Raw genomic sequence first — 55,085 nt, 5'->3', positions numbered from 1 at the left:
GGACTACTGGATGCTCCAGCGGTGGAGGTGGTCGGGATCGGTGGGGCAGGCGAAGACGTTGAGCTCGCCGTGGCGGCCCACGGTGACCTCGGTGGGTGTTGCGTGCTGACGGGCGGGAAGGTCGCGGTCCTCCTGCGGCTTCCAGCTGCCGCTGCCGCCGTCCCATTCCGAGCTGTCGATGGTCAGCAGCAGGTGCATCGGTGTCCTGCAGGTGTGGCAGTCCATGGGGTACGGATCGGTGGTGTGCCACGAGGCGAAGCCTCCGACGCGCCAGCCGGGCGGGATGGACAGGTCGTACTGGTAACCGGCCGGCTCGGGCGTGTTCTCGTCCGCCGGCTGCTCGGCCTCCTCCTCCAGGGCTTCCTCCCAGGTATCGATCCGGGCGCAGAGATCCTCGGGCAGGAGGCCGGCGAACGGGTATGTGGTCACCTGCTCCGGGTGCAGCACGCAGGGCTCGGGCACGAACCCGTCGTACCCGACGGCCAGTGGCTGCGGGGGCGCTGCCAACACCTCGCCGACCTCCCAGGACCGTCGCCAGCGCAAGTGCAGCTCCAGGTCGTAACGGCCCGGGCCGTGTGCGTCGAAGGGGCACCAGAACACCTGGAGCAGGTCGCAGTTGTCCGGCCCCGGCGGCAGGTCCGGGACGTCGCGCCGATACAGCTGCGCGAGGCCGATCATCGGCAGCGGGTCCGTCCCCGAAACCTCGGGAAACCGGTGTTCCAGGCGCAGTTCGCCGAGCAGCGTGCGTTCCTCCTCCGTGGGGCCCGGGTTCTCTTCCCGGGCCCATGCGGCCGACAAGACCTGCCGGTAGCGGTGAATGTCGGCCGGGCGGCGCCCCCGCCCGCGGCCGTGGGCCTCACCGCACACCGGCCACTGCTCGTCCGCCGGCCACAGCATCGGACCGCCCACCGAGCTGTCCGAAGCCTTCGGGCTGCCCGGACGCGGGTGCAGGCGCGTCGTCGTACTGCGGTAGGCGGCCAGTTCCGGGAAGAGCGCCTCGACATCGAGCGGGCGCGGGGGCGTGGTCCTCGTCATGGAACGCGACCCTAGACACCCGACGGCCTCGGCCGACGAGTACCCCCGGGCAGCGGACTCTCCGGGTCGGTGCTGCTGTCGAAACCCGTGGACATTTCGAACTCCCCGCGAGCGTCAGCCGCCTCCCGAACCGGTGTACATCTGCGGCCGGTTTCGCGGACAGAGCCAGGTTCGGGGGATCGAAGAACCTGCACGGTGTCGTCCGGTCCGAACCCGAGAGCGCGGGAGACGGTTGTACCTTCTTGTCGCTGGCGAAGGCGAGCAGGATCTTGCGGCTGGCGGGGTCGGCCATGGCCCAGCGGGCAGCTTCGATGGTGTGGGTAACGCAGCCGGTGGTGCCGTGTCCGACGGTGTCCCGGCGCGTCTTGTCGTCCCAGACATTGAGCACGTACCGCTCCCCCGGACGACCTTAGATTCAACCGGTCAGAGCAACAGCACTGGTTGAGGACGGTATACGTGGCGAAACTGGGTCGGCCGGGGAATGTCGGACGAGATGAAGGCCGACTTGTGGCGGCGGTGGAGGGCAGGGGAGTCGATCAGCGCCTTCTCAAGGCAGATCGGCAAACTGCCCGGCTCGGTGTTCACTGTCCTCAAGCACCACGGAGGGATCGCTCCCGGATCCCGCAAGGCGCGCGCTGGAAGCTTGAGCATGAGGGAGCGGGAGGAGATCTCGCGCGGGCTTTGTGCCGGCGAGTCCTACCGAACCATCGCTGGCTTCCTGGGGCGTGCGGTGTCGACGATCAGCCGTGAAGTCAACAAGAACGGTGGACGTGACGTCTACCGGGCGATTGCCGCGCAGGAACGGGCGCTTGATTGCGCCCGGCGCCCGAAGCAGTGCCTGCTCGCCCGCAAACCCGCGTTGAGGCAGACGGTGCTGACCCTGCTGAAGGAGGAGTGGTCGCCCGAACAGATCGTCGGACACCTGCGTCTGCATCATGGGGACGACCCGCAGATGCGGATTACCACGAGACGATCTACCGGTCGATCTACACCACCCGCTGGAAGGTGATCCCCCGCGAGCTGTGCAAGCGCCTGCGAACTGGCCGCCCGATCCGGAAGAACAAGCGTCACACGGTGAAAGGTCAGTGGCGTTCACAGATCACCGATGCCCGACCGATCGAGGAGCGGCCCCAGGCGGCGGAGGACCGCAGAGAATCCGGGCACCTGGAAGGCGATCTGGTGATCGGCTCGAACAACAGCCAGGTCGCCACATTGGTCGACCGGAAGTCGCGCTTCCTCACGGTCGTGAAACTCGCCAGCCGTCACACCACCGTGGTCGTTCCCGCTCTCGCCGAGGCCTACGCGCGCATGGACTCCCGACTACGCGGCACGCTGACCTGGGATCGCGGCATGGAACTGGCAGCCCCCAAGCGTCTCAGCGCTGACACCGGTGTCGACGTGTTCTTCGCAGCACCGCGTAGCCCCTGGCAACGTGGCACCAACGAGAACACCAACAAGTTGCTCCGGCAGTACCTGCCCAAAGGTACAAACCTGTCGACCTTCAGCCAGGACGACCTTGACGCCATCGCGACGAAGCTCAACAACCGTCCGCACAAGTGCCTGGGATTCCGAACACCAGCCGAGAGTGTTGCCTTGACCGGTTGAATCTAAGGGTGGCGACCGACTTGATCGTCGCTCCCGGACGCGACCGGTACAGCGCGACCGCGTCCGCCTTGAACTCGGCGGGGTAGTGCTTCATCCCCACGGGGACTCCGTTCTCCTGGACCATCAGGATCCAAGTCTCTCCGGTGTCCAAGATCCGGGGTCAGGGCCCCCGCAGCATGAGCCCCTGTGTTTACACTCCGGGGGAAACCTCAGTCCTCGTCTGGAACCGGCCGCGAGCTCAACGTGATCCTGACAGATTGCGGCTCCACAGGTCACGCACAGTGCGACGGCGGTGTTGACCGTTCCCTGCATGCGGCAGTCGAGACAGTGCATCGGTACTCCTCAGGCAAGAGCTCTTCTCACTTGCCTGCCCTTCTTGTGCTGCGAGGAACGGGGGGCGAGCTGTGCGGGTATGGCGTAGTCGCCGTTGTGGCGTAGCAGTGCCGGGGTGTCCGCCCGTACTCCGCCGGCGTCGACCTCGCCGATGACCAGGGTGTGATCACCAGCGGGATACCGGGCCACAACTCGGGCGGTGAGCCAGGCCGGTACCGAGGTGAGAACCGGGAGCCCGTCATGCTCGTGCAGAGGGGTCATGCCGACGAACCGGTCCACGCCGCTGCGCGCAAACCGCTCGGCCAGCTCGGCGTCGTCAGCGCCCAGCAGATGGACGGCGAAGCGGTCGGCCCGGCACACAGCCGCCGCGACCGAGGCACCCTCGGCCACGCAGAAGGAGATCAAGGCGGGATCCAGCGAAACGGAACTGAAGGAGGTGGCAGTGAAACCTGCAGGTCCGGGCACGGTGATGACCGTGACACCCGCCGCGTGACGCCGCAGAGTCCTGCGCAGCAGCGCCGACTTGGCAGCATGCGGAGCTTCGTACCGATGACGCGTCACAGCGGCGTTAGGCATGGCCTTCCTTCACTCTGCGAGCGGGGCCGGTGGGTGGGCCCCGCATGGGGAAGTGCTGTCCGTTCCCCGTACGGCGTATCTGTCCGTGAAGCAGTGGCGCCGGGCCTGAGCCGGTCGCTCCGTCGGCGGAGCGACCGGCTCAGGATCTCAAGCGGCCGGACCTGTGGGGTTGCCCACCAGGGGGTGGGAGGCCAACCGGTTGAGGATTTCGTTGAGTTGTCTCGTCTCCTGGTCGGGCATGGGCAGCAGAGGCGCCCGCGGCAGACCGACACCGCGCTGTTGCAGTTCGAGGCCAGCCTTGATGGCGCGTGGCAGGCCGTAGCCGACGATGAACTGGAGGAAGGGCAGGAGCTCGGCCAGGATGGCCTCGGCCCGCTCGTCCTCGCCGCCGGTCGCCGCGGCGTGGAGTGCCAGGGCCCACTGCGGGACCAGGCAGGGCGATGCGGTGCACCAGCCGACGGCACCGGAGCGGAAGGCTTCGAGCGCGACCGGGTTGTTGCCGTTGTAGACCGACAGCGCCCCGTCGGACAGGTCCTGGATGGACCGGAACCGGGCGACGATGCCGGAGCTCTCCTTGACCATGGTCAGGTTGGGGATCTTGCGGGCGAGCGCGACCACCGTCTCCGGCTGCAGGTCCACACCGCTGGTGCCTGGGTTGTTGTAGAGCATCATGGGCAGGTCGGTCGCCGCAGCCACCGTGCTGAAGTGCCGCACGAGTTCGGACTCGGTCAGCTTCCAGTACACCTGCGGCAGCACCATGATCGCGGTAGCCCCGTTGCGGGCGGCCATACGGGCCCGGCGTACCGCGCCCTCCGTGCTCCAGTGCGAGACACCGACCAGGGTGGGGACCCGGCCCGCGACCGTCTGCAGTGTGGTCTCGCAGACGGCGTCCCACTCGCTCTCGCGCAAGTAGGCGCTTTCCCCCGTGCTGCCCAGCGGCGCGATGCCGTGGCTTCCCGCCTCCACCAGGTCGTTGGTGAGCCGGCGCAGCGCGACGAGGTCGAGGTCGCCGGTAGCGGAATCGAAGGGGGTGACGGGGTAGGAGATGATGCCCCTCAGCGGCGGGTTCGCCATCAGAGTTCCACCTGCCCCGAGACGCAGTCGGGGTGGTTGCGCAGCGCCCGGCGGGCGTAGTAGGCGAAGTTGGCCTTGCTGCGGCGGTCTGTGCCGGTCCAGTCGTGGGCCTCGCGGGCCAGAACCGGGTCGAGGGTCTGGATGGTCCCCGCGGCCATGGCGAGCAGTTGGAGGCGGGCGGCGCGCTCGATGAGCATCGCCAGGTTGCAGGCCTCCTCGACGGTGGCTCCGGTGACCAGCTGACCGTGGTGGGCCAGGAGGATGGCGCGCTTGTCGCCGAGGGCCGCGGAGATGATCTCACCCTCCTCGTTGCCCACAGGGACGCCTGGCCACTCCTTGAGGAAGGCGCAGTCGTCGTACAGGGGCGTGGTGTCCATCTGGGAGATCACGAGGGGGACTTCCAGCATGGCCAGCGCCGCGGTGTGCAGGGAGTGCGTGTGGACGATGCAGTTCACGTCCTTGCGGCTGCGGTAGATCCAGGAGTGGAACCGGTTGGCGGGGTTGGGCATGCCGTCCCCCTCCAGGACCTGCAGGTCCTCGTCGACCAGCAGCAGGTTGTCCTCGGTGATCTCGTCGAAACCGAGCCCCAGGCGCTGGGTGTAGTAGGTGCCGGCCTTCTGCCCACGGGCACTGATCTGGCCCGCGAGCCCGGAGTCGTGTCCGCCGTCGAAGGCGATGCGGCACGTCAGGGCCAGCTTCTGCCGTGTTGTCAGCTTCGAGTCACCGAAGTGGTCGTTCATCTGCCGCTGAGCGCGGTCGACGAGCACGTCCTTCGAGTCTCGCAGGGTCTTTGCCATCTTTCTGCTCCAGTCCCGGGGCCGTCTGCCGACGAGCCCGCGTCCGAATCGTGCCGCTCGGGAGCAACACCGGAGTAAACATTGTTCACCATAGGACACCTTGTGTCATGCCGCAAGGAGTGCACTCAGTTGCGTATTGCGCGCAAATGCTTCTTGAATCGCACATATACGAAAAGAAGCGCAGCTATGCGCGCGAGGGCTGAGGCACTGCCATGAGTGCGCCGCTTCATGTCACCCACACGCCACTCCCCAGGACCGGCGGGGCCCTGCGCCTCCCGCCGACGGAACATGTCGCCCGTGTCGCACGCGCTCACGTCGCGGAACGGCTCAACGCGTGGCATGTCCCACAACTCATCAGTGAGGCCGCCCTCGTGACGAGCGAGCCGGTCACGAACGGAGTCCGGCACGGGCATGCCCCCGTATCCCTGGGCGTTCGCCTCCTGCGTGGCAGGCGGGGCCGGCCCGCCCGGGGCCTGACCGAGGCGTGGGACACGGGTCGCGCTTTCGAGGTCGGGGGCGTCCGCGACTGCCGGGACCGGTTCGACGACTTCTCCGGCGAGGACGGGCGAGAGCAGCGCCTGACGGACAGCCTCTCCGAGAGCCGGGGCACCTACGTGACCGGTGGACGGCACGTCGTGTGGGCATTTCTCCGTGGCCGGTGACGCGCTCGCGCCAGCCCGTACCGGCTCTCACCGCTGCAGGCGGACATGCTCACGCTGTTCGTCGGCGCCTCCGCCCTCGGCGGCTGAACGGCCTGACGCGCGCCGGCCTCTTCACCGCCGACGATCAGCGACGCGGTCAGGACCTTGACGACCGAGCGCCTGGTTGAGCGGCGGCGCGACCCGTCCGACGCCCGGGCGGTGTCCCTGACGCTGCCCGAGGACGGGAGGCGGAGGCACTGTCGACCCTCGCGCCCGAAGACCTCGCTGTCATGCTGCGGGGCACGAGCGGCATGATCAGTCATGGCAGGAGCGCAGGGCCATCCCGGTCTCAAGGATGTGCCTGACCTGTACGCACTTCCGTCCGACCGCCCATCCCGGCACGGGCAGACCCCCACTGCGTGTTCGTCGGCAGCCCTTTCTACGACGCCGAGCTGCGCCTGGACCGCCCCGACCGTCTGGAGGCGTGAGCTCGTGCCCCGGCCGGCGTCAGGGGAGCCGGAGACGCGGTGCGTTCGCGGCGTCCGCGTGTGCGTGGCCCTCGGAGACGAGGAGGAGAACGGCGGCGCGTTCTGGGCCGAGGGAGCGGACCTTGTGCGGCTGAGTGGCCTTGAAGTAGGCGCAGTCGCCCGGGTCGAGGGTGATGGTGCGGGACGGGAGGATGAGTTCGGCCCGCCCGTGGTGGACGAAAATGAACTCCTCACCGGGGTGGTCGCGGAAGGGTACGGGCCCGGCGTCGTGCGGGGGGTAGAGCATGAAGGGGGTCATGCTCTTGGTGCTGGCCTCGAGGGCTATGCCCTCGTAACGGGTCCCGGCCTCGTCGTCAGCGGTGAGCGACTGGCGTTCGCCGGCTCGGGTGACCGTGACGTCAGTGAGTTCCCCCGCGTCGGCGAAGAGGTTGTCGAGAGGTACGTGGAGAGCTTTGGCGAGTGAGGCGCTGATGGCGATCGACGGGACGCTCTGGCCGCGCTCGACCTTGGACAGATAGCTCTTGGTGACACCGGCGCGTTCGGCCAGCGTCTCCAGGGTCATGAGGCGCTCCTTGCGCAACTGTCGCACCCTGTTGATCACTGCCGTTTCCCCTTCGCCTGTCCCACGCCGCACGATGGCAGGGCAAGACCCCAGTATGGCGCCCCGGAGCATGGTCACCGACAACGCCCACCGTGTGTGCGACACGTGCGGTCACTCTCGAAGGATGACATCCCGGGCACATCCCGATCCGCCGGGGTCGCGCCGTCATCTCCGTGGTCGTCCGCCGGGCGTCGGACGGGATGCGGTGCCGGGAGCCGTGCGCGATGAGCCCGGCACCGCCGCGAACCACCAGGAGGTCCGCGCGGTCTCTCACGAGGCGCTGCTACCGTCCGCGACGACGCCCGGCCAGAAATAACTGTCGGGCAGGGGCCGGGCGCCGAACGCTGCCTGACCGACGCGGACCACGGTGGCACCCTCCTCGACGGCGGTCTCGTAGTCACCGGACATCCCCATGGACAATCCGCCCGGTCCGACGAGGTCGAGATCACGGGCCCGGTCGCGCAGACCGCGCAGGAGGCGGAAGCAGGAACGGACCCGTTCGGTATCCGGGCTGAAGACGGCCAGGGTCATCAGACCCTGGACCCGCAGCGCCGTGAAGTCCGGCAGTTTCCTCAGAAAGCCGGTCAGCTCCTCGGGCGGGAGGCCGTACTTGGAGTCCTCCGCCGAGGTGTTCACCTGGACATAGACGTCCAGCCCCCTGCCCGCGCCGAGGAACTGCGCTCGGTCCTGGCCGGACACCGGCACGTTCTGATCGTGGAGGACGACCATTTCTCCCTGCTCCCCCGCTCGCCGTACCGAAGCATCATCCCGCCGGACCACGCCCGGTGGGCGCTGGTGCGGTCCCTATCGAGGTGCGGCCCAGTGACGGACTCAACCTCTGGGTGCCGGTGGACACGGACGCCCAAGCCGTGTCCGAACGGCTGCTGCGGCGGGGTGGCTCGCCCGCGTCGGCGACAGTTTCTCCCTCCTCCGGTCCGCGCCGTCCAGGCATCTGCGGCTGACGGCACACCAGCTCAGTGGTGATCAGTCGGTGCTGCTCGCCGACGACCTGGCCGAGGCCGCCGAAGAGGTCGTCTCGTGCCTCGGCCGGAATCCGGTGAGAACGACGTTCACCTGATGAGGCCTCACGACTGCGGTCCCGGCCTGAGGATCCTGATGCCGATCTCCTCGAAGGGCCGGGTCAGTTCGCCGGGAACGCCCTCTTCGACGGAGAGGTGCGTCAGCGCGCTCGCGGGCGCGACGGTGAACGGCCCACCGGTGCCGAGCTTGTCCGCCACGGCGAGGCCGACGACTTTGTTGGCCGCACCCACCATGGCGCTGCGCACCTGCGCTTCGTCGTAGTACGGCGATGTGACGCCCTGGCTGATGTTGAGTCCCCAGATGCCGAGGAAGCAGATGTCGGCGGAGATCTTGGCGTAGGCCTCGACGGGGAGGGCGCCGACGGCAACGCGTGAGTGCGGGTCGAGCCGGCCGCCGATGAGGATCGTCTCCTGGACGGAGCGGCGCAGGAGCTCATTGGCGATCGCGGGGCTGTGGGTGATGAAGGTGGCCGGGTACCCGGTGGGCAACGCCTGCACCAGGGCGGCCGTGGTGCTTCCGCCGTCGATGATGACGACGTCGTCCTCGGCGATGAGAGCCAGCGCGGCACGTGCGCTCTGCGTCTTCTCCCCGATCCCACTGCCCTTGCGTTCCTCGTAGCTCTTCGGGACGTGCGAGGCGAGCACGGCTCCGCCGTGCACACGTTGCAGCGCCCCGGCATCGGCCAACTCGTCGAGGTCGCGCCGGATGGTGTAGGCGGAGACCTTGAACAGCTCGCCCAAGGCGCCCGCGTGCACCTGCCCAGACCTTTTGAGCATGGCAAGGATGCGTTCGTGCCGCTGGGACTTCAGAAGGGTCTCGTCGGTTGCGTTTCCCTGCGTTGTCATGCAGTCACTGTTCCCTTTCACGCGAGTTCAGGCAAATCCTTGCACCCTCAGTGTTGTCAATATGCCCGTATGGCTCTACGGTGAACACAATCCGCAACCTTGCGAACAGAAACGCAACATGCATACAGTGGAGGCAGGCATGGACGCACCAACACTGTTGACGGCGTTCGCCAGCGGCGCGTTCGGAGCGGCCATCGGTGCACTGGCATCTTTCATCTTCTGCGGGATGGCCCTGATCGCCGGGATCTCGATCGTCCTCGCGGGCGGTAGTCCCACGTTCCTGGACGTGGTGGCCAACGGCCCCCTGTTCGGCCCCCACGTCGCGTTCGCCGGCGGGGCCGCCGCGGCCGCCTATGCCATGCGACGCAAGCACATCACCGACGGAAAGGACATCGCCTTCTCCCTGGCCGAACTCGGCAAAGCCGGCCCACTCCTGATCGGAGGCGTGTTCGGCCTCGCCGGGCAAACGATCATGGGACTGTGGGGCAGCACCCTGAACCAGTACACCAACGCGACCGCCCTCATCGTCGTCGTCCTGGGCGTGACAGCCCGCCTGCTCTTCGGCCACCACGGCCTGTTCGGCCACCTGCCGCACGGCACCGCCCCGCGCCGACGCTTCAGACCCACCGCCGACGAGGCATGGGTCCCGCACCAGTCCCGCATGTCGCAGGCGGCGCTCCTCGGAGTGGTCGCGGGCCTGCCCGCCTCCTACGCCACCCTCGCACTGGCCGAGGCCAAGCCCGAACTGGGCTCGGCCACCGTCGGACTCGGATTCGCCGTGTCCGCCGTCTCCCTCGGCTTCGCCGCCGTGGGAAAGGGAGTACCGGTCACCCACCACATGACGCTCACGGCCGCGACCGCGGCACACCTGAGCGGCTCCGTCCTCGTGGGGGCCGCGGTCGGGGGCGCGGCCGGGCTGCTCGGCGAATTCTGGGCCCGGGCGATCCAGAACCACGGGGACACCCACATCGACCCTCCGGCCGGTGCGATCTGGACCCTGACCAGCATCGTCCTCGCCGCCCACACGCTGGTCTGACCCCAGTTCCCGCAACAGTCCGACACCTGTCACCGCAACGAAAAGAGAAAGCTCACAATGATCACCCAGTTCATGCTCACCAAGCACGACGTCACCATTCCGGACGCGCACGAGGTCTACGCCGCCGTCGCCGCTTCGCTCACCGCCGAGGAACTGCCCTACGTCGGGTTCAAGAACGTCGGCCACTCCCTCACCGACCTGGCGCGCCTGGGCGAACGCATCGTCGCGGACGGACGCAGGCTGGTGATCGAGGTCGTCGGCGCCAACCCCGAGACGGAACGTGAGGCCGCCCGACTGGCCCTGCAGGTCGGGGCGGACATCCTCATTGGGGGCACCCACACCGACGCCGTACTCGAAGTCATCGAGGGTGCGCCGATCGGCTACTACCCCACCGTCGGAGACGTCAACAGCGAGCCCGGCCGCCTGCGCGGCACCATTGACGAGATCGTCTCCGGCTGCGAGAAGCTCGTCGCCACCGAAGGCGTCACCGGAACCATGCTGCTGGGCTACCGCTACACCGGTGACGTGGACCTCCTGCTCCACGCGGTCGCCTCGGTGCCGGGTCTCCAGGTGGTCAACGCGGGCTCCGTCGACAGCCGGGAGCGCATCCGGCGCCTTGCCGACCTGGACTTCTGGGCCTTCACCATCGGCAGCGCCGTCCTCGACTCCGCACTGCCCGCCGCCCCCTCGCTCGCTGCCCAGCTGCGGTGGGCCGTTGATACCGCGAGCTGACCCACGAACCATGTCAAGGAGGACATGATGGCCGGCTACATTATCGGACTCGATAACGGAACCACCAGTGCCCGGGCCAAGATGTACGACACGACCGGGGTCGTCGTCGCGGCGGCCACGAGCGAGTACGGCTGCGAGTACCCGCATCCCGGGTGGGTCGACCAGGACATCCACCTTCTGGACGACGCCAACTTCGAGGTCATCCGCCGCGTCGTGGAGACCTCCGGCGTCGATCCGCAGGAGATCCGTTCCCTGGGCCTGTCCACCCAGCGCGGCCTGCACCTGTACATAGATGCCGACGGCCACGTACTGCGTGACGGACGGGGGCTGTCCTGGCAGGACGCACGGCACACCACGCAGTTGGACCACATGCGCGAGCAAGTCGGCGACGAACGCTTCTACGCCATCACCGGCCTGCCGATCAGCGCCTTCTGGCCCATCGGGAAGATCCTCTGGGTCGCGCAGAACGAACCGGAGGTGCTGCGGCAGACCAGCAGAATCCTCAGCACCCAGGAGTACTTCCTGCGCCAGCTCAGCGACGTGCCGGATTATGTCATCGACCACTCCAACGCGTCGCTGTTCGGTCTGATGGACGTCGACCGCTTCACCTGGAGCCAGGAACTGCTGGACTTCGTCGGCATCTCGGCCGACCTGCTCCCGTCGATCGTCCCCTCCGGACACCAGGTCGGAAGAGTCACGCCCTCCGTGGCCCGGCGCACCGGGCTGCCGGCCGGCCTGCCCGTCTCCACGGGCGGCGGTGACCAGCAATGTGCGGGCATCGGGGCCGGCGCCATCCGGCCGGGCCTGTGCGAGCTGACCTTCGGTACTGCGGGCAACTCCGTAGCCTTCCTCGCCAAGCCGGTGAACGACCCCAACCGGGTCATCACCAGGTCGGTGCACGCCACCCCGTACCGGGCATGGGAGGCGGAGGGGATCCAGGCCGCCGCGGGCGCCGCGTACCGGTGGTTCCGCGACAACATCGGCTACATGGCCCGCTACATCGAGCCCTTCACCAAGACCGACCCCTACATCGTGATCAACGATCTCGCCGCGGACTCGCCGGCCGGCGCCAACGGGCTGGTCTTCCACCCGTATCTGGCCGGGTCGATGACTCCGCACTACGACGAACACGCCCGGGCGGGCTTCCTGGGCCTGACCCTGAAGCACACCCTCGGCGACATGGCCCGTGCCGTCCTGGAAGGCGTGGCCTACGAGGCCCGGGAAGTCCTCGACGGCTACGACGCGATGGGCCTGGAACTCGACGAGATCCGTCTCGCCGGAGGCGCCACCAAGTCCGAACTCTGGTGCCAGATCCAGGCCGACGTCTACGGCAAACAGACCGCCATACTGCGCGAGGGCGAGTGCGCCGTGCTCGGGGCGGCGATCCTGGGCGCCGTGGGGGCCGGAGTGTTCGACGACGTCGAGGAGGGCGTGACCGCCACCGTCCACGTCGACCGCACCTTTCAGCCGGACCCCGACCGCCACAAGCGGTACACCGAGCTGTGGGACATCTACCGGCAGGCCTACAAGGCCCTGTCCGAAAGCGGCGTGTACCGCGCCCTCTCCGCGGCGCAGACCCGCTGACGCCGCACCGCCCGGTCCGCACGGGGGCCGGCGCTCTCTCCTCACGGCGGCTGTCCCCGACCCGTCCGCCGCTGTGAGGGCGGCAGGCCTCCACGCGTCACCCGGCGTGCGCCCGGCGCGTGGAGGTCCTCGCCGTATTCAGGTGATCGGTGTGCTCACCGTGCCGATGCCGTCGACGCTCACGTCCGCCCTGTCCCCCGCCGGAAGCAACTCTCCAGCCAACGGTTCAACCCCCGCTCGGTGCAACCCTCTCCGGGGCGAGCGCGGCCTCCAAGCGGTCCAGCCGTTCGTAGAGGGCGCGGACGAGGCGGGCGCGGTTCTGGACGCAGTGCACGGTGCCTTCGATCGCCGCGGACAGTTGGCCTTCTGCCTCGCGCAGGACGACGTCGGCGAGCGCCCGGGGCCCGCTGCTCTTCGGCAGTTGGCCGGCGCGGCGCCGTATGTCGGAGGTGACCGCGCGGGCGTGGCCGGTCAGCTGGAGGCCGATCTGCTCGTAGTCGCGTACGGCGAGCGTGTCCTGGCCGGTCCATGCGAGGACGGCCTTGACGAGGCACCCGTACGGTTCGCGGTCGAGCGGGAGCTCCGCCTCGATCAGGCCGTCGGGGTCGTACAGGACCGTGTGGGTGCTGGTGTGCAGGCGGGCCTCGCTGCCGACAGCATCGTGTGCGGGTGGCCGGCGGTCACCGCTGGGGGTCCTCGCCGCCGGCTCCGTCGTCCTGGCCCTCGTCGTGCTGACTGAGGAACCGGGCGAAGCCTCGGTCCGCGCGGGCCAGCAGGGCCGGTGAGGGGACGCCGTAGGCGGGCGACTGGAGGCCGCGGCCCTCCCGTGCCGGGGCGGTGGAGTCGGTGTGTGCGCGCAAGGGGGCCCCGCCTCTCCGGCTGGTGGTCCGTCGGTGCCGTCGACGCTACGCACCTGTGGTCCGCGCGCTCAACGAAGTTGCGGAGAATTGCAGAGGTTCACTCCAGGGCGTCGATCGCGGCCCGGATGAGGGCGCGGGCGGCGTCTCCGTAAACGGCCATCTCCGCGAGGCCGGCGAACACCTTCACGTAGTCGGCGACCTCGCGCGGCTGCGTCACCTTGATCTCCACCGTCAGCGTCTCCACCACGGCCACGGTGTCGTCGTGGACGTAGAACGCCTCCAGCGGCCACACGGTGCGCTGCGCGGTGAACGGGATGATCCCGAGCGAGAGGGAGGCGAGCGGCATGACGGCCAGGAGGTGGCGCAGCTGCCCGCGCATCGCCTCGGGGTCGGCGGTGCGGAAGCGCAGGACGGACTCCTCCATGAGGACGACGTAGCGGTGATCGCCCTCATAGAGGAAGCGGGAGCGGGCGATGCGGGCGGCGACCGCTTCGGTGACGTCGTTGGGGGTGCCCTGGAAGCGGGTGATCTGCTCCATGAGGGCGGTGGCGAAGCCGGGGGTCTGGAAGAAGCCGGGCGGGACGTTGGAAACGTAGACCCGGCAGACGCGGGTCCGTTCGTGCAGAGTGTTCCAGTCCTGCTGGACCTTGCGCATGCCGTTGCGGTGCAGGCGGCGCCACTCCAGGTACATCGAGTCGACGGCACGGGCGGTGGCGATGAGGCCGTCCGCCTGGTCGTCGGCGCCGCATGCCGAACACCAGGTGCGGATGTCGGTGTCCGAGGGCGGGGCGTCGCCCTTCTGGATCCTGCTCGTCTTCGCCGGATGCCAGCCGCACCGGGCGGAGAGTTCGCGCCCGGTGAGGCCGGCGTCCTTGCGCAGGTGCGTGAGCCGCACGGCCAGTGCTTCACGGGCGGCCTGCGCGCTGGAAGAGGGAGAGACGGTCACGGGCTGCTCAGGGGGCCTAGACGCAATACCGGTGACTTGGTAGTGCTGGCTCGTTGAGTTGGTGTGCCAAGGCCTGGACAGGTGAAGGCAGTTGAGGGTGATCGGTTTTCGGATCGCATCGCCCTTGGAGTGCTCACGCGTGCGTTTCCGCCGGAGCTGGTGGATGAGGTGGTGGCGGAGTGCGGGCGCACCGAGGAACGTCAGCGTCTGCTTCCCGCTCGGGTGGTGATGTATTTCGTGCTGGCGATGTGCCTGTTCTCGGGGCAGGGGTATGAGGAGGTCGGACGGCTCCTCACTCAAGGCCTGGAACGGGAACGCCGCTGGTCGAAGACGTGGCGGGTGCCCACCAGCGGGGCGATCGGACGGGCCCGGTTGCGGCTGGGGGCGGAACCGATGAAGGCGTTGTTCGCCAGGGTCTGCCGGCCCGCGGCGCTCCCGGCGACGACGGGAGCGTGGTTTCGGGGTCTGCGGTTGGTGTCGGTGGACGGGACGACCTTCGACCTTCCCGACACACAGGCCAACGCCGCCTTCTTCGGACGGCCGGGAACGGGGCGTGGCCAGGGCAGGAGCGCGTATCCGCAGGCCAGGGCCGTGGCCCTGGTCGAGTGCGGCACCCACGCCGTGTTCGCCGCCGACGTCGCGCCACTGGCGGTGCATGAGACGGCCCTGGCCCGCCGCCTGTTCCCCTCGCTGACCAGAGGAATGCTGCTCCTGGCGGATCGGGGCTTCCTCGGCTTCGATCTGTGGCGGGCCGCCGCGTCGACCGGCGCGGACCTGTTGTGGCGGGTCCGGAGCAACGCGGTCCTGCCCGTGGTGGCCGCGCTGCCCGATGGCTCGTATCTGTCGGAGATCGTTGCCGCCCGGGACAAGAACCGGCGGGCCGACCCGGCACGGGTTCGCGTCATCGAATACGCCTTGGACCCAGGTGGGGAGGGCACCGTTTACCGGCTGGTCACCACACTCGTGGACCCGGCCACCGCACCAGCCGTGGAACTCGCTGCGCTCTACGCCGAGCGCTGGGAGATCGAGACGACCTTCGACGAGATCAAGATCCACCTGGGCGGACCCGGATTCGTCCTGCGCTCCCAGTATCCGGTCGGGGCCGAGCAGGAGATCTTCGGGTTCCTCCTGGTGCACCACGCCCTGCGCGATCTCATGCACCAGGCCGCCCGGCAGGAGAGGGAGGATCCGGACCGGATGCCCTTCACCCGCACCTTGCGCGTCGTCCGCCGGCAGACCACCAGCCAGGCGGGATTTTCCCCCCTCCCGGCTCACCCGGGCACTGAAGCAGACCCTGCGTGAAATCACCGAACGCCTCCTGGGACCACGACGGTTACGGTCCAACCCGCGAGTGATCAAACGCAAAATGTCCAACTGGGCACTCAAACGCACCGACCACAACAACCCACCTCGCCCGGCCACCCCCGCCGTCACCCTCGCCGAACCCACCAAAACATCCCCAAACCCACGAATTAAGCCCTAAAGCACCGGTATTGGCCCTAACCGACCAAACCATCCAGCTAAGGTGAGCCCAAAAGCCGCCACGGGATGATCTTGACCCGCCGATTCGGTGGAAGTCGGTGAAGTCGCCGAGCAGGTAGGCGAATGCGGCCACGTAGGGCCGGACCGTGCCATCGATCCACCCGGGCCAGGCGTCCTCGAACTCCTTGTGGCCAGGGGCGATGAGGCGGACTGCTTCCTGGAGCATCGGAGCCGAGCACGTCGACAGCCCGCCGCCGTAGCCACCCCAATCAGGAACCCGTGCGGCCGATTGCTCGAACGTGTCGCCCTGGCGTAGGCGTGCCAGGGCGAGCGGCGCCTGCCTACCAGTACTGAGCCCGCGCTATCGCGAACCAGGAGATTGAAACGGCTCAGTGGCGATGAGGGACGCGGGGGGCCTGGGGGTCGTAGTCGAGTGCCCAGGCCATCGCACCGGTCAGGACCTCTGCAGCAGCCCAGCGTTGGGTCAGCACGCGCGTCAGGAGGGCATCGGGGCTTGACTTGATGTGGGGCATGCTGCGGCGTCCGTTCGTAGGAATGTGGACGCCAGCAGAGACCGGTCGGGCCAGGATCTTGTCGCCCCACGGGTCAAGCTCGTTGGCGAGCCGCCCGTCGAACTGCATCTCGTCGAAGTCGAGCTCTCCCTTTCCGATCCGGACGATGTGATCGAAGACATTCCCCTCGACTGAGACCCACACACCCATGGTCGCCGTCCTGCCGTCTTCGAGGCCGATGGGCAGCAACGCTCGGGCGAACCCACCGAGATTGTCGGTCACGACAATCGCGTCGTTGACCAGCTTGACGTGCTGTTCGTACTCGGCTTCGCTCAGGCCCGCAACAGGCTGCGGCAGTGCGAAATTGAAGCGAGGTTCTGAGACATCCAAAGGCGTACCGCAGCAGGGACACGGAGAAACGTCGTGCTGTTGGTGTGCGGTTCCGTCGGTCTTGTGTTTACGCCGCCATATCGCCATGGAACGGCAGTGAATCACCTCGACCAACCGACGGCCAATTGGCTGTCTTCCAGTGAGTCCTCCCCGCCGACGTGGGGAAGTCCACCGCCATCGCCGCGACCGAGCGGGCCCTCGCCGCCCGCGCGCGGCCCACCGAATCCACCCCCTCCACGCCCATTCGGAGACCTGCCTTCATGACGACCGCCAAGCCTTTCCCGCCCGAGCTGCGCGACTGGGTCGCCGGCCATCTTCCCGGCCTGGACGCGAGCGAGGACCGTTCCTGGCCGCGCAGCACCTCCCTGGTGTGGCGCGTGAGCGCGGGAGACCGGGACGCCTACGTGAAGATCAGCCCCAGCAGCCTCGACTTCGAGCGCGAAGTCACCGGGTACGCCTTCGCCGCGGCGCACCTGAGCGAGACGGAAGCGCCGCGGATGCTGGCCTGCGACCCGGGCCTGCGCGCGATCCTCAGTACGGTGCTGCCCGGCCGCGTCGTACGGGGCCTTGCCCTGGAGACGAGCACCGAGCTGCACCTGTACGAGGACGCCGGGCGGCTGCTGCGCCGCTGGCACGACGCGTCCGCGCCCGGCACGGACGCGGACCGTGCCGCAGTGCGCTGCGACATGGAGGCCAAGGCCCGTGAAGCCGCCGACTGCCTGCAGGACGTCGCCCCGCACCTGGCCTCCGACCGGGCCGCTCTGGTCCAGGCCGCCTCGACGGAACTGCCTGGCCTCGCCGAGCGGCTGCTGCTGGTCTACCGGCACGGCGACTACGAGACCCGGAACTGGCTGTACGACGAGGACAGTGGCGGGCACGGTCTGATCGACTTCGCGATGGCGGCGCACGGCCTCGCCGCGTCCGAGTTCGTGTGGCTGTGCGGCGCTGTGTGGTCCGTCCGTCCGGAGCTGCGCGAGGCGTACTTCGCGGGCTACGGTCGGCCGTTGACGGCTGAGGAGGGCCGTCTGCTGCATCTGCTGACCGTCCGCCTCGGGGTGTCCTACCTGCGCAACGGCCTGGTCAAGGGGCGCGACGAGCTCGTGGCACGCGGTCACCTCGTCCTGGACCGGATGGCCGCCCACCAGCCCTAGCCCGAACCGCGCGCGGCCCCGGCGTGCCCCGGGCCGGGTCCGCGCTCCCCTTTCCCGTGTCCCCAGCGATTCGGACCAGGAGGTGCCTGCTGATGAATCTCGTCCCCCACCGGCCCGCTCGCGCCGCATCCACCGTGTGGAGCGGCGTCCCCCAGCCGCTGCGCGTCGCCGTCGAGGCCGCCGCCGGACCGGTCTTCGACGCCTCCGAAGCCGCGGCGGGCAGGACCGCCCTTCTGCGCCTGCACCTCGACGTCCCCGGACCGAGACTGGCCGGCCCACCGCCCCCGTCGTCCTCAGCTTCCACCCCACCGCCCCGGCCGCGCCCGCCGGGCACACACTCGCCGCCCTGGGAACCACGCGATGCCCCTCCCCCCTCGCCCCCGGCCTCACCGCGCCCGGCATGGAAGCGGTCCTCGGCCCGCACCTGCACCAGGTCCTCGCCGCGTGCCGCCCCCACACCGGACGCCCCACCAGCGTCGAGGAGTGCACCGGCGGCAACGTCGCCCGCGTCTTCCGTGTCCACGGCGAGGCGGGCAACGTCATCGTGAAGGTCCGCGGCCGCCGCTTTGCCCGGATTGAGCACATCACAACCGACCCGGCGCTCATCGCGGTCGAGCACCGGGCTGATGTCCTCCAAGGGGCGGACGGGACGATCCTCAGCTCACGGCGGGCAGGCTTCGGTGGGTGTGCTCGACGAAGGCGGCGACGCGCTTGTCCCGCTGTCGGGGCGCCAGCAGCGTGGTGAGGTCGTGGATGTACCCGTGAGCGCGAGCGGACCGGACCCGGGACAGGAGCCGCATCGAGCGGTCAGCGACCGCCAAGCCCTGGTCCAGATCGTCATTCTGCAGATGCACGGACGCCTCTACCGCGAGGCGGATGCCCACCGCGCGCGTGTAGCGGTCGGCCGGCATGGCGTCCGCCTGTTGGCTCCAGGCGAGCGCGTCGCGCGAGCGACCCAGATCCCGGTAGATCTCCGTGGCATCGGTGGCCAGGCGCTCGCGTGTGTAGTAGTTCATCCACACCGGGTGGGTCTCGCGATGCGCATGGTCGAGTAGTTTCTCCGAGTGGACGAGCGCGGCGGTCGCCTCGTCTGCTTCACCGGCGCGTGCGTGTGCACGCGCCTGCGCGAGCTTCGCGAACGACAAGACCTTTGCGCCGCCTGGCAGGTTCTTCGCGCGCTCGTAGGCGCCCTCGGCCATGTCCACGGCCTCGGACGGGTGCCCTCGCAGGAAAGCGGCCAGGGACATGGTGGTCAGCACGTAGGCGCCGACCTGGATGTCTCCGGCGGCTCGCGCCAGGCGCAGGGCCTGGATGAAGTGCCTTTGCGCCGCGCCGTGATGCCCGGCATCGAACGCGCTCCAGCCGATCTGGCGGGTCAGCTCTGCGGTGGCCCGGAAGAGTGCTTTCCCGGTTTCCTCGGTGTAGGTGCCCTGCAGCAGTGGGGTGGCGTACTCCCGCAGGCATGTTGCGACCGAGGACGACTTCCAGTTTCCCCCGCCGAATTGGGAGTCCGCCAGGCGTGCGTCCTCGACGGCCTGCCACAACTGATCGAGGTCCCCGCGCCCTACGCGCCGGGTCCCGCGGTGGCCGGTGGCGGCGTCGGCCGGAACGGCGAGCCACCGGGTGACTGGGATGGCGAAGGCGCCGACGGCGAAGGAACGGTTCATGAATGCTCTGCGGTCCACGTGTCTCCAGAATTCGGTGACGCCACGTACAGCGTCGGCTGACTCACGCGGGAAATCCAACCCCACGTCAGGGTTCCCGCCGCGCGGTTCGCTCATGCCGATGTCGGCGACGCTGACCGGACGCCCGAGGCGTTCTCCCAGCGCAGCGGCGATGCAGGCGGGGGTCGGCGGGCGGGGGATCATGCCGCGCTTCACCCAGTTGGTAACACTCGTATTGGTGTACTGCGTTCGAATTCCCGCTTGCCAGGTGAGTTCGTTGACGCGCAGCGCGAACGCGTCGCGACTTGCCCCGGACGCCTCCAGCAACCGGACCAGATCTGTGTTCGGATGCCAGTCGCGTTCCTGCCACCGCGTCACAGTGCCCCCTAGATACGGGTCCCGGGATGCAAGGGTAATGGCGCGAGGGTGGGCGCGGACCGCTCACATCGCTACCAGTTCGTGTGATGTGTGAGCCCCTTGGTGTGAGGAGCCGCCCGCCCGTCCGCTGGGGTTCTCTGGATTCCCGGCCCAGTTCTCTGGCGCCGGGTCCTACTCCTTCCGGGAGGCACCAATGGAACACGTGCTCGTCACCGGCGGCGCCGGCTTCATCGGCTCGCACTTCGTGAAGAGGCTCATCAAGGCCGGGGACGTCGCCCGCGTCACCGTCCTGGACGCCCTGACCTACGCCGGTCACATCGAGAACCTGGGCACCGCCTTCCTCTCCGACAAGCTGCGCTTCGTGCACGGCAACATACGGGACGGCGTAGTCGTGAACGACCTCATGTCCTCTGGTCCCACCGCAGTTGTGCACTTTGCTGCCGAGTCCCACGTCGGCCGCTCCTACGATGCGGCGGGCGGGTTCCTGTCCACGAACGTGCTCGGGACGCAGGTCCTCGTGGACGCCGCGCACCACCACGGCATTGGGAAGTTTGTCCACGTCTCGACCGACGAGGTGTACGGCCCCCTCGCTCAGGGCACCGCGACCGAGCAGGCGCCGCTTCGCCCTTCTGTCCCGTACGCCGTGTCCAAGGCGGCTGGCGACCTGGTGGCGCTCGGCGCGTACCAGACCCTCGGGCTCCCGCTGTGCGTGACGCGCAGCAGCAACAACTATGGGCCGTACCAGTACCCCGAGAAGATCATCCCTCTCTTCGTCACCCGGCTCCTGCGGGGGATGCCTGTCACCCTGCACGACCGGGGCCAGCACGTGCGCAACTGGCTGCATGTGGAGGACAACTGCGCCGGGATCGAGGCGGTCCTGCGCCATGGCAGGCCCGGGGAGGTCTACAACCTTGGCGGCGGCACCGATCTGACCAGCAAGGAACTGACTGGACACCTGCTCAGTCTGTGCGGCGCGACGTGGGACGCGGTCGCCTACATCCCCGACCGCCCGGCCAACGACGTCCGCTACTCGATCGACTGGTCCAAGGCGCGCGACCAGCTCGGCTACCGGCCCCGGCACCGCCTGGAGGACGGGCTGGCCGAGACCGCCGAGTGGTACCGCCGCAACCCCGACCGCTGGGCCCCGATGTCCCGCAACCTGCGCCCCGCCATCCCCTTCTCCCGCACCGTCTCCCCCGAACCGGAGGGCGAGCATGTCTGAGCACTGGCCCCACGGCGCACTGATCGTGCTGGGCGCCTCGGAGGAGCAGATCGTGCTGTACCAGGAGGCACGGCGTCGCGGAATCCCGGCCATCGCGGTGGACGTGCGCGCGGACGCTCCAGCGCTCCCGTTCGCCGATGCCGCCCTGAAGATCTCCACCCGGAACACCGACGCCATCGCTGACGCGCTCGGCGACGTGCGCCCCGCCGGGATCGTAGGCGGCGCGAGTGACGCCGCGCTGGCCAGTTGGCACGCCCTGGGCCTGCGGTACGGCACCCCTTACGTGTATCCCAGGAGTGCCCTCGCCGCCGGGGACAAGGCCGTTTTCCACGCGATCGCCGCGTCCTGCGGCGTCGCCGGGTACGGATGGACCGCTTCGGACGAGCCGGACCAGGTCATCGCGGAGGCGACTCGGTTGAGCTTCCCGCTCGTGATCAAGCCTTCGGACGGTTCGGGCAGCAAGGGCGTATCCCTCGTCGCCCGCGCCGAGGACCTGTACGCCGCCGTCGCAGACGCCCGTTCCTATTCTGCCTCCCAGACCGTCATCGCTGAGGAGTTCATCCAGGGGCGCCCCCTGGCCGTCGAGGTCTTCATGCAGGACGGCAGGGCGCTGATGACCTGCGTCAAGGACAAGGACTTCGCCGGCGAGACCTTTGTCGTCCGGCGGCTTCGCACCGTGCAGTTGGCGCCGGCGGCACACCACCAGCTGGAGGCCACCGTCGAACGGCTGTGCCGGGGGCTCGGCATCGCCAACGGGCCGGCGAACTTCGACATCGTCCTCGGCGCGGACGGCCAGGAGCGTGTCATCGAGGCCAATACGCGTCTCGGGGGCGATGGCGTCCCGCGCCTGCTCGCCGCCGCCTACGACGTGGACGTCGTGCGTGCGCTCATCGCCCTCGTCCTCGGTGAGCCGTTCAGCGACCATCTGACGCCCACACGCGCCGCGCACGCGGCGCTGGAGCTGACCGGCTCACCGCACGACACCGAGGGCGAACTGATCACGTGGGAGGGCATCGCCGAAGCTCGCAGTGTCCCCGGGATCACCGATATCGAGCTGTACGCCAAGCCGGGCGACCTCGTGCGACCGCACGACCAGTCCGGCCACAAGATCGGCCTGCTCGTCGCCGCCGGGCCCTCGGATACGGACGCGCTCACCGCTCTGGACACCGCGAGCGCCCTGCTCCGGCCGATTATCCGCCCGAAGGAGGAATCGTGATCAACGAGTCAAGACCGGACGCCGGGCGCAACGCCAGCCCCTTCCTCCACGGACACGAGGCGGCATCCGTCGCCCGCGTCCTGGAGAGCGGTCAGTACGGACACACCGACGTCACCGAGAAGTTCGAGCGCCGGATCGCGCGCTACCTCGGCGTGCCCGACGCCGTGGCCGTCACCTCCGGAACCGCCGCGCTCCACACCGCGCTCCTCGCCGCTGGCATCAAAGCCGGTGCCGAGGTGATCGTGCCCTCCTTGACCTTCTGCGCCACCGTGCAGGCCATTCTCGCCGTCGGCGCGACCCCTCGCTTCATCGACATCGACGCCACCACCATGTGCATCACCCCGGACCTCGTCAGGAAGGCGATCACCGACTCCACAGGCGCGGTGATCCCGGTCCTCTTCGGGGGCCGGGCCGTCGACCTCACCCCTGTCCGCGCGGATCTCGCCGAGCGCGGCATCACTGTCATCGAGGACGCCGCTCACGCTTTCGGCTCCCGCAACCACACCGACAACCGCCTCGTCGGCAGCAACGCCACCGTGCTGACCTGCTTCTCCTTCGGTCCCATCAAGAACCTGACCTGCGGCCAGGGCGGCGCCGTCATTCCCCGCACCCCCGACGAAGCGCGCACCCTCCGCCGCCTCCGGCTGCTGGGTGTCGCACAGTCCCAGAGCGAACGCGCCGAGACCACCACCTACCAGGTACACGGGTTCGGCCTGCGCTACCAGCTCTCCGCCCTCAACGCGGCAATCGGCCTCGCCCAGTTCGACCACTTCGACATGGCCGCCGCCGCCCGTCGCCACCTGTGGCGCGCCTATCGCGCCGCCCTCACCGGAGTACGCGAGGTGACGCTCATCGACGTCGGCCCCGACCATGCCGTCCCGCACCTGTGCCAGGTCCGTGTACCGCGACGGGACGAAGTCTTCGCGTACCTGCGCAAGGCGCACATCGGCGTCGGCGTCCACTACCCGCCCAACCACCTCCAGCCCGCCTTCGCGGCCTGGCGCCGCCCGCTGCCCGCCACTGAGCAGGCCGGCGAGCAGATCCTGAGCCTGCCCTTCCACCAGCACCTCGCCGAGAACGACATCGCCCATGTCGTACGCGCCCTGCGCACCGCGCTCGATGCCACCGCGGGCACCAGCCCGCGCACGTAGGAGGGTCCAGGCACTCAGCCGGATGCGTCGGTCAGGAGCACGTCCACCAGCCTGTCCGCCGCATCCGGGCGCCCCTGTGCCCGTGCCGCCGCCGCCATGGCCTTCCTGCGCCCGGGGTCTTCAAGGAGCGGGCCCACGGCCCCGCAAAGACGCTCCCCGGTGACCTCGCCCACAAGCGCGACGGCCGCCCCGGACTCCTCCAGGTGCCGGGCGTTGTGCGCCTGCTCGTTCCCGGCCGAGGACGCGAGCGGGATGAACACGGCGGGCTTGCCCAGGGCGGTCAGCTCAGAAAGTGTTCCGGCACCGCTGCGCGAGATCACCACATCGGCCAGGGCCAGCACATCGGGCAGTTCCGGCCCCACAAACGGCGTCAGGTGATACCGGGCAGCAACATGGGCGGGAAGCGCCGCCGCCCGCGCAGCCAGCGCCTCATAGTGTGCAGGCCCGCACTGGTGCACCACATTGGCCCGCTCCAGCAGCCACGGCAGCTCCCCGCCGACCAGGTTATTGATCTGCTGCGACCCCTGCGCCCCGCCGGTGACATACACCGTGGGCAACGCGCGGTCGAAACCGGGCCCCAGGGCGGCCACGGCCTTGTCCGGGTGCCCGGCCAGCACCTCCGGACGCACGGGGTTCCCGGTGACCACCGCGAGCGGGCGCACCCTCTCGGCAAGCAGCGGCACACTCGACTCCGAGGACACCGCGATCCGCGAGGCGCTGCCGGCGAGCCTCCGGTTGGCGAGCCCGAGCCGTACGGTCTGCTCGTGCAGTACCAGCGGAACCTTGCACATCCGGGCGGCAAGTCCGGCCGGCACCGCCACGTAGCCGCCCGTCGCGAGCACCACGTGCGGTTGGAACCTCGCGACCGCCTTGCGCGCCTGAGCGACGCCGAGCGGCACACGCGCCATGTCCCGCACGTTCGCGGGCGACACCATCTTGAGCGGGTTTGACGAACGCCTCACCTTGCCGGTGGCCACCGCCGTGAACGCGATCCCCTCCGCGTCGGCAACGCGTGCCTCCAGACTGTCGGCACTGCCGATCCACAGCACATCGAGCGAGCGCCCCTGCGCCGTCAACCGGTCCCGCAACGCACGAATCGCGGTGAGGGCTGGGTAAGTATGTCCGCCGGTACCTCCCCCTGTCACGATCAGACGGAAAACTGCGGGGAGTTGAGACATGGTTTCCACGCGAGGCACTCTAGCGCCCAACGTCGCCTTCTTCGCACAAACCGCCGACCCGGCGCGAGCGGACCGGGGGGCTGGAATGCCAGATCGAATGCCCACCTCACGATGCGTCCGACGCCACGCAGGCCGCGCCGCCACCGCACAGCGTGTCGCCCTCTGCCCCACTGCCCAGCCGGGTGCCGAAACCATGGCCAGCGGCGGGGTGCACGGCCCACCGGGGATGGCATCTGCGACGTCGGTCTCCTTCGCACGTCAGGGTGGAAAACAGGCAGTCCCCGCACCGCCGGGCCTGGGTTTGGATACGTTCGGCTCCCGGCCGGGAAGCACATGGTGGTGCCTGGTCGTGAGCCTGAGCCTGCGGGCAGGAGACGAAGGAGCACAGCATGGCCATCCCGGGCCCACACGTCCACGACGCCGTCACCGCCTACCTGCGGCGTCGTCCCTCCGAACGGGAGCTGCTGCAGCCCCTCCTCGACCGTCTCGCGGCTGGTGTGAATGTCACCGACCGCGCCGCCTTCGGCGGCCATGTGACCACGTCGGGCGTCGTCGTCAACGACGCGGACAAAGTTCTGCTGATCCACCACAGGGCATCGGGGCGCCGCATCCAGCCCGGCGGCCATTGCGAGCCATCCGACCGTACTCTGGCCGCCGCCGTGCGGCGCGAGATCGCTGAGGAGACCGGCGTCACCACGCTGGAACCCCTCTGCGGCGGAGAGCCGGTCCATATCGGCCTCCACCCGATCGAGGCCCGGCCCGAGCGCGGTGAACCGGCCCACCAACACATCGACATCCGCTATCTCTTCCGGACCCGGGGCACCTCCGAGGTGACCGTCCAGACCGAGGAGGCAGCCGGCGCTGAATGGTGCGGCCCTTCCCAACTGGGCGATCCGGTGCTGCGCGCCCGCGTCCTGAGCGTGCTGGGACGCCCGAAGAAGGGCCGCGCGGCCAGGGACGATCCGTACGGCACCCTCGTGGTGATCACGAACCGGGCCGGTGAGGTCCTCATGCACCTGCGCGATGACAAGGAGGGCATCTGGGCGCCGGGCACCTGGGCCCCGCTGGGCGGCGGCTCCGAACCGGCCGACGCCGACCCGCACGCCACCGGCGTCCGCGAGCTCCACGAGGAAGTGGGCCTGACCGGCCTCGAACTGGCGGCGATGTTCCGCGTCGACTTCGACGGCTACTCCGTCCACGTCCTGCACGGCCGGTGGGACGGCGACCCGGACACGCTGGTCCTGGGCGAAGGCACCGACCTCGCCTTCCTCGCCCCGGCGGACTTCGACCGGCTCCCCATGGACGCCTCCGTGAAGCAGGACACCCTCCGCGTGCTGGACCTGATCATCCCCAGGCCGTCCCCGCACAGCTACGGCACCCTCGCACTGCTCCGCAGCAGAGCCGGACACCTGCTCGCATACCGCATGAGCAACAAGCCGGACCTCCACTGGCCCGGCGCCCACTCGTCCCGAAACGGCCAAACTGAGGACATCGGCCCCGCCGCCGCGATCCATGACGCGGTGCACGACGAGCTCGGCCTGCGGGTGCCGCTCGAGCACCTCCTCACCCACACCGACGACACCGGCCACCCCACCTACGTCTTCGTAGGCGAGTGGGACGGCTGCCTCGACACCCTCGCCGCGGCCGACGGCATCACTCCGGTCTGGGCCGACCCCCGCGACCTGAGCGGCCGCCCAATGAGCCCACTGGCCCGCTACGCCGTCCTCAGCGGGCTGGCGGCGGGCCTGGAGGAGCAGGCCCGCGTCGACGGGATCCGCGACTTGGCCCCCGCAGCCGTCATCGCCCACGGTGACGCCACCTTGTTCATCCGGCGCAGCCTGGACGACTACCGCGGCGGCACCTGGGAACTGCCCGGCGGCCGACGCGAGAACGGCGGGTCCGTCCTGGACTGCCTCATCCGGGAAGTCGGCGAAGAGACCGGCCTGTCGGTCCAGTCGGTCGACCGGTACCTCGGTCACTTCGACTACACCAACGCACGCGGCCGCACCAGCCGCCAGTTCGTCTTCACGCTCACCCCCGACAAACCCGGCCCGATTACCCTCACCAAGCACGACCGCCACCAGTGGTTCCGCGGCTCTGACGAACTGCCGCCCACCACCAGCGAGCTAGGCGAATTCCTGGCCGCCCACCGGCCGCGGCGGTGAAGCGTGCCAGCACGGCCCGCCCTCGCGCACGCCGTGCGGCTGGCCGCGCATCACGGAACGGACCGCCTCCGCCTGCTTCAGGGCCGTGTCCGGCTGACACCTGAACTGCTGCACCACCTGCGCGCAATCGCGCGGCACTCCGCCTCGGAACCGAAGCTCTCCGTCGCCCTGGCCGCCTACGCCCGCAATCACTCTGTCCGCGTCGTCACCAACACCAACCTCATGATCGACCTCGGCGCCCCAGACGCATGAACCGCAGCCTGAACAGTGGCTCCGCAGCCACTTCGACCTTCCTGTCCCCACCCCGCGTGCCCCGATCGCGCAGAAGAGAGCAGCCTGCGGCATGTCCCTTCCCCCACCACGAGTGTCCGTTGCCGTCCAGGTCGATGCCCCGGTCTCCTTGGCCAGAATCACCAACCTGCTGCGTCGGCAGCCCGAAGTCAGTGTTCTCTGCCATGCCCACCCGGACAAGGCGGACGCGCTCGTTCCCAGTGTGATGGTCGTCGTAGCCGATGCCGTCGACGAGCCGACGCTCAACCGTCTGCGCCGCATCCAGCACACCAGCACCGCGCGCACCGTTCTGGTCACCACGGACATCGACGAGCAGAAGCTGGTGAGTGCCGCGGAGTGCGGGGTTGCCGGTGTGGTCAGGCGCTCCGAGGCGACTCCGGAGCATCTGGCGCAGGTCAACGGTACGGTGGCGAGGGGCGAGGGCCATCTTCCGTCCGACCTGTTGGGACGGCTGCTGGAGGAGGCGGGCGCTATCGCCTCCGGCGGAGCTCGCCTCGGTTTGGCTACCGGCCGGTCCGGGGACGCGTCGAGTACCCATGCGCAGAGATGCGCACCGCATCGGCTTGCACATCGGGCGATCACCGATGAGGCGTCAGAACTGCGGCTCGGCACGGGCCGACGGCGGCGGCGACGATCGCAGCGGGACGGCACGGAGCGGAGCCGTGCCCGGGAAGTGAAAAGGGAGGTGATGGTATGGCTGCGGTGTCCGGCAGGCCGACCGGTGCGTGGTGCCGTGCGGCGGAAGACCTCAGCCCCGGGGCGTTTGCCTTCGTCATGGCCACGGGCATCATGTCCACCGCGCTGGCCGGGCACAGCGCGTCGGCCGCCGCGGCGGCCCTGCTGTGGATCGCGAGTGTGGGATACGTCGTGCTGTGGGCCGGATACCTGTGGCATCTGGTGTTGCGGTGGGAGCGTTTGCGCAGCGACCTCACCGGGCCGCGCGGCTTCGACCACCTCACGCTCGTCGCCGCCTCCGGCGTGCTGGCCGACAGACTGGCCCTTGACCGGCACTACGTCGCCGCCGCGGCACTGACTGCGATTGGCGCTGCAGGCTGGCTGGTACTCGGCTACGGTGTGCCGCTGCTGCTGGTCTGCTCGGGGCGTGTCCTGTCACTGCATCAGGTCAACGGCAGTTGGTTCATCTGGGTGGTGGGCACGCAGTCCGTCGCGGTCGCCACCGCTGCCCTCGCCCCGCACACCGGCGGCCGGTCCCTGGGCGTCCTGGCCTCGGTGTGCTGGGCCGTCGGGCTGGTGCAATACCTGTTGGTGGCCGCATTGGCACTGGCCCGGCTCCTGCTGGAACCCGTCAAACCGACGGAACTCACCCCATCCTACTGGGTGTTCATGGGCGCCGCCGCGATCAGTGTGCTGGCCGGTGCGATGCTCCTCCGGCTTCCGCCCGCCAATGCCCTGCTGTCCAGAACGTTCGTGCTGGATGTGTCCGCCGTGGCCTGGTCGTTCTGCACCTGGCTGATTCCGCTCCTGCTCGCCCTGGGCGTATGGCGGCATGCACTGCGCCGCGTGCCGCTGCGCTACGAGACGAGCCTGTGGGGCATGGTGTTCCCGGTCGCCATGTACGGGGTGGCGACCCGGAAGCTGGGCGAGGCGGCGGGCTGGGGCTGGATGACCGCGACCGGTGCGGGCGAGGCGTGGGCGGCGCTGGCGGTGTGGGTGGCGGTCTTCGCCGGGATGCTCGCCGCACGACGGCAGTACCGTCGTTCTTGAGTTCCCGACCGTGGTTCCTTGGAAAACCAACAGTTGCGCGAACATCCGTCCACCCCCGACCCGGTCGTCCGTGTCTTTCCCGTCCAGCACATGCCGCCCAAGCCCGGTGACGTCCGAGGCTCTCAGTCGAGGAGCATTAAAGGCAAATAAAACCAAAAGCCCTAAATGGGGTAGATGGACTTTTTTCTACTGACTGGACGAGGCGTGCGTGGCTGGCTGGAGTCACGTAGCCGACTCACTTGGGGAGCGGCGGCGCTCTGCGCGGCGCCCCCGCCACGTGCTGGTGGGCCCGGTACGGGGTGGGGTCCACGCTCACCAGGCGCCATTCGATCAGCTCCTGGCCGACGATGGCGCTCATAGACGGCCTTCCAGTTTCCGAACCGCTCCGGTAGGCCCCGCCAGGGGACGCAGGTGCGGACCCGGAACAAGATCCCGTTGATCACGTCCGGTGATCACAGCCGCGCCCGCCCGGACGGCTCGGCAGATGGAGGAGCAGGGCGCGCACCGCGGCGTAGACATCGATCACGTCGCCGCGGATGAGGTGGAGGTCGGTGATTCCCAGCATCACGCGTGTGCTCCGCCCAGGTCTGCGCGGTGGCGCTGCGGGGCGCCCGCGCGCAGCGCGACTCCGAACTCTCGCATCATGCGCGATACGCGGGCCTGTCAGGCACCGTGCCACCACCAGCGGATAGGCCAGCGGCCAGGAACCTGCCACGGTCACGGCCAGCCAACCCGACCGCCCCGCCTCCAGCTGGACAGCACGCCGAAGCACGGCCCGGTCCCAGTGGGCCAGCGGGCCCACATCGCCACGGCGGGCACCTGCGGACAGGACCAGGGTCCCCAGCAGCCCGGCTGCGGCACGGCGCCGACCGCGCGCTGCGGCTGACACGCCCGCACCGCGCCGCCTGGGCGCGGATGACACTCCGGCCGTGCGGCCAGGGCGGTTCATCGCTGTTCCGGTTCGTTGAGATCCAGGGCCATCCGCCGTGGGCTCCACCGCCCGTCGGCACATACGGCCGCCGGACGGTAGAGGTTGCCGTGGAGCTGTTCCAGTGGCGCGGCAAGCGGGCGGGCGCAGCGGCAGCCCTGCCAGCCCGTACATTGCGACGGAGGCCGACTCCGTACCGCTCTCGCGCGCTTGAGGGGCGAGGGATGTATCCGTGTAGCGGGCGGGGAAGACCGGTTCGAGCACCCGATGGGCCACGGGGGCAACAAGGCCATCGAGCACCAGTGCGGTGCGGTCCACCAATGTGTGAGCGCCGGTCCCTTCCTGGCGTTCCCGCAGCGAGCAGCGCGCCAAAGAGCCTTCCCCCGGTGGAGAGCCGCCGATTTGCGCCCAGTCGGACCGCCCGCGGCGGTTTCCCCGGCCGGCAGCGTCGCAGGGTCGCGGAACCTGCCACCAGACGCGACTTCACGCGGGCTTCGACCGTCATGCCGGGCCTGCCTTCCTGCTCGGGTGAATCGTGAACGCTCACCGAGCAGATCAGGCGTGCGAGTCCACGAAGAATCCTGCACGTCGACGATCCCGCCTGTCCGCGTTCGTAGAGGCCACAGAGCGGGGTGCTTCCGCGGTTGTGGTGAGCCTCATCGCCGCGTGCCTCCGTACCATTGTCTCCAGATGCCGTGGTGACTGCCGCCACGGCTTCGCTGGCGGTGCTGCGACGGCTCCTGCGATCAGCCGCGGGCCAGACGGCGGTGGGTGACCCGGTGCAGGCGGGCGGCCTCGTCACCGAGCCGTTCGGCCTTGTTGGCTTCGTAGTCGGCAAAGTTCCCCTCGAACCAGAACCAGGTGGCACCGCCCTCCCAGGCCAGGATGTGGGTGGCGGTGCGGTCCAGGAACCAGCGGTCGTGCGCGGTGATCACAGCACAGCCGGTGAAGTCCAGCAGCGCGTTCTCGAGTCCGACCTGGCGCAAGTCCCTCTCGCTCTCGTGGGGCTCGAAGCCGTCACGCTCGGACATCTGGATGACCTGGGCGAAGGAAGCCGGCACTGGTGACACCAGGAACCCCGTTGGCGCCGAATTCCTGCGGGCAGCAGCGCCACCGCCCCTGGAGTACTTCGTCCAGGACGTCCTGATCCGCTGCACCGTGATCTCGACTGCAACCGCCTTTCGCCCGGGACACTACGGCGACCACAGCCTGCACGGCACCCTGGTTTCGGCGCTCTGCCCGGCAGACCGGAAGATTCCGGCTGAGACGGACCTATTGCACGGCGCTAGAGTCCAACAGCGGAGGGGGTGAAGATGGCGCTGAACAAGAAGGGTTCCCGGCGCATAACCGTTGACGGGATCGAGTACCGCTGGCGGATCCGCAGGAAGCCCTCCTACATGCAGGGACTCTGCTGGGCACCGATGACCTACGCGGTCGAAGCGGCCAGAGGCAGCCAGCCGGGCACGGCCTTGATCGTCACCAGCGGCCAGGCCCATCCCAGTAACTGGGTGGGCGTCGAGACGGAGCCCATTCGTCCAGCCCACGTTGCCGCCAGCATTCGAGAGGCACGGGATCAAGGCTGGGATCCAAACCGGGTCGGTTCTCCTTTCCAGCTCGACCGATCCGCAGGATTCATCGCTCAACCATGAGACAAAGCGGAGTAGCGCGGCGCATCTGGCCCGGCTTCATGGCCTGGTGACCACATGGATGCGCTGCTACTGGGACGAGGAAGACACCTGGTTCTACTTCGAGGTCGATGCCGAAGGCTGGGTGATCCGGCAGGTCGAACTCGAAGGGCCTGAGTTGCCTACCTCGCCGAGTGGCAGCGGGCCCGCGAAGCGGGCCGCCTCGATGAGTACGACAGCAGGTTCGGGATCACCGCCGAGCTGCCCGTCTCGGAATGGGAAGGCCACGACCCCGAACAACTCACCTCCGAGGAGTTCGAGGAAGTCTGGGGCCCTGCCCGTCGCCAGATCGCATCACGGCCCAGCTGACCTCTCGGCCCCACGGAGACTTCTTGGCATCATCGCGACATGACCCCGGCCCTTCCCCGCACTGTCCGCTATCGCCTCACGGCGAACCACGTGCACGCCCACGCGCCCACACTCTATGCGAAGAGCATCCCAACCTGGTGCCGCGGCGCCCGCCGGTCGGCCCTACCCCGTTACCTTTCTCGTGGCCCCGCAACGGGGCGCCTGGCCCCCGGGCCCGGTATGGCTGTTTGCCCCCTGTCGAAGGGATGACCTGGGGGGTGTTGCCGCCGGGCTTCGGGGCACCGCTTGACCGCTGATGAGGGGCCTGGCGACCGCCCGGTCCGGCGCAAGGCCGGACCGCTTTGTGGGTGGGGATGTCTGCGTAACGTGGTTGCCGGCGTGTGGTTCCGCAGGGACGGCCGGGAGGTGAGGAGACGAGAGGCGGGGGGGCACGCGCACATGGTCGACACGACCGCGATAGATCTCTTTCTCGGCCTGGATCTGGGCAAGGAGTTCCACCACGCCCACGGCCGGGCCAGGGATGGCAGAACCGTGCACGACAAACGGCTGCCCAACACCGAACCGAAGCTGCTGGAGCTGTTCACCAAGCTGGTGGCGAAGTTCGGCACCGTCCTCGTGATCGTGGACCAGGTCGCCAACATCGGCGCGCTGCCGCTGGCAGTGGCCCGCGCGGCGGGCTGCCGGGTGGCCTATCTGCCCGGTCTGTCGATGCGGCGGGCCGCCGACCTGCACCCGGGTGAGGCCAAGACCGATGCCCGCGACGCGTTCGTGATCGCCGAGACCGCCCGGTCCATGCCGCACACCCTGCGGGCGGTGGACCGCGACGACGAGGTGCTGGCCGAGCTGACGATGCTCACTGGCTACGACAACGACCTGGCCGGCGAGGTCAACCGCACCACCAGCCGGCTGCGCGGCCTGCTCTCCCAGATCCACCCCTCCCTGGAACGGGTGCTGGGGCCACGCCTGGGATATCCCTACGTCCAGGCCCTCCTGCAGCGGCACGGCTCGCCTGCCCGGCTCAAGAGACTGGGCCGGACCCGCTGCGAGGCTCTGCTCAGGGCACACGGCTCGCGCAAGGCCCACCACCTGAGCGGGGAGATCTTCGACGCGCTCGCCGAGCAGACCCTCGTCGTTCCCGGAACCGAAGCATCCGCGCTGATCGTGCCGGGCCTGGCCGCCCAGCTCGCCGCCGCCCACACCCAGCGACGCCAGGCCGAGCAGGAGATCGCCGCCCTGCTGGAGGCCCTCCCTCTTTTCCACCTCCTGACGTCCCTGCCCGGCCTGGGCGTCAGGACCACCGCCGCCGTGATCGTCGCCATCGGCGACGGCAGCGGCTTCCCCACCGCCGGACACCTCGCCTCCTACGCCGGACTCGCTCCCGCCACGAAGTCCTCGGGAACCTCCATCCGCGGAGAGCACGCTCCCCATCGCGGCAACCGCCTGCTCAAACGAGCCCTGTTTCAGGCCGCGTTCGCCGCGATCGGATGCAAAGCCGACCCGTCTTCCCGGATCTACTACGACCGCCAGCGTGGTCGCGGCAAGACCCATACCCAGGCCATCCTCCGCCTGGCGCGGCAACGCGTGAACGTCATCCACGCCATGATCCGCACCGGGACCCTCTACGAATCCCGCAGCCTCGACCTGGCGGCCTGAACACCCATCACACGCCCGGGCACCGGCACGGCCACCCCGCCGAGCCGGCCCCCGGCCTGCCCGCACGGCACCCGATCCGCCGGGAACGTCACGCTTCGCGTGACGTTCCCGAAAACCAGCACGAACACGCACGAACTGGCCCCATCAGAGTTGACGAAACAGATAGGGGCCCCCGAACGACAACCTCGAACTGCCCTGGAACCACCTCGACCAGACTCACCCGCCGAAGCATACGGACGCCGCCAAGTCGACGTCACCGCCATTCCCTGGCCCCGGTGCCGTTGCTACTTCTCAACAACACTCGGAGCATCCCCACCTCCTGGTGCTGCTAGCTCTCGCCAACAGACGTTCTTCGCTCTCACCTACGCAGCCAGTGAGCACCGGCTCGGGCAGCAGGTCGTCCGTGAAGTTGCCGCCGCCCTCGGTCGTGAACCACACCGTGTCGCCGCCCGGGTCGGCGTCCGCGGCCGCGAAGTGCGGGCTGCGGCGCAGCGCGTCGGCGACCCGGACCAGGTCGTGGTCGGCGTCGAACAGCGGGCTCTTGTCGCGGTCGATGGGCGGATGTGACTGAGCGTTTTGGTTGGCCAGTTGAGCGTTCATTCCTGTATTGGGCCGGGGGGAGCCGGCGGCTGCTCGTCTCGCCGCCAGAATGTCGGACGCCACCAGTACAGAGTGCTCAGGTCCTCAGGCCATGTGCCACTACTGCTCGGCGTTTCAAAGGAGTCCCGCGACGGGTCAATCGGGCGCCATTCCGGATCCAGCGGCTCATCCTGCGCCGGAGGTCGCACGTGTTTGAGAAAGCGTTCTTCCATCGCGCCGAAACGCTGGTAGTTGCGTTGTGCGTCCACCAGGCACACCGCGTTTGCGCCGGAGCTCCACGGCCACCGCAGCTGGGCCAGGTCTTCCTCCCAGAAGCAGACAGAGCAGATGTCGTACGACCCCATCTCGCCGAACATCTGGTGTCCACAGCAGGGGCAGGGCAACCAGCCTCCGGGGGGCGGCGCAGTAGTGCTCTCGGGGTTCACCAACGATGCCCCTGCCGCTTCTGCTGCTTCCAGTGACTTCAGCTCGGCCAGCTCAGCTCGTATTTGCTCATTTGGATCACTCACGGACACAAGAATCCCATCCGACAGATCAGCGAGCAGCGCGCCTGTGACCAGCCAGGTGTTCTCGCAGCGGGCCAACAGCGCTCAGTCACAGCTGAGCCGAAGCTCAGGAGTTGTCACCGGCGACGCCGCATGAGCCGGCGAATGTGACCGGTCGAAGCAGTCTGGTTGTCACCAACAAGGCATTCGCCCTGTCACATGCGCTCATTCAGCACTCTTTCTGTCACCAGAAACGTGGACTCAGGGTGTGCGGACCACGGCTCCGGAGACGAACCATTGCACCAGGGCGGCGGCGAGGTGGACTCCCGCGCGGGCCGCCTCCAGGGTCTCGGGCACGGTCGCGGTCCGGGCACCGTGCCGGGAGGTCTGCCCCTCCCACAGTGTCCGCATCATCGCCTCGGCCGGGGCGATCGGGTCGCCGCCCACCGGGGTGGGGATCGCGGCGGTGAACTTATGCCGGGCGTTCCTGATCTCCCCGAGCATGGTGCCGAGGGTGGCCTTGGCATTGTTCGGCTGGATGACCGCGTGCGCCGCCGACTCCACCGCCTTGATCGCCTCGCTATACGCGCGCACCGCGTCCGGGCCGCGCCCGTACGCCGCCTTCCATGCCGCCTCCAGGTGGTCGGCCGCAGAGCCGACGCACTGCTGGTCTGCAGCCTCAACAATGGTCTGCCTCACCGCGTCCCGGACGGCCGGGGCCACCCTTTCTTCCAGCCCGTCCTCCATGTCCGTGACCCGGTAGACGGACCCGCCGTTGCTTAGGAGCAGATCAAGAGCTTCGACGGGCCCGTCCGTCTCCACCTCGAAGTAGTAGCCGAGCAGCGCGTCGACGATGTCGAGCAGGTTGTCCCCGGTGCTGCTCGTGAGGGTTTTCGTGTAAGGGAACAACCCGGCGTGCTCGCGCAGCACTGGGATCCGCATCCGTACGCACAGGAGCTGCGCTGTGTCTTCGTCGTATCGGCCACCCCCGATGAAGAGGGCTTGTTCCACCCACTTTTGCAGTGGTCCAGTGAGGTGCGGGGGTATGCCCTCGAACGGCCCGTCGAATTCGGGTTCGGCGAGGCCGACGCGGACCGAGAAGCGTGGGCGGGGCGTGGTTGTCATGGCGAAACGGTAGCGGCGCGTGCGATCACAATGGACAGCTTTTCCTTCGAGCGCGTTGCCCTGCCGGGACCGCACCTAGGGTCTCCTCGGTGGGTCCGAGGTAGGGGCGAGGGGCTGCACGCCATTCTCTGACCGCTGGCACCGCCAGGCGCGGTCAGCGCCGCCCTCCTCGCACGGATCCCCGATCCAGGCTGGCAGCATGGGAAGTTCCGGACACTGGAGCGGTCACGTGCAGATGAGGCACACCGTCCGCCGTATAGCGGCATGGTGACAATGCCCCTGCCTTTGTGACAACTATCGTGAGCCTTTTCCATCTTGATCAGGTGGCGAGTTCGAGGGCGAGGACGGCACGGACGACGGCGGTGATCCGGATGGTGCTGCAACGGAGCTTTCGCAGGAGTCGCCAGCATTTGAGGGTGGCCATGGCGCGTTCGCCGAGGCTGCGGATCTTGGCGTGATCGCGGTTGTGACGCCGGCGCCAGCCGCGCAGATTCTTGCCCCGGAACGGGACGCGGGCAGCAGGGCCTGCACCCTGATACGCCTTGTCCGCCCAGCACTTGATGTCTTCGGAGGTCAGGGCGGCAGGGATGCCGTGGGTTCGGGCCGCGGTCAGATCGTGCACGGCTCCGGGTAGCGCGTCCGAGGCCCAGATCAACCGGCCGGCTGGATCGGCGAGCACCTGCACGTTCATTCCATGGTGTTTCTTCTTCCCGGAGTAGTACGGCTGGTCGGCAGCGATGCGGTCGATCGGCAGCACGGTGCCGTCGAGGATCACGTACGCCTTCTTCCGCACAGCTGTCATGGCCTGTTCCAGCGTGGGCGCCCGAGCGGCCATAAGATCAACGGCCTCGCGTATGTACCGGTAGACCGTCGCGATCCCGACCCGGAAACCCGCTGCGAGCCGGGCGTAGGTGTCGCCGCAGCGCAGGTGGGCCAGGACGAGCAGGGCCTGCCGGTCACAGTTGAGGCGACGCCACCGGGAGCCGATGCGGCGCCGGTGACCTGCGAGAAGACCGGTGAGGTGCTGCAGGGTACGGCTGGACAGATCAATACCGGACGGGTAGACAAGCACGCGAAAGCTCCTGACGGACTGGTGATCTTGGTCGTGAACCCGTCTACCAGGAGCTTTCTTCGTACCCGCCGTCGGGGCTGCCGGCCCAACCACCCGTCACGAAGAGGTTCAATACGTCAGCCACTCCCTTTCGGGGATCAAGTCCTCGATCCATTCCTGGCCTCGCATGGCCCACTGAGGAGCAATGAACACTGGGCGACAGCGGGCGTGGTCGCCGTTCTGCTGGCAGCGCAGGATCAATCCCAGACTGAGGAGATACGGCTCCCCGCGGGGCCCGAAGCGCAGGCCGTCGACGTACTCGGGCAGGGTCGGATCATCCTCAAGTGTTGACGCGGTCTTATCGAGCCAGGGTTCGAGTTCCGAGGGCAGCCGGCCAACCAGAGGAGTGCCGTCGAGGGTGACCTGGGGGCCCCGGCAGGCGTCGACAGCTACAGCAGCCAGGGTCTGGGACTCCTGGTCGTAGTAGGTGTCGATGCCAACTCCGTAGAAGGGATACCAACGCGCGTACATCTCACCCCATCCCGTGATCGGCTCGCCCAGAGCTGCTGAGACTTCCTCCTTGCTCTGGCCGAACCGTATGGGCCCCACGGACTTCGATGGGACCCACGTCCACTCAGGACGTTCCCCGTCCCAGAGGAACCTCTCCGCGAACCAGACCAACGAACCCACCCCAGATCGAAGCATGCGTGCAGGAAGCATTCTCGCAAGGCGCGTTGCGGAGGCACCACGCGCCTGCCTGCGGGGCCCGATCCAGAATCCGGAGCGAGCCCTGGGCGACTGTGGTGACACAGCCTGCCAGAGGCGAGAGGCGGACGAGGATCGAAGGTGCAGGCAGCGGACCGGGTCGCGCTCACTCCGGCAGGTGGCATCGCATCGCAACGATGGTCGTAGGCAGCCCCTGCCTTCACCGCACTTCAACGTGAGGTTGGAAAAGGCTCCGTCTCGCGTGCGTGCGGAACGGCGGGAGTCCCGCGCGGGGTGCTGCGGGCAGGTGCCCGATCGTGCTGCGCTATGGGCTTTTTTCTATAGCTTTTCAGCTTCTTGGTGCCGTTCTGGGAACCTTGCTGGGTGTGCGGAGAGAGAAGGTGATGCGGCCCGGTGCGGGCGTGAGTGAGGAGATGGGATGCGGGAGCGGATACGCGCGGGCGATCGCGAGGCGTTCGGCGAACTCTATGAGCAGTATGCGAAGGCGGTGTACAACCATGCCTTCCGGCTGACCGGCGACTGGTCGGTGGCCGAGGACGTCATGTCGGCGACGTTCCTGGACGCCTGGCGGACGAGGGAGAAGGTCGGAGAGGAGGGGGGATCGCTGCGGCCGTGGCTGCTGGGGATCGCGACGAACAAGGCGCACAACGCCAGACGCGGTGTCCGTCGGCGTTTCGCCTTCCTGGCCCGGGTGCCCGCCCCGGAGCCGGTGGAGGACTTCGCGGACGAGGCGGCCGGGCGGATCGACGACGCCCGTCGCCTGGACGCGGTTCATCGGGCGGTGCGGGGCCTGCGCCGTCAGGAGAGGGAGGTGCTGGCGCTGTGCGTGTGGTCGGGGTTGGACTACCAGCAGGCCGCTGACGCGCTGGGGGTACCGGTGGGCACTGTGCGCTCACGCCTGTCGCGCGCCCGGGTCAGGCTGCGGGACCTGACCGACCGGCAACTGGCCGAAGAAAAGCGGGAACCGCGCCCGGGGCGCGGAGAGGTAGAGAGTGAGGCCGCGTTCGCGGCCCTGTCCGTCCAGGAGGGAACCCGGTGAACGCCACCCCGTACCGGCCCGCACAGGCCGAGCGCGAGGAGACGGCCCGGCTGCTGCCGGCCCCGGCCGAACGGGACCTGCCGCCGGGCCGCCACCTCCACCACAAGGAACTCCTCATGCGACAGATCGACCAGGACACCACCCACACCTCCCACCAGCCAGGCGGACTGCGCCGGCGCTTGGTCGACGCGGCCGCCCCCGGCCGTCCCCGGCGCCGACTGGTCCTCGGGGCGTCGCTGGCCGCAGGGGCGATGGCTGCGGTCATCGCGGTGACCGCCGTCGGTTCCAATGCCCCGACCACGGTCCCTCAGGCGGCCAGTGCTCCGGGCGGCTCGGTCAGCGAGCGCGGGCCCGGCGGCGCGTCACCCCAGGCCGTCCAGCTGCTGACCCGCATCGCCGCCGTCGCCGCCAGCACCTCTGCCCCGCAGGTCCGTGACGACCAGTACATCTACATCGCCAGCCAAGTCTACGGCGCGAGCAAGAAGATCGGCGCCGACGGCGACGGCGCCAAGGCCCAGTACAACGACGACGGCACCGGGACCACCCACCCCCGACAGGCATGGTTCTCCGTCAACGGCAGCCGCGACGGTCTCCTCACCGAGCCCCTCAACCCGGGCTTCCGGCCCGGTGAGGAAGGCGTCAACCTCGGCAAGAACACCGAGCCCTCCCTCCAGCTGCCCACCTACACGTACCTGGCCTCCCTGCCCACCGACCCCGACGCCCTGCTGACAGCCGTCTACGCCCAGAACACCGGCGTGGACAAGAACCTCAACCCCGACCAGGAAGCGTTCCAGACGATCGGCGACGCGCTGCGCGAGTCCCTGATGCCCCCGCAGATCGGGGCGGCACTCTACAAGGCCGCGGCCAAGATCCCCGGGGTGAACGTCGTGGACGACGCCGTGGACGCGTCCGGCCGGCACGGCGTGGCCGTCAGCCAGGACCACGGCAACCAGCGCACCGAATGGATCTTCGACAAGGACAAGCTCACCTACCTCGGCGAGCGGACCGTCCTCGTCAACGACGACAGCGCCGGTGGCAAAGCCGGACGCATCCTCGTCAGCACCGCCGTGACCGAACGCGCCGTCGTCGACAAGGCCGGCCAGAAGCCTTCTCCTGGTACAGCCACCTGACCTTCGACACCGGTCCCGGTGCCCGCCCGCCCAGCAAAGTGGCAGGCGGGCACCGGGACCGGTTCTTCCTCAACAGACCACAGACCTGCCCGGGAACACTCACGTGACGCTCCTTCCGAACCGCACAACCGACCGGCCGCAACCCGCCGGGCCGGGCGCCGTGACCCGTCATCGACGCGCAGAGAGGTCCGGGCGCAGCGCGCTGCGCTGTGTGTCGGTGGTCGTCGCGGTCCTGCTCTGCCTGGGAGCGCTCGCGGGCTTCCAGGCACTGCGGGGTCTGCCGGTGCCTACGGTTCCGCAGCTGCCCCATGTCCTCTTCAAGCAGCGTCCAGACGGAGATCAGCTCCTCCGGCTCCCACTCCTGCCGCACGACCAGGGCCCTTCCCTTCTGCATCGACCAATCCGACGTGATCAAGATGCCGACGACCGACCGGGCCGGGACGGGAACACCGAAACCCGGGACAACACGCCGTCACATCGGCTACAGAGAGCTACTTGTCACTTCGCCGTAGCTATGCGAGCGCAGGGCCTCGTTCCCCGTGGGTTCAAGGGAACCGAAGGCTCTTCAGCCTGAACCCACGGGTCCACCGGTCTGCTTCAGGTCGATGCATCCGTGGGTTCGGTGGGAAAACGAGGATGCTGTGCAAGCCGAAGAGCTTCGGCCGTGACATCGGCATCGACCTGTGCCGGTGTTCTGTCGCCGTATTCGAGGATGTCGTACTCGTCGTCCAGGTTGGCGAGTTGTTCGACCAAGGCGAGTTCGTGCCCAAAACGATGGTGGATCCGGAAGGCCAGCTCGCGTGGTGTCAGCTCGCCGGCCAGCATCCGGGCGGCACGTGCTCGTGCGGCGGCTTCCTGTCCGGCAACGCTGTCCGCTGGGTGGAAGGTGAGGCCCAGTTCGTCGAGTGCCGGGGGAAGCAGGTCGGGGACGTCGTAATCCGCCTCCGTGCGTGTGCGCGCGGCCAGGATCCGCAGGGCAGGACTGTCGAGGCCGGCTACGAGTACATCACAGGCAGCAGTGACGACGTCGGTTGCGGGGATCTCGCCCATGCTCCGGAGAACGGTGCGGTCCTGAAGTTCGCGGGCTGCTGGTTCGGTCGACGGCATCTGTCCATGATCTCGTCAGTGGGTTGAGCGGGTCGAGTGGGTTTCACTGCGATTCCTGCTCGGCAGCTTCTCCCAGAAGCGCGCGTGCTGAGTCCGCGTAGCGGATGGCGGTCTTCTCGTTGATGCCGAAGACGAGGGCGAGCTGGAGCGGGTCGGCGCCGTGGGTGAGGGCTTCTTCGAGCTGGCGGTCGACGCGGAGCCGTTCGAGGGTGGCGGTGAGGTTGCGGGTGGCCCGGGTGGTCCAGAGCTTGCCGGCCGGGCCGAGTTCGACGGCGGTCTTCTGGGTAGTCAGCAGGTGCGGGTTGGCCGTGTTCGGCCAGCGGTTGCGGCGGTGGTCAAGCCAGTCCAGGACCGCACGGTGGGTGAGGTCGTCGAGCGGGCGGACGTGGCCGCCGACGGTGATGCGTCGGTTGCCCAGGTCGATGTCGCCCAGCTGCATGGTACGGATCATCTTCGGCCGTGCCGCGTGGACGGCGGCCAGGGCGACGATGAGCCGGATGTCTGGGGTGGTGGCGGTTGCGATGGCCTCGTTGATGTCCGCCTGGTCGAGGGCTTGGAGGACGCCGCCGGTCTGCCGGGGGACGCGGATGCGGATCGTGGGGTTGCGGAAGATCTGGCCGTTCTTCTTCGCGTGCCGGAACAGTGACCGCAGGGCGACGATCCGGCTTTCGCGCTGTTTGCCGGTGGCGGCGTCCCGGGCCGCGATGATGTCCTCCCGGGTGACTTCTCGCAGGTGGTCGTAGCGGCTGGACCACTCCAGCAGCACCGGCTGGAGCTCGCCCAGGTAGGCCCATGCCGTGTGCCGGGAGCGAGGCTCGGATCGCGGGCCACCGTCGAGGAGAGTGCGGATCCAGGCTTCGACGACGAGGTGGATGCCCGGCGGCATCCCCTCGAGTTTCCGTTCCAGCCACCGATCGACTGCGGGTGCCCGGTCGTCGGTGAACAGGCCGAGGCGGTCGAGGACTTCGGCGGTCCGCACGACGGGAAGCCCACGGACTCGCAGGGCCGGGAAGAGCTCGGAGTACCGGATCGACTCACCTTCGCGGAAGCCAGACAGCACGATGACCAGAGCTCGGTTCACGTCGCTGGCGATCCAGCGGCTCCAGCCGCGGGTTTCTCCCAGCGCCCGAGCGGCCTGCCGGGCCTGGACAAGCCAGGGGTTGGCCAGGTCGGCATGGAGTTCCCGGTCGAACCGGCGGAAGTCCCGAGTGGCAGTGAACAGCGTCAGTTGCGTCAACGTGGTGATCACGCGGTGTGGTTCGGGAACCGGCGGCGGCTTCAGCACGCGCCGCCCGGCCTTGCCGACCCGGGGCCCGCCGTTCTTGGGCCGCTGGAGGTTCGCGAAGAACAGCTGCTGGCAGGTCACCCGCCGCAGGTACGGCTCGATCACCGACGCCTTGCCGCTCGCCTTGATCGCCCAGGTTGCCTGAGCCCGGCAGAGGCGGCAGTAGCCGTGCTTGCCATCGACCGGGACCTGTCGTCGGCAGCCGACGCACTCGCCGACGGCGTGCAGCTGGCCGTAGGTATAACAGCCGCGGCAGAACCGGCCGGGCAGCTGACCCAGGCGAAACAGCCCGAGCAGGAGGCCGCCGGCTTGTTCTCGCTGATCTTCCCCATGGCGATGGTGACCAGGTCACATCGGCGGCAGGGAACGGCCGTCGCGGCGCTTGGGCACGACGGCCGGGGCCACCATCGAACCGGTCGTGGCCTCCTGGACTCCAGCCTGCTGACCCGGGCGACTGACCTTCCCGGGCTCGGGAATCAGCAGATCGCCGATCTCGCAGCCGAGCACGACACAGATCACGTCCAGGTCCTCCAGCTTGAGGGAGACCGGCTGGCCGGACCACAGGCCGGACATCTTCCCGGCCGAGATCACCAAGCCGTGCTCGGCGAGGCTCCGCTGGAGCTCGGACGCCTTCCAGATCCCCTTGTTCGCGGCGGTCAGCCGCAGGTTCCACTTCATCCCATCAGTCCTTCCAGCCGCTTCGCGACCCGCTGCTGCCCGGACACCCAGGCGTCCTCGACCCGGGTCTGCTGGACGTGGATGTACCGCATCGTGGTGGCGATCCAGGAGTGACCGAGGACCTCTTGGATCCCGAGCAGATCAAGCCCTCCGAGGTAGAGCTCGGACGCGCAGAAGTGCCGCAGGACGTGCGGCGTCAGTGTGTTGGCCCAGCCAGGCAGATGAGCTTCCGCAGCGGCGGCCAGACCGTTGCGCAAGGCGTCGTCGCCGACGCGGCGCGAGGAGCCGTCGGTGTTCTTGCGCTCTGAGGGGAACAGCGGGGCACCGGGTCGGGTGTGGTCGTCGTCGAACTGGCCCCAGACGTCCTCGATGAACCACCGCAGCGTGCGGTCGGCGCCGTTGATCAGCGGCACCATCCGCTCGCGCGGGCCCGAGCCGCGGGCGCCCTTGCCGTGACGCACGTGGAGCTTGCCGAAGCGGCCCAGATCCCACTTGATGTCCGCCAGATCGAGCTTGCATGCCTCGCTCACCCTGAGTCCGACCTGCGACATCAGCTTCGATGCGGAGTAGTTCCGCGCGGTGGGGGCGAACTTGCGGCAGGTCGCCAACTCGCCGCCCCAGCCGGTGAACAGTGTCTTGATCTCCGGCTCGGTCGGCGGGATCCGCAGGGCGGCGTCCTTGGATCCCCGTGGGCGGTTCATCTCGTCGATCGGGCACTCGACGACCCGCCCGGTCATCCGGTGGATCTCGACCTTGTGCCGGAGCTCCAGGAACAGGAAGTACGTGGTCAGCGCCTGCGCTCGGGCCAGCCGGGTGCCGCTCGGCGAGCCCCGCAGCACCTTGCCGAAGTACCCGTCGGCGTCGGCCGGCTCCATATCCCACAGCGGCCGACCGAACCAGGCCCGCATCTGGTACATCAGCCTGGCACGTCCTTCAGGCCAAGGAGTGCAGGTGTCCGCTCTTCCACCGCCCGTGTTCGATGAGGCCCAGCTGGAGCCTGTGCTCAATGACGAGGGCACGCGCGCCGTGCTCCGCGACGTGACCGTGGTGGTGCCCTCCGACGCCGTGCTCGGCGAGGGGCAGACGATGGTGCTGCACTGGTCCCCGGACGGCGCCTCACCGTGCCCGGACGGCTTCCCTGTCCCGGCCGACCGGAAGGTGCTGGTGCCGGCCTCGGTGGTCATGGCGACCATCGGCACCACCGCGACGCTCAGCTACGAGATCACCGGCAATGATGCGGCGGCCGTCTCGCAGTCCTTGGAGGTGACCGTCCCGCAGACGGTGGGCCCGGCTCCGGTCATCAAGGCCGCTCTCGTCGGTGGGCTCCGGCTGAGCGTCAAGGCCGTGGAGGAGCAGGGCCACCTGCCGGTGGCCATCTCCATGACGTGGGCCTTCGTCGAGGCCGGCCAGGTCGTTACGGCGGAGTGCGCAGGATTCCTTCCCGGGGAGAAGAAGGAGCACACGGAGCAGATCCTGGACTACGTCGTCTCCGAGCAGCGGGCCAAGCCCAAGAAGCTCGGCGCCGAGACAATGAGCGTCCAGGCCCCGGCGTCCTTCATCCAGAAGCTCGACCAGCGCCGGGGGCTGACGGTCCGCCACAGCGTCTCCTTCGGCGGCACCCGTCCGGCGGTGACGGGCGAGACCAGCGTGGAGCTCACTGCCTGACGGCGGCCGGGCCGGACCTGTGAGACCCGGCGCAGGCCCGGCCGCCGGCCTTCAGAAAACCATGGTTACTTGAGGGCACACTGCGTCCGTGACGACCCTGACCGACGCGCTCGGCGCCGACGACGACCTCCTGGGCATCTTCCCGGCCCGCCCGACCGAGATCCGCATCGGCTACGCCCGGGTCTCCACCGGCGGGCAGAAACTCGACCGGCAGATCGACGCCCTCACCCTCGCCGGGTGCCGGCGCATCTTCCCCGAGAAGAAGTCCGGGAAGAACGACCTGCGCCCCGAGCTGAAGGCGTGCCACGCCTTCCTCCAAGCCGGGGACACCCTCGTCGTGCCCTCCCTGGACCGGTACGGCCGCAGCCTCCAGGACCTGGTGAACATGGTCGCCGAGCTCCGCAAGCGGGAGATCGGCTTCACCTCCCTGCACGAGAAGCTCGACACCATGACGCCCGGCGGCCGTCTGATCTTCCACGTCTTCGCCGCGCTCGCGGAGTTCATCCGGGAGCTGATCGTGCAGGGCACCAACGAGGGCTTGGCCGCCGCGCGGGCCCGCGGCCGCTTCGGCGGCCGGCCGTCGGTCGTCAACGACAAGCTGCTGCGCGCCGCCCGCGACATGCTTCTCAACCCCGAGAACAGCATCGAGACCCATCGCGGCCCTGCTCGGCGTCTCGGTCGGCACTCTCTACAACCACATCCCCGACCTCAAGGAACTGCGGACCTCCCGCGTCCCGGCCCAACTCCCGGGCGCTGATCGGTGACGCTCACGCCGGACCGGCGGGCCTGATCAGGCCCGCCGGTCCGCTACTGCGTACGCAACGCTTCAGCTGCCGCAGGCACAGCCCGCAGCCGCCGGCGCGGCCTCGGCCGCCTCCGGCTGACCGGCACAGCAGGCGTCACCGCCGAGCGCGGCGCTCTTGCCCAGCTGGTCGGCGTCGGCCTTGACGACGTAGACCTCCCACGGCTCCTTGCCGGGGCCGTGGACCCAGACCTTGTCCTGGAGGGCGTAGCAGCAGGAGGTGTCGTTCTCCTCGAAGGTCGCGAGCCCGGCGTCCTTGAGGCGGGTGGTGGCGGCGGTGACGTCGTCGGTGGTCTCCACCTCGACGCCGAGGTGGTCCAGGCGGGTCTCCTGTCCCGGCTCTCCCTCGATGAGGACGAGCTTGAGCGGCGGGGTGGTGATGGCGAAGTTCGCGTAGCCGGGGCGCCGCTTGGCGGGCTCGACGCCGAAGAGCTTGGAGTAGAAGGTGACCGACGCTTCGAGGTCGGCGACGTTGAGCGCGAGCTGGGCACGGGACATGGCGGTCTCCCCGGATCGGTTGCATCGATGCCTGTCGATGCAACCTTGCGCCTTGGATCGATAAACTTCAACATAGAGGCATGTCGAAACAAGAGCTTGTGGTGCTCGGCCAGGACGGCACCGAGGGGTGCTGCCCCGCCCTGCTGACCGCCCCGCTGGACGAAGGCCAGGCCGAGACGCTGGCGAAGGTGTTCAAGGCGCTGGGCGATCCAGTCCGGCTGCGGTTGCTGTCGATGATCGCCTCCCGTGCGGGCGGGGAGGTCTGCGTCTGTGACCTCACCCCGGCCTTCGACCTGTCGCAGCCGACGATCTCCCACCATCTCAAGCTGCTCAAGCAGGCCGGGCTCATCGACTCCGAGCGGCGCGGGACGTGGGTGTACTACCGGCTGCTGCCGCAGATGACCGACCGCCTCGCGGCGATCCTCACCCGGCCCGTCGGACAGTCCCTGACCGAGACCGCGCCAGCTGGGGCCGCCTCGTGAGCGGCGAAGCGACCACCACGGCGGCGCCCGAGGGGCCGGTCGCCCGTCGGCTGTCGTTCCTGGACCGGTTCCTCGCCGTGTGGATTCTGATCGCGATGGCGGCCGGCCTCGGCCTGGGCCGCCTCGTTCCCGGCCTCGGGGACGCGCTCGCGAAGGTCACCGTCACCGGCGTCTCGCTGCCGATCGCGCTCGGCCTGCTCGTGATGATGTACCCCGTGCTCGCCAAGGTCCGCTACGACCGGCTCGACACCGTCACCCGCGACCGGCGCCTGCTCATCCCGTCCCTGGTCCTGAACTGGATCGTCGGCCCGGCCCTTATGTTCGCTCTGGCCTGGGTCTTCCTGCCGGACCTGCCCGAGTACCGCACCGGCCTGATCATCGTCGGCCTCGCCCGGTGCATCGCCATGGTCATCATCTGGAACGACCTCGCCTGCGGCGACCGCGAAGCCGCCGCCGTCCTCGTCGCGCTGAACTCCGTCTTCCAGGTGATCGCGTTCAGCCTGCTCGGCTGGTTCTACCTCTCCGTACTCCCCGGATGGCTCGGCCTGGAGCAGACCGCGCTCGACGTGTCCGTCTGGGAGATCGCCCGAAGCGTGCTGATCTTCCTCGGCATCCCGCTGCTGGCCGGGTTCCTCACCCGCCGCCTGGGCGAGAAGGCCAAGGGACGCACCTGGTACGAGACGAAGCTGATCCCCCGCATCGGGCCGTTCGCCCTGTACGGGCTGCTGTTCACGATCGTGGTGCTCTTCGCCCTCCAGGGCGACGCCATCACCTCGAAGCCGCTCGACGTCGCCCGGATCGCGCTGCCGCTGCTGGTCTACTTCGCCGTCATGTGGGCCGGGTCCATGGCCGCCGGGCGCGCGGTCGGACTGGACTACCCGAAGGCCACCACGCTGGCGTTCACCGCCGCAGGCAACAACTTCGAGCTCGCCATCGCGGTCGCCATCGCCACCTTCGGCGCCACCTCCGGCCAGGCCCTCGCCGGAGTCGTCGGCCCACTCATCGAGGTCCCCGTCCTGATCGGCCTGGTCTACGTCGCCTTGGCCGCCCGCCGCTTCTTCCCTCAGCCCACCCCGACGGCCGGTCCGGTCGCCGCCCCGGAAGGTTCCGCCCGTGTCTGAGACCTCAAAGCCGTCCGTGCTGTTCGTGTGCGTCCACAACGCCGGCCGCTCCCAGATGGCCGCCGCCTTCCTCACCCACCTCTCCAAGGGCAAGGTCGAGGTCCGCTCCGCCGGGTCCGCACCGGCCGACGCCGTGAGCCCGGCCGCCGTCCAGGCGATGGCGGAGGTCGGCATCGACATGTCCGCCGAGACACCGAAGGTGCTGACCGTGGACGCCGTGCAGGCGTCCGACGTTGTGATCACCATGGGCTGCGGCGATACCTGCCCCGTCTTCCCTGGCAAGACCTACCTCGACTGGAAGCTCGACGACCCGGCCGGCCACGGCATCGAGGCCGTCCGCCCGATCCGCGACGAGATCGAACAGCGCATCCGCAACCTGCTCACCGAACTCCAGCCCCACTGACGCTTCTCGTAGCAGAACGACTGACGTTGTCGTGGCAGACGACAGGTCTGGACCACGGGCGCCGTTCCTCAGGACCGGCCGGTGGTGGTGATCGTCGCCGGACCGGCGGGCAGCGGGAAGTCCGAACTGGGCGCCCTCCTGCTGGCAGTCCTTGAGCGGCGGGGCGGCGCGGTACTGATCGGCCGTGACCTCTACAAGAGCGCCCACCCCCCACTACGCCGACCTCATGCGCGGTGATGACCGCACGGCGGGCGTGCGGGTCCGTCCCGACGTCCTGCGGTGGCAGGCGGAGACCGAGACGTACGCACGCCGCAACCGGTTCGACGTGGTGCTCGAAGAGCCCGTCGCCGACCTGGAGGAGGCATGCGCGACGGCCCGCTCCTACCGCGCGGCTGGCTACCGCGTCGAGGTGGTGGCGCTGGCCACGGCGGACGCCACCGCACAGCTCAGCGACCTGGACTACTACCTGACACAGGTCGCCGAGCAGGGGGGGTGCCCCTATCTGTTTCGTCAACTCTGATGGGGCCAGTTCGTGCGTGTTCGTGCTGGTTTTCGGGAACGTCACGCGAAGCGTGACGTTCCCGGCGGATCGGGTGCCGTGCGGGCAGGCCGGGGGCCGGCTCGGCGGGGTGGCCGTGCCGGTGCCCGGGCGTGTGATGGGTGTTCAGGCCGCCAGGTCGAGGCTGCGGGGTTCGTAGAGGGTCCCGGTGCGGATCATGGCGTGGATGACGTTCACGCGTTGCCGCGCCAGGCGGAGGATGGCCTGGGTATGGGTCTTGCCGCGACCGCGCTGGCGGTCGTAGTAGATCCGGGAAGACGGGTCGGCTTTGCATCCGATCGCGGCGAACGCGGCCTGAAACAGGGCTCGTTTGAGCAGGCGGTTGCCGCGATGGGGAGCGTGCTCTCCGCGGATGGAGGTTCCCGAGGACTTCGTGGCGGGAGCGAGTCCGGCGTAGGAGGCGAGGTGTCCGGCGGTGGGGAAGCCGCTGCCGTCGCCGATGGCGACGATCATGGCGGCGGTGGTCCTGACGCCCAGGCCGGGCAGGGACGTCAGGAGGTGGAAAAGAGGGAGGGCCTCCAGCAGGGCGGCGATCTCCTGCTCGGCCTGGCGTCGCTGGGTGTGGGCGGCGGCGAGCTGGGCGGCCAGGCCCGGCACGATCAGCGCGGATGCTTCGGTTCCGGGAACGACGAGGGTCTGCTCGGCGAGCGCGTCGAAGATCTCCCCGCTCAGGTGGTGGGCCTTGCGCGAGCCGTGTGCCCTGAGCAGAGCCTCGCAGCGGGTCCGGCCCAGTCTCTTGAGCCGGGCAGGCGAGCCGTGCCGCTGCAGGAGGGCCTGGACGTAGGGATATCCCAGGCGTGGCCCCAGCACCCGTTCCAGGGAGGGGTGGATCTGGGAAAGCAGGCCGCGCAGCCGGCTGGTGGTGCGGTTGACCTCGCCGGCCAGGTCGTTGTCGTAGCCAGTGAGCATCGTCAGCTCGGCCAGCACCTCGTCGTCGCGGTCCACCGCCCGCAGGGTGTGCGGCATGGACCGGGCGGTCTCGGCGATCACGAACGCGTCGCGGGCATCGGTCTTGGCCTCACCCGGGTGCAGGTCGGCGGCCCGCCGCATCGACAGACCGGGCAGATAGGCCACCCGGCAGCCCGCCGCGCGGGCCACTGTCAGCGGCAGCGCGCCGATGTTGGCGACCTGGTCCACGATCACGAGGACGGTGCCGAACTTCGCCACCAGCTTGGTGAACAGCTCCAGCAGCTTCGGTTCGGTGTTGGGCAGCCGTTTGTCGTGCACGGTTCTGCCATCCCTGGCCCGGCCGTGGGCGTGGTGGAACTCCTTGCCCAGATCCAGGCCGAGAAAGAGATCTATCGCGGTCGTGTCGACCATGTGCGCGTGCCCCCCCGCCTCTCGTCTCCTCACCTCCCGGCCGTCCCTGCGGCACCACACGCCGGCAACCACGTTACGCAGACATCCCCACCCACAAAGCGGTCCGGCCTTGCGCCGGACCGGGCGGTCGCCAGGCCCCTCATCAGCGGTCAAGCGGTGCCCCGAAGCCCGGCGGCAACACCCCCCCCCCAGGTCATCCCTTCGACAGGGGGCAAACAGCCATACCGAGCCCGGGGGCCAGGCGCCCCGTTGCGGGGCCACGAGAAAGGTAACGGGGCGGCCGGTACGTCTCCTGGGGCAACTTCGACCGGTGCGCCCGCAACCTGCCGCTCTTCTTGCAGACCGTCGAAGCCGAGCGGCTGGCGGACCAGGTCATGGTGGTGCGGCGCGGCCTCCGGGCCCGGTACCGCAACGAACTCACCGGCAACGCCTGGCGCACCGCACCGGCCGCACCCCAGGCGCTGGCCGCGGACCTGGCCCGGCCGTGGACCGCATCGGTGATCTGGCGCTTCCACCGCCAGATCACCGGCGCGCAGCAGCGGTTGCATCCCGCTGTGCTCACATCCGAGCGGCGCCTGGCGGTCGCCGGTGGCCTGGAGCGCGCGGCCGCGCTCGCCGAGCCGGTCCGCCGGGTTGCCCAGCCGCTCATGGAACCCCCCGGCGTCGACTACCACCGCCTCTCGCCCGGCGAGCACAGATGGATCTTCGACGAGCTGATCGCCCCGATGCACCTGGGCTCCATCACCCCGCAGGACGACCCGGTCACCCTGTACGTGATGGGCCCGCAGGGAGCCGGGAAGACCCACGCGGCACGCGCACTCCGCCGCGCGCTGCGCCGACGCAGGCCCATCCGGATCGAGGGCGGCACCTTCAAGGCCATGCACCCCGACTACCGACGGCTCCTCGAAGAGGACCCGCGGACGGCCTCCGCCCGCATCCGGGCCGACTACCGGGCATGGCAGGAGATGGCCGAGGCGTACGTACGGGCGCGCCGCGGGGACATGCTGATCGAGATCGCCCCGGACAGCGTCGGCCACTTCCTCGACGGCGCGCGCCACCACCGGGAGGGCCGCCGCGTGGAGTTGGTCGTGCTCGCGACGCGCGCCGCGGACAGCAGGCTGGGCACCGCGGCCCGGTGCGCCGAGGTGGCCCGGCTGGGCGGAACTCCCAGGTTCACCGCGGCGGCCGCGCACGACGCGACGTTCCGGCTCGTCCCCGACGTGGTCCGCGCGGCCGAGGACTCGCCGTACGTGCACTGCGTCTCCGCCATCCGCAGTGACCTCACCGCGGTGTACCGCAACGAGCGCGCCAGGGGCGGGTCCTGGGCCAGGGCACCCCGGGGCGGGGACGTGGTCAAGACCGAGCAGCACCGCCCGTACACGGCGGCGGAAGCGGCCTGGTTCTTCGCCACCTTGCGGGGGCTGAAGCGCGAGCTGCCGCAGTACCGGCCGGATCTGGTCGACATCGCTGCCCTGGCCTGGCCGCTGATGCCCGCCCACCTGCGGCCACGTTCTCTCACCGCCGCGGTCACCACGGCACCGCTGCCCGTTCTCCGACAGAACCCGGGCTACTGGCCGCGCACGCGCTTCTGTCCACGCGGCCCGCGTTCGTGCTTCGACACGGACGCGGGCCGCTGCCATTTGCTGGTGGTGCCGGCTCAGCTCGCCCGGCGGGCGCGCAGCACCCGGTCGTCGGCGTGGTGGGCTGCGCTGGCCGAGCCCGGGGGACGGGGGCGCTTGTCGTCGACCTCGATGGTCCAGCCGGCCGTGGCCTTGATCGCGGTCACGAAGTCGTCGATGTTCAGGTAGGCGTCGGGGTCGAACGGGCGATGCACGTGCTGTGGGTCGCGCATCGCCTCGAGGTCGTGGCCGAGGATGACCAGGGAACCGCCGGGGGCGACGGCGTCGAGCACATTGTGGACGCCGCGCAGGTCGGGCGTACGCGGGATCGACGCGTACGCCGCCGAGACAAGGTCGAACCCGCCCTGTGCCGACCCCTGGGCAAACGGCTCCCAGGCGTTGGCATCGGCCAGCTCGCACGTGACAGTCAGGTCGCGCCGCTCGGCCTCGCCCCGGATCCGGTCGAGCGCGCGCGGGGAGATGTCACTCGCGGTCACCTCCCAGCCCTGCTCGGCCAGCCAGATCGCGTCACCGCCCTCGCCGGCGCCGACATCGAGCGCACGACCGACGGGCAGGTCGGTCACTTCCGCGACCAGCGAGCCGTTCGGGTTGCCGCTCCAGACCGGGTCGCCGGAGTAGCGGTGATCCCAGTCGGCGACGGGGCCGGACGGGCGGGCCGCGGTGCGCACGTCCTCGGCGGCGAGACTCATCGCGACGGCGCCACCGACGCGGCTGCCGTGGGCGGCGGCCGGGAGCACCTGGTGGCTGGGGTCGGTGATGCTGCCGACCGCGTAGACCCCGTCGATGGCGGTGGCGCCCATCGCATCGACCTCGATCACCTCGCCCATGCCGGTCGAGTGGGGCGAGGGTCGCAGGCCGAGTCCGGTGAACGGCTCGGCGCGTGGCGCGAAGCGCGGGTTGATCAGGATCGCGTCGGCGCCGATCGTCGAGCCATCGATCAGCTCGATCCCGGTGAGACGGCCGTCCGCACCGGTGAGGACACGGTGCGTGGTGGTGGCGAGGCGTACGTCGACACCCGCTGAGACGAGGGTGGCGACCCCGGACTCGTCGACCTCCACACCGTCCGCAACGAGCACGGTCAGACGCGCGGACAACTGCCGCAGCAGCGGGGTGACATGCAGCCCCATCGGATGGGTGATGAGCTGGACCAGCCGCTGGTCGCGCACCTCGTAGCCGTGGCAGAACGGGCAATGGATCACCGCCCTGCCCCAGTGGTCCGCCAGTCCCTCGACCTCGGGAAGCTCGTCGACCAGGCCGGTCGCGACGACGATCCGGCGGGCGACGACGGAGGTGCCCTCGGCGAGCTCGACGACGAAGAGCTCGCCGTCCCGGGCCACCCGCACGGCGCGGCCGGACAGCACCTCGCCCCCATAGCGGCGCACGTCCACGCGACCAGCGGCGAGCAGCTCCGCCGGGTCTGTGCCATCGCGTCCCAGGAAGCTGTGCATGTGCGCCGCAGGCGCGTTGCGCGGCTCGCCGGAGTCGACCACGATCACCGACCGGCGCTGCCGGCCGAGCTGCAGGGCGGTGGCGAGGCCGGCGGCCGATCCGCCGATAACGGCGACGTCGCAGTGGCGGATGACGGTCGGAGCGGCAGATGCGCCGGAGGTGGCGGGGTCGGTGTGGTGATGACTCATGTCCGCCACCGTAGAAACCCCCGGCGTTATATGCCAGACTCCTTGCGGAATCCGCAAGGAGGAACCGTGAGTCGACTCGCCGACATCGAGCACGTTGTCCGGACCCGGCTGCGCAGCCTGCGCACCACGCTCGGGCTTTCCCTCGACGAGCTCGCCGCGCGCACCAACCTGAGCCCGTCAACGATCAGTCGCGTCGAGACCGGGAAGCGCACGATCAGCCTCGACGTACTGCTTCCGCTCGCCGCCGGCCTCCAGGTCGGCCTGGACGCACTGCTCGACGTGAGCGGCGACGACGACGTGGTCATCCGCCCCACGCCGAGCTGGATCGAGGGGCGCACGACATGGGCGCTGAGCAGGCCGGACAGCAGCACCGTCGCGGTGAAGGCGCTGATCGAGCCGACCGCGGCCCGGCCACAGCAGCGGGTCCACCCCGGCCACGACTGGTTGTTCGTGCTCAGCGGGCGGCTCCTGCTCCTGCTCGGCGATCGCGAGATCGCCGTCGAGGCCGGCGAGGCGGCCGAGTTCGCCACCATGACCCCGCACGCGTTCGCCGCGGTCGACGGCCCGGTCGAGCTGTTGATGATCTTCGACCGCGACGGGCAGCGCGCGCACGTGCATCGTGGGAAGGAGTGATCAGCAGCGAGCCCACCACGGTCCGAGGCACTGTCACGTTGTCGGCGGCGGTGGGACGATCTTCGGGTTGTCCGTGCCGGGGAGAGGAGCCGGTGGTGTCGTCCACGGTGCTGTCGTACAAGAACCACCGCTACCCGGTGGAGATCATCTCGCACTGCGTATGGCTGTATTTCCGCTTCCCCCCTCAGCTTCCGTGAGGTGGAAGAGCTCATGCTCGAGCGCGGCGTCATCGTCTCCTACGAGACGATCCGGCGCTGGTGCCTGAAGTTCGGGCAGGCCTACGCCAGCAGCCTGCGCCGGCGGTGCCCGCAGCCCGGGGACAAATGGCATCTGGACGAGGTGCTCATCAAGATCAACGGGGAGTGGAAGTACCTGTGGCGTGCCGTCGACGCCGACGGCGCGGTGCTCGACATCCTCGTCCAGAACCGCCGCGGCAAGGCCGCGGCCAGGCGTTTCTTCCGCCGGCTGCTGAAGAGTAGCGGGGCGGTGCCCAGGGTGATCGTGACGGACAGGCTCGCCTCCTACGGTGCCGCCCACCGCGAGGTGATGCCCTCGGTGGAGCACCGCTCACACAAGGGGTTGAACAACCGGGCGGAAAACTCCCACCAGCCCACCAGACAGCGTGAACGCGCGATGAAAGGCTTCCGCAGCACAGGCTCGGCGCAGCGGTTCCTGTCCGCGTTCTCCGGGATCTCACCCCACTTCCGGCCCCGCCGCCACCTGATGAGCGCCCCCGGCTACCGGGCCGAGATGACCATCCGCTTCGCGATCTGGGACCAGGCCACCTGCGCCACCGGCCAGCCCGCCAAGGCCTGAGCACCGGCCCGAACCATGCCCCCGCCACGCCCCGACGCACCGTCAGAGCCCCACGCACCCAACAACGTGACAGCGCCCTTCGTGCTGGTCAGGTGTGTCCTTGGTCGGAGCACATGATCAGACGAAGGCCGTGTTCACGTCCGGCGGATCCCCGCGCGAGTGATCAAGTTCGGGGCGCTGTTCGAGGATGGCTGCTTGCGGAAGCGGGTCAATGCGGGGATTCCGAACTATCGGATTCGAAAGGCCAGACATCGTCTGCAAAGACTCGCGCGAACCAATGAGGCTGGACATCCCGCAGCCGCAGCGTGCGCCAGCGGCGCGGGTCAGCGGGTTCCGGGACCGCGACCTCCACGTCAGGGCCGTAGGCGAAGAGCCTCTCCTGGCAGACACCGCAAGGCGCCAGGATCCAGTACCCGCGATCGCCATCGGAGGCCGTCACGCACACCGAGGCCACCACACGCCGCCCTCGCTTGAAGGCTTCACAGATGGCGCCGGTCTCATGGCACAGGTTCACGGCGCTGTTCGGCACGTCCGGAGCGGTGCTCGTGAGGATCGCGCCGTCGTCGAGGCGCAACGCAGCGGCTCCGGACCAGTCCTGCCCGGGGAAGCGCGTACGCGCCAACTCGATCGCGGCATACACCAGTTCTTGATCAACGGACATACGCGAAACCGTACCCCCACCGGACCACAGCCAGAGACGAGTACCGAGCGGGCGACTTACCCGCGGACCAATAGGCGGAGGTTAAAGAACAAGCTTACTGATCATTTCAGAATGAGGTTCGGAGTCTTCGCAAGCAGATGATGCTGCAGGCGAGTTGGAGTAGTCCGAGGTGGAGATCGGCTCGTATCTCGTAGCGGATCCGCAGGCGTTTGAACTGGTGGAGCCAGGCGAACGTGCGCTCGACGACCCACCTGGTCTTGCCGAGGCCGGATCCGTGGGCGGTGCCCTTGCGGGCGATCTTTGGCGTGATGCCACGGGCGCGGAGTAG

51 protein-coding genes and 6 pseudogenes are annotated in these 55,085 nt (G+C 69.2%); 28 read left to right on the top strand and 29 right to left on the bottom strand.

What is annotated here, in order from left to right; all coding sequences use genetic code 11:
* Positions 1-3 precede the first annotated feature (3 nt).
* Positions 4-1,035: a hypothetical protein gene (locus ACF1CT_RS34875; protein ID WP_391788037.1), complete on the bottom strand. Its 1,032-nt coding sequence runs from the start codon at positions 1,033-1,035 to the stop codon at positions 4-6.
* Between the two features lie 481 nt (positions 1,036-1,516).
* On the opposite strand from ACF1CT_RS34875, the gene ACF1CT_RS34870 reads away from it, so the two are divergent.
* Positions 1,517-2,044 carry a transposase gene (locus ACF1CT_RS34870; protein WP_391788036.1) on the top strand — a complete coding sequence of 176 codons (528 nt, stop codon included), beginning with the start codon at positions 1,517-1,519 and terminating at the stop codon, positions 2,042-2,044.
* Positions 2,041-2,640, top strand: a complete 600-nt coding sequence (locus tag ACF1CT_RS34865) for an IS30 family transposase (RefSeq protein ID WP_391788035.1) — start codon at positions 2,041-2,043, stop codon at positions 2,638-2,640. The genes ACF1CT_RS34870 and ACF1CT_RS34865 overlap by 4 nt, the downstream gene beginning before the upstream one ends.
* Before the next feature lie 123 nt (positions 2,641-2,763).
* Here ACF1CT_RS34865 and ACF1CT_RS34860 read toward each other — a convergent pair whose 3' ends face one another.
* The 7 genes from ACF1CT_RS34860 to ACF1CT_RS34830 form a co-directional block, all read right to left on the bottom strand.
* Entirely contained in the window at positions 2,764-2,973 is a 210-nt protein-coding gene (locus tag ACF1CT_RS34860) for a DUF2180 family protein (protein ID WP_391788034.1), read from the bottom strand.
* A gap of 9 nt (positions 2,974-2,982) precedes the next feature.
* Positions 2,983-3,549, bottom strand: coding sequence for a flavin reductase family protein (locus ACF1CT_RS34855; protein ID WP_391788033.1), 567 nt, complete (start codon positions 3,547-3,549; stop codon positions 2,983-2,985).
* A gap of 147 nt (positions 3,550-3,696) precedes the next feature.
* Positions 3,697-4,623: a dihydrodipicolinate synthase family protein gene (locus tag ACF1CT_RS34850; RefSeq protein ID WP_391788032.1), complete on the bottom strand. Its 927-nt coding sequence runs from the start codon at positions 4,621-4,623 to the stop codon at positions 3,697-3,699.
* A complete protein-coding gene (locus ACF1CT_RS34845; protein ID WP_391674971.1) occupies positions 4,623-5,420 on the bottom strand; it encodes an aldolase in 798 nt (265 codons plus the stop codon). The genes ACF1CT_RS34850 and ACF1CT_RS34845 overlap by 1 nt, the downstream gene beginning before the upstream one ends.
* 1,148 nt (positions 5,421-6,568) lie before the next feature.
* On the bottom strand, positions 6,569-7,222 hold the full coding sequence (locus tag ACF1CT_RS34840; RefSeq protein WP_391788057.1) for a helix-turn-helix domain-containing protein: 654 nt from the start codon (positions 7,220-7,222) through the stop codon (positions 6,569-6,571).
* A gap of 198 nt (positions 7,223-7,420) precedes the next feature.
* Entirely contained in the window at positions 7,421-7,879 is a 459-nt protein-coding gene (locus tag ACF1CT_RS34835) for an alanine racemase (protein WP_391788031.1), read from the bottom strand.
* A gap of 356 nt (positions 7,880-8,235) precedes the next feature.
* Positions 8,236-9,036, bottom strand: a complete 801-nt coding sequence (locus ACF1CT_RS34830; protein ID WP_391788030.1) for a DeoR/GlpR family DNA-binding transcription regulator — start codon at positions 9,034-9,036, stop codon at positions 8,236-8,238.
* Between the two features lie 139 nt (positions 9,037-9,175).
* On the opposite strand from ACF1CT_RS34830, the gene ACF1CT_RS34825 reads away from it, so the two are divergent.
* From ACF1CT_RS34825 to ACF1CT_RS34815, 3 genes are read left to right on the top strand one after another with little or no spacing between them, the layout of a single operon-like run.
* Positions 9,176-10,072 (top strand): hypothetical protein, encoded by an 897-nt coding sequence (locus ACF1CT_RS34825; RefSeq protein ID WP_391788029.1) that lies wholly within the window; start codon positions 9,176-9,178, stop codon positions 10,070-10,072.
* A gap of 57 nt (positions 10,073-10,129) precedes the next feature.
* Positions 10,130-10,804, top strand: coding sequence for a hypothetical protein (locus ACF1CT_RS34820; protein ID WP_391788028.1), 675 nt, complete (start codon positions 10,130-10,132; stop codon positions 10,802-10,804).
* 27 nt (positions 10,805-10,831) lie between these two features.
* Entirely contained in the window at positions 10,832-12,388 is a 1,557-nt protein-coding gene (locus ACF1CT_RS34815; protein ID WP_391788027.1) for an FGGY-family carbohydrate kinase, read from the top strand.
* 226 nt (positions 12,389-12,614) lie between these two features.
* Here the strand turns inward: ACF1CT_RS34815 and ACF1CT_RS34810 are convergent, their stop codons facing one another.
* Both ACF1CT_RS34810 and ACF1CT_RS34805 read right to left on the bottom strand, forming a co-directional pair.
* Entirely contained in the window at positions 12,615-13,025 is a 411-nt protein-coding gene (locus ACF1CT_RS34810; RefSeq protein WP_391788056.1) for a DUF6415 family natural product biosynthesis protein, read from the bottom strand.
* 320 nt (positions 13,026-13,345) lie between these two features.
* On the bottom strand, positions 13,346-14,194 hold the full coding sequence (locus ACF1CT_RS34805) for a helix-turn-helix domain-containing protein (protein ID WP_391788026.1): 849 nt from the start codon (positions 14,192-14,194) through the stop codon (positions 13,346-13,348).
* A 63-nt stretch (positions 14,195-14,257) separates the two neighbouring features.
* Between ACF1CT_RS34805 and ACF1CT_RS34800 the strand changes: the two genes are divergently transcribed.
* Positions 14,258-15,496: an IS4 family transposase gene (locus ACF1CT_RS34800; protein WP_391788025.1), complete on the top strand. Its 1,239-nt coding sequence runs from the start codon at positions 14,258-14,260 to the stop codon at positions 15,494-15,496.
* A 569-nt stretch (positions 15,497-16,065) separates the two neighbouring features.
* Here the strand turns inward: ACF1CT_RS34800 and ACF1CT_RS34795 are convergent.
* Positions 16,066-16,665, bottom strand: a complete 600-nt coding sequence (locus tag ACF1CT_RS34795) for a DUF2199 domain-containing protein (protein WP_391788024.1) — start codon at positions 16,663-16,665, stop codon at positions 16,066-16,068.
* Positions 16,666-16,838: 173 nt separating this feature from the next.
* On the opposite strand from ACF1CT_RS34795, the gene ACF1CT_RS34790 reads away from it, so the two are divergent.
* Positions 16,839-17,729: an aminoglycoside phosphotransferase family protein gene (locus ACF1CT_RS34790; protein WP_391788023.1), complete on the top strand. Its 891-nt coding sequence runs from the start codon at positions 16,839-16,841 to the stop codon at positions 17,727-17,729.
* A gap of 656 nt (positions 17,730-18,385) precedes the next feature.
* On the opposite strand, the gene ACF1CT_RS34785 is transcribed toward ACF1CT_RS34790, so the two are convergent.
* Positions 18,386-19,771, bottom strand: a complete 1,386-nt coding sequence (locus tag ACF1CT_RS34785; protein WP_391788022.1) for a sporulation associated protein — start codon at positions 19,769-19,771, stop codon at positions 18,386-18,388.
* A 193-nt stretch (positions 19,772-19,964) separates the two neighbouring features.
* Between ACF1CT_RS34785 and ACF1CT_RS34780 the strand changes: the two genes are divergently transcribed.
* From ACF1CT_RS34780 to ACF1CT_RS34770, 3 genes are read left to right on the top strand one after another with little or no spacing between them, the layout of a single operon-like run.
* Positions 19,965-20,993 carry a dTDP-glucose 4,6-dehydratase gene (locus ACF1CT_RS34780; protein WP_391788021.1) on the top strand — a complete coding sequence of 343 codons (1,029 nt, stop codon included), beginning with the start codon at positions 19,965-19,967 and terminating at the stop codon, positions 20,991-20,993.
* Positions 20,986-22,209 carry an ATP-grasp domain-containing protein gene (locus ACF1CT_RS34775; RefSeq protein WP_391788020.1) on the top strand — a complete coding sequence of 408 codons (1,224 nt, stop codon included), beginning with the start codon at positions 20,986-20,988 and terminating at the stop codon, positions 22,207-22,209. Before ACF1CT_RS34780 ends, ACF1CT_RS34775 begins: the two co-directional genes overlap by 8 nt.
* Positions 22,206-23,360 carry a DegT/DnrJ/EryC1/StrS family aminotransferase gene (locus ACF1CT_RS34770; protein ID WP_391788019.1) on the top strand — a complete coding sequence of 385 codons (1,155 nt, stop codon included), beginning with the start codon at positions 22,206-22,208 and terminating at the stop codon, positions 23,358-23,360. The genes ACF1CT_RS34775 and ACF1CT_RS34770 overlap by 4 nt, the downstream gene beginning before the upstream one ends.
* A gap of 14 nt (positions 23,361-23,374) precedes the next feature.
* Here the strand turns inward: ACF1CT_RS34770 and ACF1CT_RS34765 are convergent, their stop codons facing one another.
* Entirely contained in the window at positions 23,375-24,538 is a 1,164-nt protein-coding gene (locus tag ACF1CT_RS34765; protein ID WP_391788055.1) for a glycosyltransferase, read from the bottom strand.
* A 389-nt stretch (positions 24,539-24,927) separates the two neighbouring features.
* Here ACF1CT_RS34765 and ACF1CT_RS34760 point away from each other — a divergent pair, with 389 nt between their 5' ends.
* From ACF1CT_RS34760 to ACF1CT_RS34750, 3 genes are all read left to right on the top strand, one after another.
* The gene (locus ACF1CT_RS34760; RefSeq protein ID WP_391788018.1) at positions 24,928-26,703 is read left to right on the top strand and encodes an NUDIX domain-containing protein; all 1,776 of its coding nucleotides are present in this window, start codon (positions 24,928-24,930) and stop codon (positions 26,701-26,703) included.
* A 3-nt stretch (positions 26,704-26,706) separates the two neighbouring features.
* Positions 26,707-26,955 (top strand): hypothetical protein, encoded by a 249-nt coding sequence (locus ACF1CT_RS34755; protein ID WP_391788017.1) that lies wholly within the window; start codon positions 26,707-26,709, stop codon positions 26,953-26,955.
* A 732-nt stretch (positions 26,956-27,687) separates the two neighbouring features.
* Positions 27,688-28,719, top strand: coding sequence for a tellurite resistance/C4-dicarboxylate transporter family protein (locus ACF1CT_RS34750; RefSeq protein ID WP_391788016.1), 1,032 nt, complete (start codon positions 27,688-27,690; stop codon positions 28,717-28,719).
* 238 nt (positions 28,720-28,957) lie between these two features.
* On the opposite strand, the pseudogene ACF1CT_RS34745 reads toward ACF1CT_RS34750, so the two are convergent.
* Both ACF1CT_RS34745 and ACF1CT_RS34740 read right to left on the bottom strand, forming a co-directional pair.
* A pseudogene (locus ACF1CT_RS34745) lies at positions 28,958-29,245 on the bottom strand (transposase); the annotation flags it as partial.
* Positions 29,246-30,393: 1,148 nt separating this feature from the next.
* Positions 30,394-30,618 (bottom strand): annotated as a pseudogene (locus ACF1CT_RS34740) (energy-dependent translational throttle protein EttA); the annotation flags it as partial.
* Positions 30,619-30,960: 342 nt separating this feature from the next.
* Between ACF1CT_RS34740 and ACF1CT_RS34735 the strand changes: the two are divergent.
* From ACF1CT_RS34735 to ACF1CT_RS34725, 3 genes and pseudogenes are all read left to right on the top strand, one after another.
* Complete coding sequence (locus tag ACF1CT_RS34735) at positions 30,961-31,296, top strand: hypothetical protein (protein WP_391788015.1); 336 nt, start codon at positions 30,961-30,963, stop codon at positions 31,294-31,296.
* A 58-nt stretch (positions 31,297-31,354) separates the two neighbouring features.
* Positions 31,355-31,641: pseudogene (locus ACF1CT_RS34730) on the top strand (hypothetical protein).
* Between the two features lie 438 nt (positions 31,642-32,079).
* On the top strand, positions 32,080-33,294 hold the full coding sequence (locus ACF1CT_RS34725; RefSeq protein WP_391788014.1) for an IS110 family transposase: 1,215 nt from the start codon (positions 32,080-32,082) through the stop codon (positions 33,292-33,294).
* Positions 33,295-33,585: 291 nt separating this feature from the next.
* Here the strand turns inward: ACF1CT_RS34725 and ACF1CT_RS34720 are convergent, their stop codons facing one another.
* From ACF1CT_RS34720 to ACF1CT_RS34700, 5 genes are all read right to left on the bottom strand, one after another.
* Positions 33,586-33,894, bottom strand: a complete 309-nt coding sequence (locus ACF1CT_RS34720; RefSeq protein ID WP_391788013.1) for a hypothetical protein — start codon at positions 33,892-33,894, stop codon at positions 33,586-33,588.
* A complete protein-coding gene (locus ACF1CT_RS34715; RefSeq protein WP_391788054.1) occupies positions 33,891-34,319 on the bottom strand; it encodes a CPCC family cysteine-rich protein in 429 nt (142 codons plus the stop codon). Before ACF1CT_RS34715 ends, ACF1CT_RS34720 begins: the two co-directional genes overlap by 4 nt.
* Positions 34,320-34,640: 321 nt before the next feature.
* Complete coding sequence (locus tag ACF1CT_RS34710; protein ID WP_391788012.1) at positions 34,641-35,504, bottom strand: hypothetical protein; 864 nt, start codon at positions 35,502-35,504, stop codon at positions 34,641-34,643.
* A gap of 319 nt (positions 35,505-35,823) precedes the next feature.
* Positions 35,824-36,576, bottom strand: coding sequence for a transposase family protein (locus ACF1CT_RS34705; protein ID WP_391788011.1), 753 nt, complete (start codon positions 36,574-36,576; stop codon positions 35,824-35,826).
* A gap of 108 nt (positions 36,577-36,684) precedes the next feature.
* Positions 36,685-37,236, bottom strand: a complete 552-nt coding sequence (locus ACF1CT_RS34700) for a hypothetical protein (protein ID WP_391788010.1) — start codon at positions 37,234-37,236, stop codon at positions 36,685-36,687.
* A 463-nt stretch (positions 37,237-37,699) separates the two neighbouring features.
* Here ACF1CT_RS34700 and ACF1CT_RS34695 point away from each other — a divergent pair, with 463 nt between their 5' ends.
* Both ACF1CT_RS34695 and ACF1CT_RS34690 read left to right on the top strand, forming a co-directional pair.
* Positions 37,700-38,320, top strand: coding sequence for an RNA polymerase sigma factor (locus tag ACF1CT_RS34695; protein WP_356930350.1), 621 nt, complete (start codon positions 37,700-37,702; stop codon positions 38,318-38,320).
* The gene (locus tag ACF1CT_RS34690; protein ID WP_391788009.1) at positions 38,317-39,450 is read left to right on the top strand and encodes a CU044_5270 family protein; all 1,134 of its coding nucleotides are present in this window, start codon (positions 38,317-38,319) and stop codon (positions 39,448-39,450) included. The genes ACF1CT_RS34695 and ACF1CT_RS34690 overlap by 4 nt, the downstream gene beginning before the upstream one ends.
* Positions 39,451-40,047: 597 nt before the next feature.
* Here the strand turns inward: ACF1CT_RS34690 and ACF1CT_RS34685 are convergent.
* The 4 genes from ACF1CT_RS34685 to ACF1CT_RS34670 all read right to left on the bottom strand — a co-directional run bounded on the left by ACF1CT_RS34685 (position 40,048) and on the right by ACF1CT_RS34670 (position 43,437).
* Entirely contained in the window at positions 40,048-40,557 is a 510-nt protein-coding gene (locus tag ACF1CT_RS34685) for a hypothetical protein (RefSeq protein ID WP_391788008.1), read from the bottom strand.
* Positions 40,558-40,600: 43 nt separating this feature from the next.
* Complete coding sequence (locus ACF1CT_RS34680) at positions 40,601-41,947, bottom strand: hypothetical protein (protein ID WP_391788007.1); 1,347 nt, start codon at positions 41,945-41,947, stop codon at positions 40,601-40,603.
* A 243-nt stretch (positions 41,948-42,190) separates the two neighbouring features.
* Positions 42,191-42,520 (bottom strand): helix-turn-helix transcriptional regulator, encoded by a 330-nt coding sequence (locus ACF1CT_RS34675; protein WP_014177719.1) that lies wholly within the window; start codon positions 42,518-42,520, stop codon positions 42,191-42,193.
* Entirely contained in the window at positions 42,517-43,437 is a 921-nt protein-coding gene (locus ACF1CT_RS34670) for a tyrosine-type recombinase/integrase (protein ID WP_391788006.1), read from the bottom strand. Before ACF1CT_RS34670 ends, ACF1CT_RS34675 begins: the two co-directional genes overlap by 4 nt.
* A 34-nt stretch (positions 43,438-43,471) precedes the next feature.
* On the opposite strand from ACF1CT_RS34670, the gene ACF1CT_RS34665 reads away from it, so the two are divergent.
* Positions 43,472-44,185, top strand: a complete 714-nt coding sequence (locus tag ACF1CT_RS34665) for a hypothetical protein (protein WP_391788005.1) — start codon at positions 43,472-43,474, stop codon at positions 44,183-44,185.
* A gap of 88 nt (positions 44,186-44,273) precedes the next feature.
* Positions 44,274-44,942 carry a recombinase family protein gene (locus ACF1CT_RS34660; RefSeq protein ID WP_391788004.1) on the top strand — a complete coding sequence of 223 codons (669 nt, stop codon included), beginning with the start codon at positions 44,274-44,276 and terminating at the stop codon, positions 44,940-44,942.
* Positions 44,943-45,011: 69 nt separating this feature from the next.
* On the opposite strand, the gene ACF1CT_RS34655 is transcribed toward ACF1CT_RS34660, so the two are convergent.
* A complete protein-coding gene (locus ACF1CT_RS34655; RefSeq protein WP_391788003.1) occupies positions 45,012-45,485 on the bottom strand; it encodes an ArsI/CadI family heavy metal resistance metalloenzyme in 474 nt (157 codons plus the stop codon).
* Positions 45,486-45,565: 80 nt separating this feature from the next.
* Between ACF1CT_RS34655 and ACF1CT_RS34650 the strand changes: the two genes are divergently transcribed.
* From ACF1CT_RS34650 to ACF1CT_RS34630, 5 genes and pseudogenes are all read left to right on the top strand, one after another.
* Positions 45,566-45,967 (top strand): ArsR/SmtB family transcription factor, encoded by a 402-nt coding sequence (locus ACF1CT_RS34650; protein WP_391788002.1) that lies wholly within the window; start codon positions 45,566-45,568, stop codon positions 45,965-45,967.
* A complete protein-coding gene (gene arsB, locus ACF1CT_RS34645) occupies positions 45,964-47,088 on the top strand; it encodes an ACR3 family arsenite efflux transporter (RefSeq protein WP_391788001.1) in 1,125 nt (374 codons plus the stop codon). The genes ACF1CT_RS34650 and arsB overlap by 4 nt, the downstream gene beginning before the upstream one ends.
* Complete coding sequence (locus tag ACF1CT_RS34640; protein WP_391788000.1) at positions 47,081-47,491, top strand: arsenate reductase ArsC; 411 nt, start codon at positions 47,081-47,083, stop codon at positions 47,489-47,491. Before arsB ends, ACF1CT_RS34640 begins: the two co-directional genes overlap by 8 nt.
* A 72-nt stretch (positions 47,492-47,563) precedes the next feature.
* A pseudogene (locus ACF1CT_RS34635) lies at positions 47,564-47,728 on the top strand (zeta toxin family protein); the annotation flags it as partial.
* A complete protein-coding gene (locus ACF1CT_RS34630; RefSeq protein WP_391787999.1) occupies positions 47,718-48,011 on the top strand; it encodes a zeta toxin family protein in 294 nt (97 codons plus the stop codon). The pseudogene ACF1CT_RS34635 and the gene ACF1CT_RS34630, both read left to right, overlap by 11 nt.
* Before the next feature lie 144 nt (positions 48,012-48,155).
* Here the strand turns inward: ACF1CT_RS34630 and ACF1CT_RS34625 are convergent, their stop codons facing one another.
* Positions 48,156-49,370 carry an IS110 family transposase gene (locus tag ACF1CT_RS34625; RefSeq protein ID WP_391787998.1) on the bottom strand — a complete coding sequence of 405 codons (1,215 nt, stop codon included), beginning with the start codon at positions 49,368-49,370 and terminating at the stop codon, positions 48,156-48,158.
* A gap of 374 nt (positions 49,371-49,744) precedes the next feature.
* Between ACF1CT_RS34625 and ACF1CT_RS34620 the strand changes: the two are divergent.
* Positions 49,745-50,662, top strand: a pseudogene (locus ACF1CT_RS34620) (zeta toxin family protein); the annotation flags it as partial.
* A gap of 365 nt (positions 50,663-51,027) precedes the next feature.
* On the opposite strand, the gene ACF1CT_RS34615 reads toward ACF1CT_RS34620, so the two are convergent.
* A complete protein-coding gene (locus ACF1CT_RS34615) occupies positions 51,028-52,647 on the bottom strand; it encodes an FAD-dependent oxidoreductase (protein ID WP_391787997.1) in 1,620 nt (539 codons plus the stop codon).
* A gap of 66 nt (positions 52,648-52,713) precedes the next feature.
* Here ACF1CT_RS34615 and ACF1CT_RS34610 point away from each other — a divergent pair, with 66 nt between their 5' ends.
* Together ACF1CT_RS34610 and ACF1CT_RS34605 are read left to right on the top strand one after the other, a co-directional pair.
* Positions 52,714-53,280, top strand: a complete 567-nt coding sequence (locus ACF1CT_RS34610; RefSeq protein ID WP_391787996.1) for a helix-turn-helix domain-containing protein — start codon at positions 52,714-52,716, stop codon at positions 53,278-53,280.
* A 92-nt stretch (positions 53,281-53,372) separates the two neighbouring features.
* Positions 53,373-54,096 (top strand): annotated as a pseudogene (locus tag ACF1CT_RS34605) (IS6 family transposase).
* 208 nt (positions 54,097-54,304) lie between these two features.
* Here the strand turns inward: ACF1CT_RS34605 and ACF1CT_RS34600 are convergent.
* On the bottom strand, positions 54,305-54,757 hold the full coding sequence (locus ACF1CT_RS34600; RefSeq protein WP_391787995.1) for a cytidine deaminase: 453 nt from the start codon (positions 54,755-54,757) through the stop codon (positions 54,305-54,307).
* Between the two features lie 106 nt (positions 54,758-54,863).
* The coding region (locus ACF1CT_RS34595) for a transposase (RefSeq protein ID WP_391787994.1) at positions 54,864-55,085 on the bottom strand (222 nt) is incomplete at its 5' end.

Source organism: Streptomyces sp. NPDC014734 (genome assembly GCF_043083325.1).
Lineage (GTDB): Bacteria > Actinomycetota > Actinomycetes > Streptomycetales > Streptomycetaceae > Streptomyces.
Note: the sequence above shows the minus strand (reverse complement) of the source record. Positions and strands in the feature narration are given on the sequence as shown.

Excerpts from the sequence above, each read along its gene's own strand:
- ACF1CT_RS34875 (WP_391788037.1), bottom strand. The coding sequence starts at position 1,035 with ATGACGAGGACCACGCCCCCGCGCCCGCTCGATGTCGAGGCGCTCTTC.
- ACF1CT_RS34870 (WP_391788036.1), top strand. The coding sequence starts at position 1,517 with ATGTCGGACGAGATGAAGGCCGACTTGTGGCGGCGGTGGAGGGCAGGG.
- ACF1CT_RS34860 (WP_391788034.1), bottom strand. The coding sequence starts at position 2,973 with ATGCACTGTCTCGACTGCCGCATGCAGGGAACGGTCAACACCGCCGTC.
- ACF1CT_RS34855 (WP_391788033.1), bottom strand. The coding sequence starts at position 3,549 with ATGCCTAACGCCGCTGTGACGCGTCATCGGTACGAAGCTCCGCATGCT.
- ACF1CT_RS34850 (WP_391788032.1), bottom strand. The coding sequence starts at position 4,623 with ATGGCGAACCCGCCGCTGAGGGGCATCATCTCCTACCCCGTCACCCCC.
- ACF1CT_RS34845 (WP_391674971.1), bottom strand. The coding sequence starts at position 5,420 with ATGGCAAAGACCCTGCGAGACTCGAAGGACGTGCTCGTCGACCGCGCT.
- ACF1CT_RS34840 (WP_391788057.1), bottom strand. The coding sequence starts at position 7,222 with ATGCTCCGGGGCGCCATACTGGGGTCTTGCCCTGCCATCGTGCGGCGT.
- ACF1CT_RS34835 (WP_391788031.1), bottom strand. The coding sequence starts at position 7,879 with ATGGTCGTCCTCCACGATCAGAACGTGCCGGTGTCCGGCCAGGACCGA.
- ACF1CT_RS34830 (WP_391788030.1), bottom strand. The coding sequence starts at position 9,036 with ATGACAACGCAGGGAAACGCAACCGACGAGACCCTTCTGAAGTCCCAG.
- ACF1CT_RS34825 (WP_391788029.1), top strand. The coding sequence starts at position 9,176 with ATGGACGCACCAACACTGTTGACGGCGTTCGCCAGCGGCGCGTTCGGA.
- ACF1CT_RS34820 (WP_391788028.1), top strand. The coding sequence starts at position 10,130 with ATGATCACCCAGTTCATGCTCACCAAGCACGACGTCACCATTCCGGAC.
- ACF1CT_RS34815 (WP_391788027.1), top strand. The coding sequence starts at position 10,832 with ATGGCCGGCTACATTATCGGACTCGATAACGGAACCACCAGTGCCCGG.
- ACF1CT_RS34795 (WP_391788024.1), bottom strand. The coding sequence starts at position 16,665 with ATGGCGATATGGCGGCGTAAACACAAGACCGACGGAACCGCACACCAA.
- ACF1CT_RS34790 (WP_391788023.1), top strand. The coding sequence starts at position 16,839 with ATGACGACCGCCAAGCCTTTCCCGCCCGAGCTGCGCGACTGGGTCGCC.
- ACF1CT_RS34780 (WP_391788021.1), top strand. The coding sequence starts at position 19,965 with ATGGAACACGTGCTCGTCACCGGCGGCGCCGGCTTCATCGGCTCGCAC.
- ACF1CT_RS34775 (WP_391788020.1), top strand. The coding sequence starts at position 20,986 with ATGTCTGAGCACTGGCCCCACGGCGCACTGATCGTGCTGGGCGCCTCG.
- ACF1CT_RS34765 (WP_391788055.1), bottom strand. The coding sequence starts at position 24,538 with ATGTCTCAACTCCCCGCAGTTTTCCGTCTGATCGTGACAGGGGGAGGT.
- ACF1CT_RS34760 (WP_391788018.1), top strand. The coding sequence starts at position 24,928 with ATGGCCATCCCGGGCCCACACGTCCACGACGCCGTCACCGCCTACCTG.
- ACF1CT_RS34750 (WP_391788016.1), top strand. The coding sequence starts at position 27,688 with ATGGCTGCGGTGTCCGGCAGGCCGACCGGTGCGTGGTGCCGTGCGGCG.
- ACF1CT_RS34735 (WP_391788015.1), top strand. The coding sequence starts at position 30,961 with ATGGCGCTGAACAAGAAGGGTTCCCGGCGCATAACCGTTGACGGGATC.
- ACF1CT_RS34725 (WP_391788014.1), top strand. The coding sequence starts at position 32,080 with ATGGTCGACACGACCGCGATAGATCTCTTTCTCGGCCTGGATCTGGGC.
- ACF1CT_RS34720 (WP_391788013.1), bottom strand. The coding sequence starts at position 33,894 with ATGAACGCTCAACTGGCCAACCAAAACGCTCAGTCACATCCGCCCATC.
- ACF1CT_RS34710 (WP_391788012.1), bottom strand. The coding sequence starts at position 35,504 with ATGACAACCACGCCCCGCCCACGCTTCTCGGTCCGCGTCGGCCTCGCC.
- ACF1CT_RS34695 (WP_356930350.1), top strand. The coding sequence starts at position 37,700 with ATGCGGGAGCGGATACGCGCGGGCGATCGCGAGGCGTTCGGCGAACTC.
- ACF1CT_RS34685 (WP_391788008.1), bottom strand. The coding sequence starts at position 40,557 with ATGCCGTCGACCGAACCAGCAGCCCGCGAACTTCAGGACCGCACCGTT.
- ACF1CT_RS34675 (WP_014177719.1), bottom strand. The coding sequence starts at position 42,520 with ATGAAGTGGAACCTGCGGCTGACCGCCGCGAACAAGGGGATCTGGAAG.
- ACF1CT_RS34670 (WP_391788006.1), bottom strand. The coding sequence starts at position 43,437 with ATGTACCAGATGCGGGCCTGGTTCGGTCGGCCGCTGTGGGATATGGAG.
- ACF1CT_RS34655 (WP_391788003.1), bottom strand. The coding sequence starts at position 45,485 with ATGTCCCGTGCCCAGCTCGCGCTCAACGTCGCCGACCTCGAAGCGTCG.
- ACF1CT_RS34650 (WP_391788002.1), top strand. The coding sequence starts at position 45,566 with ATGTCGAAACAAGAGCTTGTGGTGCTCGGCCAGGACGGCACCGAGGGG.
- ACF1CT_RS34630 (WP_391787999.1), top strand. The coding sequence starts at position 47,718 with ATGCGCGGTGATGACCGCACGGCGGGCGTGCGGGTCCGTCCCGACGTC.
- ACF1CT_RS34625 (WP_391787998.1), bottom strand. The coding sequence starts at position 49,370 with ATGGTCGACACGACCGCGATAGATCTCTTTCTCGGCCTGGATCTGGGC.
- ACF1CT_RS34615 (WP_391787997.1), bottom strand. The coding sequence starts at position 52,647 with ATGAGTCATCACCACACCGACCCCGCCACCTCCGGCGCATCTGCCGCT.
- ACF1CT_RS34600 (WP_391787995.1), bottom strand. The coding sequence starts at position 54,757 with ATGTCCGTTGATCAAGAACTGGTGTATGCCGCGATCGAGTTGGCGCGT.